The 57,671-nt window shown below is 38.9% G+C and carries 52 protein-coding genes; 23 read left to right on the forward strand and 29 right to left on the reverse strand.

Annotated elements, in window-relative coordinates; genetic code table 11:
- The 9 genes from BCG07_RS14560 to BCG07_RS14600 form a co-directional block, all read right to left on the reverse strand.
- Positions 1–244: transposase (locus tag BCG07_RS14560; protein ID WP_286890741.1), on the reverse strand; the 244-nt coding region annotated here is incomplete at its 3' end.
- Between the two features lie 47 nt (positions 245–291).
- Entirely contained in the window at positions 292–858 is a 567-nt protein-coding gene (locus BCG07_RS14565; protein ID WP_286890744.1) for a restriction endonuclease subunit S, read from the reverse strand.
- Positions 848–2,485 carry a type I restriction-modification system subunit M gene (locus tag BCG07_RS14570; RefSeq protein WP_286890747.1) on the reverse strand — a complete coding sequence of 546 codons (1,638 nt, stop codon included), beginning with the start codon at positions 2,483–2,485 and terminating at the stop codon, positions 848–850. Before BCG07_RS14570 ends, BCG07_RS14565 begins: the two co-directional genes overlap by 11 nt.
- A 209-nt stretch (positions 2,486–2,694) precedes the next feature.
- Positions 2,695–4,665 (reverse strand): nuclease-related domain-containing DEAD/DEAH box helicase, encoded by a 1,971-nt coding sequence (locus BCG07_RS14575; RefSeq protein WP_286890750.1) that lies wholly within the window; start codon positions 4,663–4,665, stop codon positions 2,695–2,697.
- 13 nt (positions 4,666–4,678) lie between these two features.
- Positions 4,679–5,248: a hypothetical protein gene (locus BCG07_RS14580; protein WP_286890752.1), complete on the reverse strand. Its 570-nt coding sequence runs from the start codon at positions 5,246–5,248 to the stop codon at positions 4,679–4,681.
- Positions 5,245–6,471, reverse strand: coding sequence for an ankyrin repeat domain-containing protein (locus BCG07_RS14585; protein ID WP_286890754.1), 1,227 nt, complete (start codon positions 6,469–6,471; stop codon positions 5,245–5,247). The genes BCG07_RS14580 and BCG07_RS14585 overlap by 4 nt, the downstream gene beginning before the upstream one ends.
- Before the next feature lie 15 nt (positions 6,472–6,486).
- Positions 6,487–7,416, reverse strand: coding sequence for a COG2958 family protein (locus BCG07_RS14590; RefSeq protein ID WP_286890756.1), 930 nt, complete (start codon positions 7,414–7,416; stop codon positions 6,487–6,489).
- Between the two features lie 599 nt (positions 7,417–8,015).
- Positions 8,016–8,204: a hypothetical protein gene (locus BCG07_RS14595; RefSeq protein WP_286890759.1), complete on the reverse strand. Its 189-nt coding sequence runs from the start codon at positions 8,202–8,204 to the stop codon at positions 8,016–8,018.
- Positions 8,205–8,661: 457 nt separating this feature from the next.
- Positions 8,662–8,847, reverse strand: coding sequence for a hypothetical protein (locus BCG07_RS14600; protein WP_286890762.1), 186 nt, complete (start codon positions 8,845–8,847; stop codon positions 8,662–8,664).
- 311 nt (positions 8,848–9,158) lie between these two features.
- On the opposite strand from BCG07_RS14600, the gene BCG07_RS14605 reads away from it, so the two are divergent.
- Both BCG07_RS14605 and BCG07_RS14610 read left to right on the forward strand, forming a co-directional pair.
- Complete coding sequence (locus tag BCG07_RS14605; RefSeq protein WP_286890764.1) at positions 9,159–9,992, forward strand: AAA family ATPase; 834 nt, start codon at positions 9,159–9,161, stop codon at positions 9,990–9,992.
- A gap of 61 nt (positions 9,993–10,053) precedes the next feature.
- Positions 10,054–10,908: a hypothetical protein gene (locus BCG07_RS14610; protein ID WP_286890766.1), complete on the forward strand. Its 855-nt coding sequence runs from the start codon at positions 10,054–10,056 to the stop codon at positions 10,906–10,908.
- Between the two features lie 59 nt (positions 10,909–10,967).
- Here BCG07_RS14610 and BCG07_RS14615 read toward each other — a convergent pair whose 3' ends face one another.
- From BCG07_RS14615 to BCG07_RS14645, 7 genes are all read right to left on the reverse strand, one after another.
- Positions 10,968–11,201 (reverse strand): hypothetical protein, encoded by a 234-nt coding sequence (locus BCG07_RS14615; protein ID WP_286890767.1) that lies wholly within the window; start codon positions 11,199–11,201, stop codon positions 10,968–10,970.
- A gap of 737 nt (positions 11,202–11,938) precedes the next feature.
- Positions 11,939–12,331: a hypothetical protein gene (locus tag BCG07_RS14620; RefSeq protein ID WP_286890768.1), complete on the reverse strand. Its 393-nt coding sequence runs from the start codon at positions 12,329–12,331 to the stop codon at positions 11,939–11,941.
- An 885-nt stretch (positions 12,332–13,216) separates the two neighbouring features.
- Entirely contained in the window at positions 13,217–13,831 is a 615-nt protein-coding gene (locus BCG07_RS14625; protein ID WP_286890770.1) for a class I SAM-dependent methyltransferase, read from the reverse strand.
- Between the two features lie 36 nt (positions 13,832–13,867).
- Entirely contained in the window at positions 13,868–15,544 is a 1,677-nt protein-coding gene (locus tag BCG07_RS14630) for a bifunctional protein tyrosine phosphatase family protein/NAD(P)/FAD-dependent oxidoreductase (RefSeq protein WP_286890772.1), read from the reverse strand.
- Positions 15,541–15,891 (reverse strand): protein tyrosine phosphatase family protein, encoded by a 351-nt coding sequence (locus tag BCG07_RS14635; protein ID WP_016900098.1) that lies wholly within the window; start codon positions 15,889–15,891, stop codon positions 15,541–15,543. The genes BCG07_RS14630 and BCG07_RS14635 overlap by 4 nt, the downstream gene beginning before the upstream one ends.
- 13 nt (positions 15,892–15,904) lie before the next feature.
- Entirely contained in the window at positions 15,905–16,759 is an 855-nt protein-coding gene (locus tag BCG07_RS14640) for an MBL fold metallo-hydrolase (RefSeq protein ID WP_145242113.1), read from the reverse strand.
- 12 nt (positions 16,760–16,771) lie between these two features.
- Complete coding sequence (locus BCG07_RS14645; RefSeq protein WP_020476975.1) at positions 16,772–17,578, reverse strand: sulfite exporter TauE/SafE family protein; 807 nt, start codon at positions 17,576–17,578, stop codon at positions 16,772–16,774.
- 274 nt (positions 17,579–17,852) lie between these two features.
- Between BCG07_RS14645 and BCG07_RS14650 the strand changes: the two genes are divergently transcribed.
- From BCG07_RS14650 to BCG07_RS14660, 3 genes are all read left to right on the forward strand, one after another.
- Positions 17,853–19,922, forward strand: a complete 2,070-nt coding sequence (locus tag BCG07_RS14650; RefSeq protein WP_286890781.1) for a TonB-dependent receptor plug domain-containing protein — start codon at positions 17,853–17,855, stop codon at positions 19,920–19,922.
- 16 nt (positions 19,923–19,938) lie between these two features.
- Positions 19,939–20,445 (forward strand): DUF2938 family protein, encoded by a 507-nt coding sequence (locus BCG07_RS14655; RefSeq protein ID WP_128583200.1) that lies wholly within the window; start codon positions 19,939–19,941, stop codon positions 20,443–20,445.
- A gap of 124 nt (positions 20,446–20,569) precedes the next feature.
- On the forward strand, positions 20,570–20,917 hold the full coding sequence (locus BCG07_RS14660) for a rhodanese-like domain-containing protein (RefSeq protein ID WP_051894365.1): 348 nt from the start codon (positions 20,570–20,572) through the stop codon (positions 20,915–20,917).
- A gap of 633 nt (positions 20,918–21,550) precedes the next feature.
- On the opposite strand, the gene BCG07_RS14665 is transcribed toward BCG07_RS14660, so the two are convergent.
- The 7 genes from BCG07_RS14665 to BCG07_RS14695 all read right to left on the reverse strand — a co-directional run bounded on the left by BCG07_RS14665 (position 21,551) and on the right by BCG07_RS14695 (position 29,771).
- A complete protein-coding gene (locus tag BCG07_RS14665) occupies positions 21,551–23,200 on the reverse strand; it encodes an amino acid ABC transporter ATP-binding/permease protein (RefSeq protein WP_286890789.1) in 1,650 nt (549 codons plus the stop codon).
- The gene (cydD, locus tag BCG07_RS14670; RefSeq protein WP_286890792.1) at positions 23,184–24,911 is read right to left on the reverse strand and encodes a thiol reductant ABC exporter subunit CydD; all 1,728 of its coding nucleotides are present in this window, start codon (positions 24,909–24,911) and stop codon (positions 23,184–23,186) included. Before cydD ends, BCG07_RS14665 begins: the two co-directional genes overlap by 17 nt.
- Positions 24,912–25,913 (reverse strand): cytochrome d ubiquinol oxidase subunit II, encoded by a 1,002-nt coding sequence (cydB, locus tag BCG07_RS14675; RefSeq protein WP_016899620.1) that lies wholly within the window; start codon positions 25,911–25,913, stop codon positions 24,912–24,914.
- Between the two features lie 3 nt (positions 25,914–25,916).
- Positions 25,917–27,314 carry a cytochrome ubiquinol oxidase subunit I gene (locus BCG07_RS14680; RefSeq protein ID WP_016899621.1) on the reverse strand — a complete coding sequence of 466 codons (1,398 nt, stop codon included), beginning with the start codon at positions 27,312–27,314 and terminating at the stop codon, positions 25,917–25,919.
- Positions 27,315–27,555: 241 nt separating this feature from the next.
- Positions 27,556–28,134, reverse strand: a complete 579-nt coding sequence (locus tag BCG07_RS14685; RefSeq protein WP_286890796.1) for a Tll0287-like domain-containing protein — start codon at positions 28,132–28,134, stop codon at positions 27,556–27,558.
- A gap of 55 nt (positions 28,135–28,189) precedes the next feature.
- Complete coding sequence (locus BCG07_RS14690; RefSeq protein WP_286890799.1) at positions 28,190–29,059, reverse strand: MBL fold metallo-hydrolase; 870 nt, start codon at positions 29,057–29,059, stop codon at positions 28,190–28,192.
- A 61-nt stretch (positions 29,060–29,120) separates the two neighbouring features.
- Complete coding sequence (locus BCG07_RS14695) at positions 29,121–29,771, reverse strand: peroxiredoxin (protein ID WP_286890801.1); 651 nt, start codon at positions 29,769–29,771, stop codon at positions 29,121–29,123.
- Between the two features lie 261 nt (positions 29,772–30,032).
- Between BCG07_RS14695 and BCG07_RS14700 the strand changes: the two genes are divergently transcribed.
- Complete coding sequence (locus BCG07_RS14700; RefSeq protein WP_058155756.1) at positions 30,033–30,554, forward strand: rhodanese-like domain-containing protein; 522 nt, start codon at positions 30,033–30,035, stop codon at positions 30,552–30,554.
- A gap of 178 nt (positions 30,555–30,732) precedes the next feature.
- Complete coding sequence (locus tag BCG07_RS14705) at positions 30,733–31,047, forward strand: DsrE family protein (protein WP_286890807.1); 315 nt, start codon at positions 30,733–30,735, stop codon at positions 31,045–31,047.
- Between the two features lie 756 nt (positions 31,048–31,803).
- Here BCG07_RS14705 and trhP read toward each other — a convergent pair.
- Entirely contained in the window at positions 31,804–33,192 is a 1,389-nt protein-coding gene (gene trhP / locus BCG07_RS14710; protein ID WP_286890810.1) for a prephenate-dependent tRNA uridine(34) hydroxylase TrhP, read from the reverse strand.
- 227 nt (positions 33,193–33,419) lie between these two features.
- Between trhP and ndk the strand changes: the two genes are divergently transcribed.
- From ndk to der, 9 genes are all read left to right on the forward strand, one after another.
- Positions 33,420–33,851 (forward strand): nucleoside-diphosphate kinase, encoded by a 432-nt coding sequence (ndk, locus tag BCG07_RS14715; protein WP_008111339.1) that lies wholly within the window; start codon positions 33,420–33,422, stop codon positions 33,849–33,851.
- Between the two features lie 183 nt (positions 33,852–34,034).
- Positions 34,035–35,168: a dual-specificity RNA methyltransferase RlmN gene (gene rlmN, locus BCG07_RS14720; RefSeq protein ID WP_006793574.1), complete on the forward strand. Its 1,134-nt coding sequence runs from the start codon at positions 34,035–34,037 to the stop codon at positions 35,166–35,168.
- A gap of 116 nt (positions 35,169–35,284) precedes the next feature.
- Positions 35,285–37,156 carry a type IV pilus biogenesis/stability protein PilW gene (gene pilW / locus BCG07_RS14725; protein ID WP_286890821.1) on the forward strand — a complete coding sequence of 624 codons (1,872 nt, stop codon included), beginning with the start codon at positions 35,285–35,287 and terminating at the stop codon, positions 37,154–37,156.
- A complete protein-coding gene (locus tag BCG07_RS14730) occupies positions 37,153–38,013 on the forward strand; it encodes a RodZ domain-containing protein (RefSeq protein ID WP_006793572.1) in 861 nt (286 codons plus the stop codon). The genes pilW and BCG07_RS14730 overlap by 4 nt, the downstream gene beginning before the upstream one ends.
- A gap of 5 nt (positions 38,014–38,018) precedes the next feature.
- Entirely contained in the window at positions 38,019–39,137 is a 1,119-nt protein-coding gene (gene ispG, locus BCG07_RS14735) for a flavodoxin-dependent (E)-4-hydroxy-3-methylbut-2-enyl-diphosphate synthase (protein ID WP_006793571.1), read from the forward strand.
- Between the two features lie 256 nt (positions 39,138–39,393).
- Positions 39,394–40,674 (forward strand): histidine--tRNA ligase, encoded by a 1,281-nt coding sequence (gene hisS / locus BCG07_RS14740; protein ID WP_010556035.1) that lies wholly within the window; start codon positions 39,394–39,396, stop codon positions 40,672–40,674.
- Between the two features lie 19 nt (positions 40,675–40,693).
- Positions 40,694–41,314: a YfgM family protein gene (locus BCG07_RS14745; protein ID WP_006793569.1), complete on the forward strand. Its 621-nt coding sequence runs from the start codon at positions 40,694–40,696 to the stop codon at positions 41,312–41,314.
- 10 nt (positions 41,315–41,324) lie between these two features.
- Positions 41,325–42,503, forward strand: coding sequence for an outer membrane protein assembly factor BamB (gene bamB, locus BCG07_RS14750; RefSeq protein ID WP_008126586.1), 1,179 nt, complete (start codon positions 41,325–41,327; stop codon positions 42,501–42,503).
- Positions 42,504–42,577: 74 nt separating this feature from the next.
- A complete protein-coding gene (gene der, locus BCG07_RS14755; RefSeq protein WP_010556037.1) occupies positions 42,578–44,044 on the forward strand; it encodes a ribosome biogenesis GTPase Der in 1,467 nt (488 codons plus the stop codon).
- Between the two features lie 180 nt (positions 44,045–44,224).
- Here the strand turns inward: der and BCG07_RS14760 are convergent, their stop codons facing one another.
- Both BCG07_RS14760 and BCG07_RS14765 read right to left on the reverse strand, forming a co-directional pair.
- Positions 44,225–44,725, reverse strand: a complete 501-nt coding sequence (locus tag BCG07_RS14760; protein ID WP_286890827.1) for a TFIIB-type zinc ribbon-containing protein — start codon at positions 44,723–44,725, stop codon at positions 44,225–44,227.
- Between the two features lie 27 nt (positions 44,726–44,752).
- Positions 44,753–45,340 (reverse strand): DUF4202 domain-containing protein, encoded by a 588-nt coding sequence (locus tag BCG07_RS14765; protein WP_286890830.1) that lies wholly within the window; start codon positions 45,338–45,340, stop codon positions 44,753–44,755.
- A 218-nt stretch (positions 45,341–45,558) separates the two neighbouring features.
- Here BCG07_RS14765 and BCG07_RS14770 point away from each other — a divergent pair, with 218 nt between their 5' ends.
- Entirely contained in the window at positions 45,559–47,286 is a 1,728-nt protein-coding gene (locus BCG07_RS14770) for a DUF885 domain-containing protein (RefSeq protein ID WP_286890833.1), read from the forward strand.
- Positions 47,287–47,445: 159 nt separating this feature from the next.
- On the forward strand, positions 47,446–48,756 hold the full coding sequence (locus tag BCG07_RS14775) for a DASH family cryptochrome (RefSeq protein WP_286890835.1): 1,311 nt from the start codon (positions 47,446–47,448) through the stop codon (positions 48,754–48,756).
- Positions 48,757–48,782: 26 nt separating this feature from the next.
- Here BCG07_RS14775 and BCG07_RS14780 read toward each other — a convergent pair whose 3' ends face one another.
- Positions 48,783–49,859 carry a YeiH family protein gene (locus BCG07_RS14780; protein WP_286890836.1) on the reverse strand — a complete coding sequence of 359 codons (1,077 nt, stop codon included), beginning with the start codon at positions 49,857–49,859 and terminating at the stop codon, positions 48,783–48,785.
- A gap of 137 nt (positions 49,860–49,996) precedes the next feature.
- Here BCG07_RS14780 and BCG07_RS14785 point away from each other — a divergent pair, with 137 nt between their 5' ends.
- On the forward strand, positions 49,997–50,875 hold the full coding sequence (locus tag BCG07_RS14785) for a LysR family transcriptional regulator (RefSeq protein WP_286890839.1): 879 nt from the start codon (positions 49,997–49,999) through the stop codon (positions 50,873–50,875).
- A gap of 139 nt (positions 50,876–51,014) precedes the next feature.
- On the opposite strand, the gene BCG07_RS14790 is transcribed toward BCG07_RS14785, so the two are convergent.
- The gene (locus BCG07_RS14790) at positions 51,015–51,452 is read right to left on the reverse strand and encodes a hypothetical protein (RefSeq protein ID WP_286890842.1); all 438 of its coding nucleotides are present in this window, start codon (positions 51,450–51,452) and stop codon (positions 51,015–51,017) included.
- 331 nt (positions 51,453–51,783) lie between these two features.
- Positions 51,784–52,245, reverse strand: coding sequence for a thioredoxin family protein (locus BCG07_RS14795; RefSeq protein ID WP_286890844.1), 462 nt, complete (start codon positions 52,243–52,245; stop codon positions 51,784–51,786).
- A 129-nt stretch (positions 52,246–52,374) separates the two neighbouring features.
- On the opposite strand from BCG07_RS14795, the gene BCG07_RS14800 reads away from it, so the two are divergent.
- From BCG07_RS14800 to BCG07_RS14815, 4 genes are all read left to right on the forward strand, one after another.
- Positions 52,375–54,930, forward strand: coding sequence for a CotH kinase family protein (locus tag BCG07_RS14800; protein ID WP_286890846.1), 2,556 nt, complete (start codon positions 52,375–52,377; stop codon positions 54,928–54,930).
- A 77-nt stretch (positions 54,931–55,007) separates the two neighbouring features.
- A complete protein-coding gene (locus BCG07_RS14805; protein WP_286890848.1) occupies positions 55,008–55,922 on the forward strand; it encodes a polyphosphate polymerase domain-containing protein in 915 nt (304 codons plus the stop codon).
- A 1-nt stretch (position 55,923) separates the two neighbouring features.
- A complete protein-coding gene (locus BCG07_RS14810; protein ID WP_058430352.1) occupies positions 55,924–56,523 on the forward strand; it encodes a DUF4956 domain-containing protein in 600 nt (199 codons plus the stop codon).
- Positions 56,513–57,604 carry an OprO/OprP family phosphate-selective porin gene (locus tag BCG07_RS14815; protein WP_286890850.1) on the forward strand — a complete coding sequence of 364 codons (1,092 nt, stop codon included), beginning with the start codon at positions 56,513–56,515 and terminating at the stop codon, positions 57,602–57,604. Before BCG07_RS14810 ends, BCG07_RS14815 begins: the two co-directional genes overlap by 11 nt.
- Positions 57,605–57,671 lie beyond the last annotated feature (67 nt).

Consider the following 57,671-nt stretch of genomic DNA (forward strand, 5'->3'; position numbering starts at 1 on the left):
GCTCTTTATTCTCGCGCTCTAAGACGGCAAGGCGTTCTTCAGTTGATTGCGTATTAGAAGAGGGTTTAGACGGTTGAGCTTGAGATTTCTTGACCCATGCTCTAAGTGTTTCTGGGGTACATCCCAGTTTATCTGAAATCGATACTAGCGCAGCCCAAAGAGAAGGGTATTCATGCTGTTGTGTGGTAACAAGCCTAATTGCACGTTCACGAAATTCTGATGTATAGCGATTTGATTTTTTCATAGTTCCAGTTTCTCAAGTTATTGAGTCTCTGGCAAACACGGGGCGATTCACTGCGCCATCTGTTCTAAGGTTTGGTTGGTTTGTTGATTCAATTCTATTTTAGATTCTAAGGAATCTAAAATAGAAGCAATAACTCGTTGCGTCTTTTTGCAGTCTGGGTATTTGAACTTAATATCACCAACCAAGTGCCTAGATAGTTCAGTTTGACCTGTAGAACCTTCACCAAGAGCTTCAAAAGTTGGTTGGTTATATTTCATAACCCACCCGAAAAATGATTTTTCAATGTTAGAATCTGCTAATCGAGCAATTGTGACATGTGAGTCAACTGTTGTAGTGCTATCAAGTACTTTAATTTGCGCGACACGCCCTAACGTACCAACGCCAGTAGAGTTTATTAAAACATCATATAGTTGTAGCTTTCTATCTTCTGGTATTTTCTTTTTTTCAATGTCGTTTAGTCGAGAGTTTTGCAAGCTAACTTTATAATCCCTTATGCACCTTTGATTTAAAACAGGTACACCTTGTTCACTGTCTTCAGTATATTTAGGTGAAATACCTCGTTTAATTAAGGAACAGCAATCAACTAGTTTAACCTCATTCCAATTACTCCCCATAACCCAACGCCTCCAAGTTTTTACGGATGGCTTTATCAAGCTCATCGCTTTGGCTCATTTGGCTATAAAGCGTTTGGCTAAGCTCGCTCATTTTGGTTTCGAACGGAATACCATCGTCTGCAATATCAGCAGCACCGACATATCGCCCTGGGGTCAATACGTAGTCGTTAGCTTTTATATCGGCAAGGGTGGCTGATTTACAGTAACCGGCAACATCTTCATATTCTTGCTCTTTGTTTGCGCTTTCTGGCTCGATACTATCAGTGGCAAGCTCTTCGCCGCGCCAAATATGGTAGGTTTCGGTTATTTTTGCTATGTCGTCGTTGGTGAGTTCTTTTAGTGTACGGTTAACCATAGAGCCCATTTCGCGGGCGTCTATAAATAGCGTTTCGCCTTGGCGGTCGCGGCGTTTTAGTATGCCTTTTTCGTTATTACCGCGTTTGTCTTTACTTATAAACCACAAACACACCGGAATTTGCGTGGTGTAAAACAACTGCCCTGGTAGGGCAATCATACAATCGACTAAATCGTTTTCGATTATTTTTTGGCGAATATCGCCCTCGCCACTAGTGTTTGAACTCATTGAGCCATTTGCCAGCACAAAGCCAGCGGTGCCATGCTCGCTAAGCTTTGAGATCATATGCATGATCCACGCATAGTTAGCATTACCGGTAGGCGGTGTTGGGTAACCTGCCCAACGGGCATCGTCGACTAGTTCATTATCGGCGCGCCACTGTTTTTGGTTAAACGGTGGGTTTGCCATAATGTAATCGGCTTTTAGGTCGGGGTGTTGGTCTTTAAAAAAGGTATCGCCTGCTATATCGCCTAAGTTGCCCGAAATACCGCGCACGGCTAGGTTCATTTTAGCCAGTTTATAGGTGGTGTTGGTGTACTCTTGCCCATAAATAGACACATTTTTTTGATTACCGTTGTGGCTATTAATAAACTTAAGCGATTGCACAAACATACCGCCCGAGCCACAACATGGATCGTAAATTTTACCTTCGAACGGTTCGATCATATCGGCTATTAGAGTAACAATTGATTTTGGCGTATAGAACTCACCCCCGCCTTTACCTTCAGATGCAGCAAATTTACCTAAAAAATATTCGTAAACACGGCCAACTAAGTCTTCTTCTGTTTTTTCGTTTTGGTTGGCAATGGTGTCGATATTATTAATGGTATCGATTAATGCAGAGAGCTTACTGGCATCAAGCCCTAAGCGTGAAAAGTAGTTGTCGGGCAATGCGCCCGCGAGTGATTTATTGTTTTTTTCAACCGCGTGTAGTGCCGTATCTATTTTAACGGCAATATCGCCTTGCTTAGCGTTGGCTTGAATATACGACCAGCGTGCATCTTCTGGTAGGTAAAACACGTTATCCATCGCGTAAAAGTCGACCATGTCGATGTATTCATCACCGTATTCGCAGGCAATGGCTTTTTTACGCCCTTCAAACTTGTCACTAATAAATTTAAGAAAGATTAAGCTTAAAACAATGTGCTTATATTCGGCTGATTCAACACTGCCGCGTAGTTTATTGGCGGCATCCCAAAGGGACTCTTCAAACCCGACTTGTGTTTTTTTTGCGGCTTTTTTTGTTGCAGGCTTTTTTGATGCAGCGTCCATGTGGTCTCTCTTTGCAAGAATATCAATATAAATTATTGGCTTATCATACCGCAAAGGTCGTGGTTTTTTGAGTTTTAATTAGTAATAAATTGGTATAGGAATATGGGTAAAGTAGTCAAAAACGTTAAAACTAGATAAGAAGGTGACTTGTAACCACCTTCTTATATTAAATGCTATTTAAATGTATACGCATTGAGAGGATTCACTGCTTATGTATTTTCGCCCATTTCGCTTTTAAAAAACTCAGAGAACTGACTTTGTTTACTTTTATCCAAAATAATGAGGTTTTCGACAGTTCTCGTTATTGAGGTATATACAATTTCAGCAGTGTCTTTTTCATCCATGAGGTAAAAAACTGTTTTTGACTCAAGCCCTTTATAGCTGTGCACTGTAGAAAGTTTAATTAAACCACTATTAGGATAAAAATGATTTTTTTTAGTACGCCGTGCTTGATCTAGTTCATTTTTAACGGCTGGAAATTGATACAAAAATTTTCTCAGCTGTTCTTCTGACATATTCTTAAGCTCTTCGAGGGTTAACATTGGATTATAGTGCCGCAGTAATTGATATAACTCTGAATACGTTTCAAACATGCAATGTGTTCTTTCTAACTCATTATACTTGTCAGCTATTTTTCTAACTAAATAAATACTAGATGAAAGTATGACCATATCATTAGGATTGATATTATATTGTTTTATATAGCTTTGGATTAATGTAAAAGCTTCGTCTTCCCAATTCAATGGACAAGCATGATATTTGAGTACTTCAAATCTAAACTCAGGCTGAACTTGAGCGATATCCATTAGTTCTGATTCTGTGTATTTTTCTAATAAATATTTGGTTTGGAATTTTTTAAATATTGGGTTTAACGACGATTGCAGTTCAGTTCTGTAAGAACGTTTTAACTTTTTCCAACTACCAAACCCCTGCGCAATAACCGCTGCTCTCTGTGGCTCTCGCTCGTATATATTTTGCGAATAATCACCAAATAGAACCATCTCACCATTTTCAGCTAAAAAGTTATCTCTTAAAATTTTAACCCATTCATTTTCAAAATCTTGCACTTCGTCTACCAATATTGTTTGGTAACGATCTAATTCTTTATCTTTGAATATGTCATGTTTATATAATTCCTCAAATCCATACTCGTCTATAAGCCTGCTAATATCTTCAGCTAAAACATTTAATTGGGAATTAAAAAATTGATGGTAGTTTGTTACTGCAAAACTTTGCTCATCCCTTTGACCTAAAATATCGCTTATTTTATCTTTAATCAGGTTTTTTAAAGTAATATTAAAAGTAATAATAAGCACCCTTTCGTGATGCCTATTATAAGCATTAACAGCGCGGCTAGCCATTACGGTTGTTTTTCCGCACCCTGCAACCCCCATAATTTTTGACTGGCCGTTTTCACTAACTATTAATTTTTTCTGTTTTTCATCAAATGGAATTTTTTTGCCTTGCTTTAGTACATGCTCACTTGGCATTAAACGCCTTTTTAAATCATCGTAAACGCGGTCATCAAAAAGTGTATGTGGTTTAAAACCATTAATTTTATTTAGTAAACCTGCAAGTTTATCTTTTGTATAGGCTATTGACTTATCCCTAGAAAGATTTTTCTTAATTCTTGAAAATCCTTCAGCTCTACGATTGTACGTATCAAAATTAATATTACCGAGTTTAAGGTTTTGCGTTAGTTCACTCAGTTTTGCTTTTACGAGATGTTCTGCATGTCGGTAAAGTCCATCAAGATCATTTTTATCAGCTTTATGCATATACACTAAAGGAACGACTAGATTAAAGAAGTTTCTATTCTCTAATTTTGCTAATCCAAGAACCGGTAAATGTAACTGGTATAGATTTTTTTTATACATAAATGCTTGTGCTTGCGGAGAAGATATTCGCGATTTTCCTTGCCCACTTTTAACAGCCCATTTGTTTGTTCCATCAATACTATAATTAACTAAATCATAGTCTTTTACTTCAATGACAAAAATAGCTACATGCTTTCTTAAAATAATGAAGTCAGGCTTATCGCCGTCTAAGAACGGGTTAAAAAATACTTCATAAGTGTCATCTAACTCTGTAACTAGATAATTTAAAAGATATAACTCGCCTTCTGTAGGTTTGACTTTTAAACGCGATATATTTTCAAGTGAAGGGTAAACCTTAGCCATACTGAATCACCTACTAAAATGGTAAACCAAATAAAAGTCCAATTGGGGAAATCGGAAATGCAACATCAGTAATTACTTCGGCCAGCGCTTCTGCAGAGGCTTCTGTTATAACTTCTACCGAGTGTTCTGTTACCACCTCACCTGAAAGCACTTGCGAAACAGAATTTTCTAGAGCTGTATTTGACATACCTGAGTTGATCACTACTCCCAGATCAAAACTATTAGCTACCTCACTGGTAGTTACTATTGGAATATCTGGATAGGCAGCCAATGTATCGTTTATATAGCTCAAGCTATCTGTTGCTTTAAGCTGAAGTTCTGCTGCAATATCGTCATCGTCCATTAAAGTAATATCGGATATTGGGTGGTTAGTCTCTTCAAATAGCATGGCATTGATGCCCTGTCGATTTAGAAGTTCAGTAACTTCCTGTTCAAAAACAATGCCTTTTATATTACTAATATGCCCTGTCATTGCGCCAGGGTCTAGGTTGTCAAAATAGGATAGAATATCGGAATTACTAGAACTATTTAACTGGGTGTAGCCACGCCTAACAGCCTCAAATACATCTTCTTGAGCGATCACTGCTGCCTAACTCCTTTTAGTAATTCAACTATTTGCTTATAGCTAGATTCTAACATTGGGTGTACCAAATGCCCTTTTACTTCCTGGTACTTCCCATGCTTAGGAGCATTTGATTTTGCTATATATTGTGCGGTTAATCCTTTTTCTGTTTCAAATTCAGTGTTTGCTCCAAGTTTTAATAGTTTACTGACTGACTCTAAATATCCATTACTGGCAGCAAGCATTAATGGCGACCAACCTCGATCAGTTCTAATATCAACACTTGCGCCATTTTGGTGTAGTAATTCAATAGTATCAACTTGATTATATAAAGCCGCTTGGTAAATTGCAGTGCGACCTTTTGTACTTTTCAGATTTACATCTGCGCCATTCTCAATGAATAGTTTAATGCATTTATTTAGGCCATTTTCAGCAAGTAAAGCTAACGCAGTTAACGAAGCTCTATTTCTGGCATTGGTGTTAGCGCCTGCAGTGATAAGGGCCTCTATTATTTCTACATCACCTTTACCTATAGCCATAATGACTAGAGGTTCAGCTTCTTCATTTTCAACGTCAGGATTTACTCCATCATCAAGTAACTGAAAAACTATGTCCCTTTGGCCATTTTTATAAGCTAAAATTAACGCCGCCTCAGAAAACTTAGCACTGAATACCGCTCCAGCCCTAAATAGCATGCTTACGACTTCAGTTCGCTGCTTAAAAAATGCCCCTGTTACAGCATTCCAACCATCGTTATTGCATATACTAACTGACGCGCCATGCTTTAATAGAAAATCAACGGCTTTTACTCGGCCTTTAATTGAAGCCCAAATAAGAGGAGTCCAGCCTGTGCTATTTCTGATGTTGACCTCTGCACCACACTTAATCATTAATTCTGCTAAATCAAAATACTCATTTTCCAAACATAACAATAAAGCACTACTCATTTGTTTAGGTCGATAGTTTGGGTTAGCACCTTTTTTAAGAAGAGCCTCCGCTATATCTAAATAACCAAGGTCGATACTTAGCCTCAGGGGATTGTGCTCTGAGTGATTTAAATGAAAGTGGGTGTTATGCACCAATTCTTTAGCTATATCTAAAAATCCATTTTCTAAAGCTAATTCAAATACTGTTTTGTTATGCTCATCAAAAACAATATTTATTAGTTCAGGTTGCTGATTCAAAATGGCTTTCAGTGATGACTTATCACCAATTTCTACTGCATTTAATAGTTGCTCTTCCAAAGCTGCCCATCCTTTTTATTTGTTCCATGCACTTTTAATTAATCGACCGGTTTGGTTATAAATACCTACTTGCTCAATATAATGATGAAAATCGCTATTTTGCGCGACGATTCGGTTGGCTGACTGCCAATCAACATTCGTTCTCTCTTGTGCTGGGATAAGTATTTGACTATCAAATAACGACTCAGTATCAAGTATCAGAACACCAATACCGTGTAAGCTTGATAGCATTTGCAACTCGCTTTCTACATCACAGTTTAAACCAGTAGCTACTAAATAACCAAAGTTAGCCCAGCTAGAGTTTGAAACCGCCTGAAAAAAGTATTTACGTATATTGCCTTTTGTAAGGTGTTTTTTGACTTCGAATGACCAAAGCCTTACCGAACTATGATTACCACTGCGAACGCAACTACGTACAACTTCATCCCAACTTTGATCTAGTGGCTCTAGGGCTACTATGTCTGGATGTAACCAGTGGTTACCACCACTGCCATGAGAGTTTGCTGATTTCCGTTCGTCTATTCGCTGACAATATAAATTGAGGTCTTTACTTAAATACTCGATGAGCAGAGGGTAAAGCTCATGCTCGGTAAAACTCTGGGATATTAATGGTGTATCAACCTCAGGGTCATCTATTTCCTCTGATTCATCTTTAATAATCGTAGTGCTAGGGGTTGTATCCCAATAATAAATTCTTGGCCTTGGTTTATCCCGCGTTGCTACGTTTACACAGACTTTTTTAGCTGTTCGTGTTCTTTGCCCGCCGACTTCAGCAGCCAACTGTGCGATTAGCTTTTCTTCAGTATCATAACGAGGGTTAGTTTTTTTTTCGGCAATCTCTTGCGGATATCTTAATATAAATTCGGTTGCCAAATCACGAGCTGTAAACTTTTTCTCTGGGTTAGCTTTAAGCGTTTCAATGATCATTTCTACGCGAGTTGTCATTAGATAGCTCCAACCATTTTTTTGTCTAATTCTGCTTTATATTTCTGACAAATGTTTGAAGGACTAATATTACTAAAATTATTAAGAGAAATTTGAATATGAGGAGGTGAATTAGTGATTTGCATTTTAAAGCTCCTTTTTATAATGCTATGAAGGACACATTAACATAAACAGGGGCTTATCCAATATTTAAACTATACTAAAATAAGCTTTTTCTAACTTATAAGTTAGAAAAATATTTAGTAAGAGTAAGTATAGAGAAATCAGATCACCGGATAACAAACTAAAAGAGTGAGATAAAAAAGCGCCCTAATAAAATCAGGACGCTTTGCGTTTAGGACAAATAAACAGGTTTTATACAAATTTAAATAACAAATATTTGAGCATGATTTTCATACTACGCTTATTACTTTGGCAATATTGCTCATTGTTGATTATGCCAATAGCCATCTTGGTACAGAATAAGGTCAGCGTAATAAACCACGCAAAATTTTGAGTCGATTGGTACTGTAAAAACAGTAACCCTGAGCCACTAAAAGCAATAGTCGAATAGATAATTTCTATTCGATAACCACGGATAGCTTTTAAGATTTTGAGCATTAAAAGCCGTCATCAAATGCATCAAAATAATCGTCTTCTATTGACCCTTCTATTTCGTGCACTGTCATTACTCTGTCTGGCTGGCCTATAACATTGCCACCAACATCTACGATATTAGCGCTCGCATTTGTGATAGGTAATCCTGTTGAGGGATTAATAGCAATATCATTAGCGTCATTATTTTTCATTTTTTAACCTTATTAATCATTAGTTTCTACTTTCAAATTTAATGATTTCGTGATAAAAATCAAACTTGTTTGACTGCGCAGCTCAGCAACAAAAAGTTTGAGTTAAGTTACTCGCCCTTCCCTTACTCCACCTAATTTTTATTAAGGAAAAATCCTTTCCTCTTTATCTAAAAAGTTCATTAATAAGTTTAATTTTAAGGCTATTTTTGTCTGAAAGACGTTATTAAAACGCATTTTTCGCACGAAAAAATGAAAAAAGAGCGTCTCAGAATGAGACCAATAGCTCGCGTAATACATTGGAGGCGAAGCCGGAAATGTGTGGAGTCGCGCGAATGTACAGCTGGTCTGTACCAACCGCGATAGTGTTTCGCATCAGCGAAATTCGATTAAAATTTTGCAAAAATTGATATCGAACCATCTATTTTCGTAGGAAATTACAGCAGATGAAAAATGCAAATTATGGGGCACCCATTGCATTGTCAGGCGCGGCAGTATGGCGGTTGGTACAGAGCGTAGCGAGGTGCATTCGCGCTGGGTCTACAACGCTAGCGCGATAGCGCGTTGAGTCAGCTCGTTGCGGAGCAACACCAGAGCTGGCGTGCGTTTTAGGCCCTATGGTTGAGTAGCGAAGCGACGAGGCCATCCGCTGAAAGCGGCTTTTCTCAATGGTTTCATCCCTCGTTTCATTAAAAGAGCAAACGCACAACGTCTTGCAATGAATACCGTAATATTTTTGCCTAATTGAAATAAAGAATAACCTATAAAGTAAAGCCTCCTCTTAAAGAGGAGGCTTTACTTTATAGGTTTAATTCACACAAATTTTCTACGTTTAAAAACACGCTTAATAAAAATAAAAAATAAATTGGATAATTTTACATAAAACGCAATTAGTTCGTTTTCCGACATCCTATTTAGAAATTCCGAAATATCGCAACCTCATAGGAGTTTATAAATATGAATGACCAAAAACATACCCAACAATTTTCACAAAACAGTGAACCAACTAACACACCTAATCCATTACACCAATTAAGAAAAGCCGATAGCGTGCTTAGTATTGTTCAGGCTGACATTCCTCAACCATGCATCATTGTACCTTCGATATTAACTGCCGGAGAGGCTACACTGCTTGCTGCCGGAGCTGGCTCTGGAAAAACCTATATTTCTCAGTATATCGCTGCGTGTGTTGCTGCTGGCACTACTAGTTTTGGTAATGAGCCGTGCGAAGCTAAAAAAGTTTTGTATATTGATGCTGAATTAGGCCTGCATCAGATACAAACACGTTTTGGCAATATTTTTAACGCGATAAGCGCTGGGCCTGGTGACCCATTTTTTAGAGTAATTCATAGAAAAAGTATTCCAGGAGGAATACCTGACCTTGCAACACCTGACGGTTTTGATGCACTCGCCAGTGATATTGAATGGGCCGATGTAGTGATTTTCGATAACCTATCCGCACTGTATACATCCGCAGAGGAGCTCAATCAAAACGACTGGAACTACTACAACAAATGCATTGACGCATTGCGAAACGAAGGAAAGGCAATTTTGATACTTCACCACACAGATAAAACAGGCAAAAACTACCGAGGCCATACTGAAATTGCGCGTGCTGTTGATAACGTGCTCATCGCAACAAAAGATTTAAAAGCCAGCACCAATTCAGTGACTGTGGTTGATATAGCGCAGTCTAAATCACGTAACGGCGCCAGTAGTGAAAAACTTATGAGTATCGCGTTTGGTGATATATATAACGATGGGCGATTTTTGATGATTCGCGCTAAATAAGCGAGCAATTTTGCATGCTCGGGAGTTATATAAATTATGACTCCTGATTTAGTGAACACGAATGCAAAACGATAACGACTATACTCACCAATACGCCCGCTATTTTGATATTAACATGCGATATAACGTAGGTGCTAACAACTATCAAAAGGGTGTAAACCGTACTGCTCTAACAGTCCTTATTGCGGTTAGGTTTTCTATTGTCGCGCCAGTGATTATTCGCTGGCTGTATAATATTAGTCAACCTCAAGCGCTTGCCCATTTAAATAAGTTAGTGGGTGAAAAGCTGTTAACGATGGTCCCTACACATAGAAGCCCTGATGGGCGAGTTTATATTCCAACTTACTCAGGAGCTAAATATGCACAGGAGCAAACCAGCATTGACACTTACTTTCGCTCAAAATCAAACCCCGCACTGCAGGTTAACCACAACCACATAATGCACGACTTAATGAATGCATTTATTGCCCTGCGCGGATTACATAACCATACCTCAGATGGCGTTTACAGGCCGCTATGGACAGGATTTTTATCTGAGCCAGAATTTAAACGACTATATAACCAAAGCAGTGCGCGGATTGTAGACGGTATCGCCGTATTACCAGATAGAACCGTCGTTGCTATCGAGATTGAGAATTCATTTAAGAATAAAGCAGCGCGACAAACAATTTTACTCAAGTACCTGACTTCACTTAAAGCGGGCCATTACCAACAAGTATTTATATTTTCACAATCTATGCAAATATTTGATGATGTAAAAAGATTACACACCCAGTTAATGACAGAGCTCCCAAAGCGGATAAATAAGAAGACCCAACAGCCATTTATGACTCACGAAGACGCTGAGTTACTACAATCTGCGATTGTGTATCGCACAAAATTTTGTGATGAAATTACAGCGCTGTTTTATTCCTAAGTCGAAATATAAACGTGAAACAATATGATTACCTCATAAAAAAAGCATCGTTTGATGCTTTAGTGTTTTTTATTGCGGCTACAATACAGCGCAATTGTTTTAAATGTTAAATGCCCTATATAGCAAGCCGCTACTGTAAGCGTATAAGATTGAGTAGTAGATAATATTAAATAGGTTTTATTTATTAGCCCATTATAGTAAAGCCAACCGAAGGCAATAAATATAAAGCCAAACATACTAAATACTTCTGCTATAGCGTTAGCGATAAACTCAATCCATTTCTTCTTCGTCATAGCTATTGTCCTTTTTGTCCTTGTCACTTTATATAAGTACATAGCAGAAGATTTATTAGCCTTTTACCTTGCTTTAAAAATCAATAACAAAAATAAAAGAGAGCGAACTTAGTTCGCTCTCTTTGTTATTTTGTCAGGTTACATTATGCGATTAAGACAACGCATTCGTGCCCTACCGCCAGGTCAATCGCTATATTGCCCTCCCCCTGCACAACCATCTACTCAGCAGATAGCATGACGAGGCTCATTTGATGTGCAGTGAATCACCTATTAGCTCTTCAGATTATGTAGCTTGTATAGCGACAAGCTGAGTGCAATTTTTTGGGGTAATGGATATGCAGGTATGTTTATGGCTTTACATTAATAATTACATTCGCTGCAAGGGAATTACAAAGCGTACCCAGTAGTTCACTTAGAGTTTGTATATTTTCAATATGTTTCAAGGCGCTACTTTTCTATTGTGCTAATGCAACTTTCTAAAAGATAAATTTAATCTTCGCTAATATTTTCTTTATTGATATAAGAAATAATATCCGTGCTTGCAAAGTACACGTCAAACATTATTATTAATAATAACTATAGTCGGAGAGTAATGATGACTGAATTTTTAATGATGATTTTTCCAGCGATAGTCCTCACTATTGGCTTTGCATATATAGTGGTAAAGGATAATAAAAAAATGCAGTTAAAGACTCAGATTGAAGTATAAAAAAGCGAGCCTACAGGCTCGCTAGAGTTTATGAGCTTTCAATTAGCCGTAACCAACTGTCTTCTGCAGCTGCAAAATACTCATTGGGTTTTAGCATAAACAGTTGCTCAAATTCTGCAGAAAATAAATTGCAGAAGTTCGTTATATCTTCAATATGTATGAGTAAAAAGGCATACATTTCAATACCCTCCAAATACCGCTCTGAGAACTCAGGATTAGCAGCTAATAACTGTTGAGAAATACTAATACCCAGCACACTCCCCACGCTATCTCGGTGTAAATAAATGTAATTGGTGAAACCTATTTCTAGTGTTTGCTTATCAATAACATCAGCTAATAGTAAAATGGTGGAAGCATCTTCCCACGGTGATTTACTAGCGCGTACATATTGGCGTATAAACGGTGATTTTTGTTCTTTCATGATTTTTCCTAGTTAATTTGTCCTAAAGCTAACTAGGCATAAGTCAGGAGAAAAATTGAAAGGTAATAGATAAACGACTTAAATTTGCAAAACACCTCAAAAACATTAAGGTTAAGTTACTATTTCAAATAATGAGGGTTAGAAATGAGTGATTTTATATGGTTATTACCAGCTGCTGTGTTGACGATAATTTTAATTAGACTTTTTCAACAAGCTAAAAAAGTAGATTAAGTAAAAACAATACAAAACTTTTGGGTATAAGCGTCGGTAGTTAAAGTGACCTAAAAGTCACTTTAGGGCCTAAAAACGGCTTAATGTTACCTAAAAGGCACTTTATTCTGAGGAGCAAAAAATGCTAATGTGTATTTTAAGCTTTTAATTTGATTTACACTCTATTGTATAGGGGCCCTAAATGAGATTAGCCGGTATCGACTTTGCTTGGCATTAACAGAGCCAAACGCTTTACTTGCAAAAAAAATAGACGCTATAGTATCCATTAATTCTATTTAAAATCCATTTTAGATACAACTGTGTCTATTTTATTTGGAGGTATATTATTAATTAACTACTATTAAGCGAAGGTGATGTGTAGCTGGCTTTTGCTGAGCATCTAAAAGAACGTCGCAAAAAAGCAAAAATGTCACGTGAAGCGTTAGCCAAAAAAAGTACAGCACCTGCTTCCACAACAAAAAAAGTTTGAAGTTACTCGACTAATTTCATTCAGGCAGCTATTACTTTTCTGGCAAATAGTCGACGACTTAACTCGTTTATATAGCTGAACAAAAGTGCCAGCTCGAGACAAGAATGCGCCAACGTCTATCGATATTATTGAAGTATTATTAAATAATATTGATTCAAAGGTTATGTAGCCTGTGTTTTTAAGCTTTAATTATGATCTCGATTTAACGCAACGAGTTGCAATGTATTACTTTTACCACAGTGATAAACCCCTTCACTTATTTCTCGCTCTACTTCATGAAAAATAATAAATGAAAGTGCTGAAAAATCATTAATAAACATTGGTTGAGTATATAAAAGCGATTCGTCTTTTGGGCCACCGGTGTTGTTATTAAGTTGCACAGGCGTATAACCTTCAATTATGAGTACACCATTTTCTGATAACCCAGACACACACTGAGAATGCACCTGCTTTCTAACTGCTGGAGGAAGGTGTGCAAATATCATAATAATTGCATCCCAGCTATTTTCAGCTATTAGATACTGTGACAGATCACTGTGAACAATTGTTATCTCAACTTGTTGCTCTTGTGCTAAGGCTTTAGCCTTAGAAAGGGCGGCACTTGAAAAGTCAACTAAAGTAACTTCGTAACCTAGCTTGGCTAGATAAACAGCATTACGCCCTTCCCCTTCAGCTAAACACAATATTTTTTTGCCCGTAATGTAATGTGTATTTGCTTTTAAAAAATCATTAGGCTCTTTGCCATAAGCATAGTCACTTGATGCAAATCGATCGTCCCAAAAGTCAACAGGATTATTCATTATTAAGCCTTATTGTTATCAAAGTTAGTAGGGTTGTTAGTTTGATTTATCTGATAACTTCTCTGGTTTTGCCATCCACTCTCTGCCTTTTAACATGCCTAACCAATAAATAGGCGGCAACAACTTTTCTTTTAGTAGCCAAGCAAGTCTAGATGGGCGTTTACCATTAATAATCCATGACGGAAAGCTATTCATTACTTTACCACCATAACCAAATTCAGCTAATACGACTTTGCCAAGTTCAACAGTCAGTGGACAGCTACCATAACCGTTATATATAGCTTGATATTTAGATAATCCTCTCGCATATAAAAGATTAGTAGCAACAACTGGTGCCTGCATTCTTGCTGCAGCAGCCGTTTTTGCGTTTGGCGCATTAGTAGCATCACCTAATGCAAAAATATTACTAAACTTTTTATGCTGTAGTGTTGATTGGTCAACATCTATCCAGCCATTTTCATCAACAAGTGGGCTCACTTTAATAAAATCTGGAGCAGATTGAGGGGGCACGACATGCAACATATCAAACTTAACTTTTTCCACAGATTCATTTTCGCCATTAACCACTTTAAAAGTCGCTATTTTTTGCTTTCCATCAACAGCAATTAACTCATGATTGAAATTCATATTGACATCGTACTTTTTAATATACTCTAGTAGAGCAGGTACATACTCTTTAACACCAAAAAGAACTTCGCCTTTATTGTAAAACTCCACATCTATATTATTAATTACTTTGTTTTTAAACCAGTAGTCCGATGATAAATACATGGCTTTTTGGGGAGCTCCGGCACACTTTATCGGCATTGGTGGCTGAGAGAACACCGCCTTTCCCTTCTTGAGGTTTTGCACCAACTCCCAAGTATAGGGTGCTAAATCGTACCTATAATTTGAGGTTACGCCATTTTCACCTAATGTTTCGCTGAGCCCATCAATTTTATGCCAATCAAGCTTAATTCCAGGACATACTACCAAGTGTTCATACTTAACCGTTCTACAACCGTCAATTATTACCAAGTTTTCATCGGGTATAAATGCAGCTGCCGCACCTTTAAGCCACTTTACACCATCAGGTATTACCGACGCTGTAGTTTTAACCGTTTGTTCAGGAGTAAAAACCCCTCTGCCAACTAATGTCCAACCAGGTTGGTAATAATGTATTTCATTGGGCTCAATGATAACTATTTCACTCTCTGGTGAACGTGACTTAATACTCGCAGCGACAGCGACACCACCTGCCCCAGCACCTATTATCACAATAGGGTAAGAAAAATCAGCTTTACTGATTTGCGTTTCACCATTATTTTTTAAACGTCTAATAACGCCACTTAAATCATAGCCCGCTTTTTGTGATAAATTTAAAATCTCTTCATGAGAATATGTTTTTGGTGCACTCATGGCCCATAACGTGATTGAGCGAGTACCTGTTCTACAATAAGCTAAAATAGGTTTCGGTAAGTCTCTAACAATATTTTCAAAGTTTTTAATATCATCATCGGTCACCTTACTACTTACAACAGGTAAGTAATGGCAATTTAAGCCTAAATTATTTGCTTGTTTTTCTATTGCAGCAAAACTAATTTGATCAGCCCCCTCACCATCAGGCCTATTACAGACAATAGATTTAAAGCCTTGCTCTTTTATATGCTGCAAATCGTTCAGCGTTATCTGTGCTGATACAGATAATTCAGGTGTTACTCGCTTAAAGGTCATAATCGTTCACCCTCACTATTTGCACTAACCATTGAATAAAGAATCCCTGAACGAGTGCCCGTTCTGCAATATGCAAGAATAGGTTTTGGTAGCTTACTAAGGGCAAACTCGAATTCTTGCTTGTTTTCTTCTGTAATAGCACCGCTAATGACTGGTAGATAATAAGTTAATATACCAAGCTCATGAGCTTGTTCATTAATAGAAGAAAATGAGGGCTGTGTTTCGCACTCACCATCGGGTCTGTTACAAATAATGCTCTTAAACCCCATTTTTAATATTTCCGTACAGTCTTCAATATTTATTTGGGGTGAAACTGATACATCATCAGATAACTTTTTAATATTCATAACATCTCTCCAACTATATTGAATTAACAGGAACTCTAATAAAAGGTTTGCCTGTCTGTTCAGATATTAAAAATTGGCCATTTCTCAAGTTACATTGAATTGCTGGTAGTAGTAATTTAGGCACTGCTAATGTCGCATCTCTTTTTTCACGCTTGGTAATGTATTCTTGCATTGTTACACTTGGCGAGACTTGAACATTTTCAGATTTGGCTTGAGCAATTGAAATACAAGAGAGTGGTGATGAACCTTCTTTAGGGTAATCATGACCTAAGTAAACCTTTGTATCATCACTCAAAGTAAAGAATCGCTGGATTGTATTATATAAATCTTTTGCACTACCGCCAGGGAAGTCACATCGAGCAGTCCCAAGGTGGGGGGCAAACATGGTGTCACCGACAAAAATTGAGTTATTAACTAAATAGCTTGCGCAAGCAGGTGTATGACCCGGTGTATGCCAAACGGTTACATTAAGATCACCAATATTAAATGTATCACCTTCTTCAAATAATACATCGTACTGACTTCCATCGCTTGGCGTGTCATCACACATTTCGAATACAGGTAACCAAGTATCTAATACTGCTTTGATACCGCTGCCAATGCCTATTTTTCCTCCAACCTTTGTTTTTAGATAGTGGGCAGCTGTTATGTGATCTGCATGAACATGAGTCTCTAAAATCCATTCATTCTGTAAATTGTTGCTATTAATAAACTCAATCACTTTGTCTGCATTAACAGTTGATGACTTTCCTGAAAAAGCGTCATAATCAAGTACAGAATCAATAACAGCGCACTTACTTGTTGCTTTATCAACAATAACATAAGTAAAAGTAGCGGTTGTTGTGTCGTAAAATGTTTCAACGTTCATAGTTTTTTCCTTCTAGATTAACTCTTTAGAAATAATAAAAATGGCGATTATCAAAGTGAAAAAGGCAAAGAACTTTTGCAATGAAGCACCGTCTAATTTACTCGCTACTTTTGTTGAAATAGCCATACCGATAAAGGTGGCAACGAGCATAAGTGGAAGCAACGGCACTTCGAGAGAAATACCTGCTTGTAAATCGCCAACAAATCCGAGTAATGATTTAAGCGCAATAATAAAAAGTGAAGCACCAACCGCGTTTTTCATCGGCATACCTAAAAACAAAACAAGTGCAGGTATAATTAAAAAGCCACCTCCAGCCCCTAAAACACCTGTCACTAAACCAACTACAGCGCCTTCAGTCATTATTAAAGCAACTCTAGAACTAGAGTTTGAGATAGCAGGTGCGGAGTTAGTTACAGTTTGAGATTTATACGCTTTACGTAACATCATTACAGCCGATGCCAACATTAAGATGGCAAATAAAACCATAATCGCTGTATTTTTAGTGATATGTATGGGCGACAAAAGTATGTCGTCAGGGATATTTGGCATTAAAAAAGCACGAGTAAGATATACAGCTACAATTGACGGTATCGCAAAAAGTATTGAAGCTTTTATGTCAACTAGCCCTTCACGAAAATATCGAATTGCTCCAAATGCAGCTGTAGCTCCAACTAAAAGTAATGAATATCCAGTTGCGATATCTGGTGAAATTCCCATTAGGTAAACAAGTATAGGAACTGTAAGTATTGAACCCCCTCCCCCTATAACACCAAGAATTAGCCCCATAAAAACGGCCATTAAATATCCAAGAATAACCATACCGCAAACCTCAAACCAAAAAGAATATAATATAATTAAATGTTATAACAACTAAGAGGGAATATGTCTAATTAAAAAAGGTGAATCACGCAATCTATTTTTAAGATAATGGAAAATCAGCCAGCGAAATAATTTTTATCAACATTAAAGCCATTGATTTATATGAATAAAAATCAACATTAGACAACCCTAATGTTTAAAACAAACAAATACAGCCTTGTCAATTTAATTTTTAAGATATAATATAACATCTTACTTTTTGTAAGGGCTAAGTATGAATCAAATTAAATTGATATTTTTTTTACTGCTGTTTTCTAATTCTTTATTTGCAAATCAAGACAAGCATAGTTATTCAGAAATAGACCGAATAACTGTAACCGCTTCTCCTTTCGCTACTAAGGTTCTTGATTCTGCAGCAGCAATAAAAATACTAGATGGGCAAGAAAAGAGATTAAAACAGACTTTATCTTTAGGTGATTCATTAGCCAGTTACAGCGGTGTTAGCTCAATATCAACAGGCAGCCAGTCTGGGAAGCCAGTGATCAGAGGTTTGAGTGGAAATAGAATAAAAATTTTATGGAATTCAGTGGCGCAAGACTTTTTACAGTTTGGTGTTCGTCATCCTCCAGGTTTAACACCTGTACTGGCCCAAAGAATAGAGTTAGTAAAAGGGCCGATGAGTGTCTTATATGGTGCAGATGCAATAGGTGGCGTTGTTAATTTAATAAGCAGTGATATTCCCATTGGCGCAGATAACATTATTTCTGATGCTAATGTAGGGCTATCGTATCAAACGAATAACTCACAAAAAGATTATAATATGAGTTTGTCAGGTGGCTCAAACCGATGGGGCTGGAACGCAGCTTTAACTGAGTCTGCGGCTGATAATTTCAAAACACCAAACACTCAATCTTATTACGATTCACAAACACTAAATGCTCCGAAGTTTACCGGTAAAATTCCTTTTACAGACTTCAATATTAAAAATGCTGATGTCGCCATAGGGTATTCCGCCCACCACTTAAATGCGGACTTTCGCATAAATATTTGGAATAACGATCAAAACTTCTTACAACCGAATGGCCTTCCTACAGGTCAAAAGTTACGTAACGAAAACTTTGCAGCAAACTTAAATTATGAGTTTTTATCTGAGTGGTCAGCTAATATTAAACTAAGTCTACAAAAGAATGAGAGGGATGCAGTAACAGGCGCTTCCTATCAACAATTAACGGAATATAATAAAGATTTAGCTATCTCTTTAGAGCGAAAGCAAGCCACTATTTCACTCAATCACCCACAAGTACATGGTTGGAAGGGCCAATTTGGCACTGAGCTTGTTAGTAAAAAACAGAATACCTCAATCGGCACACTTGTACCGGATGCTGACTATAATTCCAAAGCGATATTTTTATATGAAGTATTAGACTCAGATCTATATATAGCTGAGTTCGGTGCTCGCTATGACTCAATAAAACAACAAGCTATTAATACAGAACAAGCATGGGTTAATGATTTTACAGAACACCAATGGCAGGCACTGAGTGGATCAATTGGTATAACATGGAAGCTTGACAACCAATGGCTATTGATGAACAGGGTTGCGCGAGGTTTTAGAGCTCCTTCAATATTCGACCTTTACGCAAATGGTGTTCATGGTGGTGTGGCTGCATATCAAATAGGTAACCCTGAACTAAAAGAAGAATATTCCTTAAATAAAGAAATTGGCTTAACTTATTTAGGAAATAAACTAGGTAGTACAATAACCTATTTCCATAACAAAATAGACGACTATATATACCAAGCAAACTCCTTATCGTTTGATCAAGACTCCTCACTCCCCATATACGTTCAAAAACAAAACAACGCCACTATGGGTGGTGTAGAAGCTGAACTAAATTGGAAGATTAATAAAAAAACCTCCGTCGAAGCAAACTATACATGGATCAATAGTGAGTTAGCGCAAACAACTGAAGAACTTCCTATGATGCCTGCGGATAGTGGCTACATTGCAGTGAATTATTTGTTTGACAATACAAAGCTAACAAAAAATCTACAGCTCAACGCTAACTATTCTTTTTATGCAGATAAACAATCAGCTGGGGCTTATGAGCCATTCTCCCAATATGATGATTTACCTTTTGGAACCGCGTCAACTAAAAGCTATGGGCTTTTTGGGATTAGTGCATCGGCAGATTCGCTGTTGCTTGATAAGCCTTTTTTTATTCAACTTAAAATAGATAACCTTTTTGATAAATCATATCGAAATTTTTTAGATACTTATAAAGGTTACACATTAGGAATGGGGCGAAATGTTCGTTTATCTGTATCCATTCCTTTGGTATAACCCTGTGGAGATTAAAATGAAATACCTCGTCAAGCTCAGCTTTTATTCAATTATATTAGGTACTCTCGCAACTGCAATGCTAGATATTTGGAATTGGAGTCGACATTACCTATTTGATACCCCGCTCACCAAATATGAATTTATAGGCCGGTGGATGCTTTATATGTTTGATGGTCAGTTTTACCATACTTCTATAAAAGCATCTCCAGCACTGCCCTATGAGCTATTAGCTGGCTGGTTAGGCCATTATTTTATAGGTATTGTATTTGCTGCCCTTTTACTCCTTGTATTTGGATTAAAATGGCTTGAAAAGCCAATGTTTAAACCTGCAATAATCATAGGTATGGTTACCGTTGTTATTCCTTATTTAATCATGCAACCGGGTATGGGAATGGGTATTGCCGGTTACTTAACTCCCAACCCCATGTTTGTTATTACAAAGGTAATTGTGTCTCATGTTGCTTTTGGGGTTGCACTTTACATCGGTGGAATATTAATCAAAAGCGTTAAAACTAACAGGTAAAACCAATGCAATAAGCTTCACACCAGCCGTATTACCGTGAGCTGAAAATTAAAAGCGAGAGGCTTTATGAAAAATATACTATCTAATATTTTTAATTTACTACTTTATAACCAAAAGGTGACCTATGAAATACACTGAAAAATTCCAAAACTTGGCAAATATAGCCCAAACTCAAGTCGAAAAAGTAGAAGCCAATACGGTCAACCAGTTGATTGCATCGGGGGCAATAGCACTTGATATAAGAGACCCTGATGAACATGCAAATGGCCATATTACAGGCTCATTAAATATAAGTCGGGGAAAATTGGAAATGCTCATAGAATCTAATCTTCCAGATTTAAATACTGAAATATTATGCTACTGCAATGCTAATAACCGAGGGGCATTATCGGCGGCCACCCTCAGGTCTATGGGTTATGTAAATGCAAAATACATTGCAGGCGGTCTAAATGAATATAAAAAAGTAGCATAAAAATTAGTTAGATTCTTGTTACAAATGCTTGTCCTGTCCAACGAAAAGGACCGGGATTAGAGCTTAGGTTAAAAGTAAGTACTAATTTAAACTTACTTTTAACTATATATTATTAAAGCCCTCACTTAACTCTAAAAAAACAATTTTTGATATTTAGTTTTTTCATATTATGAACGAAGAAAAGCTAATTACGTTAGGGTCTGTTGATCTTTCAAGGTTAAATTTGCAGCAGTCTGTTTGGTATTTAGGCAAGGCAGAGCCTATGTGGTGTGGTTATTCCCCATAAATAGGCGATAACGCAGCATCAATGCCAAACAGGCGCTGCCCGAAGGGTTCTGCCTAGAAACGATTTACTCTTTGTTGCCTACATGGATGTAGGTAAGGGGCGTGAGCAGGACGCGGAAGCTTTGCTTGGTTTTTACTTAGCCCACTAGGTTACAAACCTCGCGCCGCGATTAAACCGCCCCTAGTTTGAACAAATTTTAATCCGCAAAGGTCAACAGAGCCTAATATCTAACCTTGAGTTATAGAACATTTCGTCTTATTTAATTAAATATTAGCTTTAAGTATAAACTTCATTTAAAACTTATACTTTGCAGTCATTAAAAATCAACAAGTTAAAATTTACATAAATTAATCAAGCGATATTACTAAATCAGCAGTTTTATTCCTTAAAAATTGAGGGGTTTCATGAGTTAACAACACAATTGTTTTTTTAGCTAACCAAGGAGCCATATTAGCCCATACTCGACACGCCATTGATTCGTCAAGATTACTAAAGGGTTCATCTAAAACAACTAGTTCAGGGCTTCGAAGTAATAATCTTGCCAAACAAATACGTCTTGCCTGTCCGCCAGAGACAATACCTCCGGTTTCACCCAACCAATAATTTAAACCATCAGGTAAATTAATCGCCCAATCGTATAGCTCTACTGTTTTTAGAACTGACCAAATATCACCCTCTGAAATGCCATCTAAACCTAATATTAAATTATAACCAAGTGTTCCTGAAAAAATGGCATCACTTTGAGGTAGGTAGCTCACTTTTTTATACCAACTATTAGATGCTATCTCTTGCAGGTTTATTTGGTTAATGTAAACACCTCCATGAGCTGAATCAATGCTTTCAATACCCATTAACAAATTAGCAAACGTTGATTTACCAGTACCAGAGCGGCCAATAATTGAAACACACTGGGTCTGTTTTATAGATAAACTAAGAGGCGTATCTAAGCTTTTAGGTATTTTATTATGATTTTTTATATCAATTTGAATATCGCTTAGGGGCTTAATCTCTTTGTATTTACTTGATGGATTAGAACGGGATAAAGCTGCTAGTTTTGTCGCTGCAAAAGAAGTCTGCCCCCAAGAGCTAAAATGATTAGGTAAACTTTGAACAACCTCATAGGTACCTATCAGCATCATTACGAGCATAATTGCTTGTGCTTCACTTATGAGCTGTTCATTAACTGCAAAAAAAGCACTCACAACCACAACAAACAATGCAATATTTAATAATGAATCAAAAATTAGCTGAACATTAGCAATTCTTGCATTCAGCTGTTCTTGCAGAGAGTTAAATAACGCCAATTCGTCAATAATAATCTGCTCATGATGTTGCATTAACCCTATTGACTTTAGCTCAAAGGCGCCACTTAAGTGCTCAATTATTTTTTGCCTAAACTCGTCCATCATACTGGCATATTTATATGAAAGCTTAGCTGTAAACTTGGTTGTTATTGCAATTACTGAGGTAATACCAAATAATAAAAACAAAGCAAAATACAATGCAAAGTCCAACCAAATAAAGCCGGTAAATACAGTTAATATAGTGATCAGTAATACTGAAATAATTGGCGGGACAATATAACGAAGAAGTAAACTATCAAGTGCATCTAAGTTAACCGTTAGCTTACTAAGCCATTCGCTATCAGAACGAGCTCTCAACTGCTCTATGGTTGATTTTGAAAGATTATTAAAAAGAGATAATCTAAAAACAGATATTAATCTTAAAATAGTATCGTGGTTGTAAATTCTTTCTATATACCGAGAGATCGTTCTACTTAATGCAAAAAAACGAATACCGGAGCCGGGTATATATAAATTTAATATAGAAGTAATGCCCAAGCTTATTGCAATACCCGTTAATGCTGTAGCTGTGATAAACCAGCCCGATACCATCAATAAACTCACACCTGAAATAACAGTTAATAAAGCCCAGAAAACACCTAAAAAAAGACGTTTTTTTTGATTTTGGTATAAAAGTTTAAACCAATACTTCATTGTCATCCTCTGTGCTTTTAATTGATAAATCTAAATGGGCATCAGCAATATTCAAAAGTAATGGGTCGTGCGAGGCAACAATTAATATACGCTCTTTTTTAAGTATTTTAAGCGCACTGATAATATATTTTTTACTCAATCTATCTAACTTAGAAGTGGGTTCATCTAATAAAATCAATGGTGCTGGATTTAATAATACTCTTGCAATACTAATACGCTGAATCTGCCCGCCAGATAAACCTTGCCCATGTTCGCCAATAAGAGTATTTAAACCCGTGTGTTTTTGTAATAACTCTTTATCAAGACCAACAATTCGAAGCGCATCAAACATCTGCTCTTTTGTGGCATTAGGTGCTAACACTTTTAAATTATTAAAAACGGTGTCATTTTTTATCCACCCTCTTTGAGGCAAGTACGCAATGGGTGCTGCTTGCGGATAAATACTCATAGTGCCCGCTATCGGTGCTGTATATCCTGCAAGTGTGTTTAAAAGTGTTGACTTACCTGCACCCGAAGGCCCCGTAATACTTAACATTTGTGCTTGTTGTATATCAATATTAATTGTATGAGGAAGTGGTAACTTCTGGTTGTATCCAATGACTAAGTTTTGCAATCTAACCGCAATGTGTTGCTCTGAACCACTATCAGGTACACTTAAATTATAATACTTTTTACTTGTAGTGCTTTTTTCATCACATTCATCGCTATCAAGCAATAAGACGAGGTTATTAGCAGAGCCTAAAGCAGTCGCTCTGTCATGGTAAAATGCAGCTAAATTTCTAAGTGGTTGAAAAAATTCAGGTGCTAAAATAAGAATTGCTAACCCTGAAAATAAAGTAAGTTCGCTTGCGGGTCCCCAATCGATTGACCCATATAAAGAAAAACCAATATAGATTGCCAAGCTAGCAATCGCGACACTTGTAAAAAACTCTAATACCGTTGAGGATAAGAATGCGAGCTTAAGCGTTTTCATTACAACGGTTCTGTAACCTTCACTATTAACTTTAACCTCGTCATAAATTGCGCTTTCTGAGCGCAATAATTTAATATAATCAAGATTTGCCACTCTATCTAAAAAGTGACCAGCCAAACGCTGACGGATCAATGAATACTTCTGATTAACTTTTTCAGCGCCCATTCCCACCAAAATCATAAATAACGGAATAAGAGGCGCAGAAATAAGTAAAAGCAATGCCGATAGCCAATCAAGCCAAGCAATAACGCTTAATATTAAAATAGGAGATATAATAGCTAAATTTTGCTGCGGCCAATATCTAGAGAAGTAGCTATCCATAGATTCAACTTCTTCTATCCATTGAGCTGCAGAGGCCCCTGCGGAGTGTTTTTTTAACACCAAAGGGCTCGACATCCGCCATTTAGCTAAAATTGATAGCCGAATATCATTTCTGATTCGCACACTGGCTTTTTGACTCAAATTAACTTGCAACCTTATAAATAAAGGTTGGCCAATTAGTGAGGTAAAAAGCACGATAAGGGAGCCATATAAATCATTTAATTGTGCTTTTTCAATGAATAAGGAGTGCGCCAAATAGCTAAAAGTAACCCACTGAATTAAAAGAAGTAACGTGGAGGCTGTTCCTGACAATACAGCCGCATATAGTAAAAATGACTGTTTTTTACTGTAGCGTTTTAAAAACAGCTTGCCAGTGAGAGCTGCACTCTCACTGGCGGGTTTATTTTTCTTAAGCATCTAGTGGTAACCAGTATCCTTAACTTTCCCTCTAAATACCCAGTAACTCCAGCTTGTGTAACCTAATACAATAGGGATAACAAAAAGAAACCCTATAAGTAAAAATAACTGAGAATTATACGACGAAGCAGCGTCCCAAATAGTAAACTTAGGTGGGACAATATATGGCCATTTACTGGCTAATAAGCCTATGTAACTAAACAAGAAAATACCCATTGTTGCTACAAACGGCATACCGTCACTTTGCTTTTTAACTGAACGATAAACAACGTAAGCACAATAAATCACTAAAACAGGAATTATCCATAACAAGCTTATCTCATCAAACCATCTGCTCATAACGCTGTCATCGATGTAAGGGGTATAAACACATACAATTGCAAACATAACTAAAAATGCGACTAGTAATTTTGGCGTAATTTTATAAGCCCACTCTTGTACTTCACCATCAGTTTTCATTATGAGCCAAGTACTTCCCAATAATGCATAACCTACAACCAATCCTAATCCGGTCAATATGGTAAATACACTTAACCAATCAAGCGGGCCACCAGAATATACAAAACCCTCTGTTTCAAAGCCCTGTATATAAGCACCAACGACCGCTCCTTGAGCAAATGAGGCAACAATAGAACCTACTGAGAATGACCAGCTCCATAAATGTTTTGACGTTTTTGCTTTAAAACGAAACTCAAATGCAACGCCTCTAAAAATCAGTCCAGCCAGTAATAAAAAAACACCTATATATAGTGCAGGTAAAAAAACAGAATAAACCAGTGGAAATGCCGCAAGTAAACCCGCACCACCAAGTACTAGCCAAGTCTCATTTCCATCCCAGACAGGGGCGACTGAATTCATCATTTTGTCGCGTGCTTTTTCGTTTGGGGCAAAGGGAAATAAAATCCCCTGCCCTAAGTCAAAACCATCCATTAATACATACATCATGATCCCAAAACCAATAATGCCTGCCCAAATAATGGTTAAATCAAATGGTTGTTCCATAATTTATTCCTTTTCATCGATAGCAACATGTGCTGCAGAAAACGGACGCATAGGGCGCTCAATTTCATCCATCTCATGTGGTGCACTCGCCTTTTCTATTCCGCCTTTAAACACTTTTAATAAGTAGTAAACACCAGAGCTGAATACGAGTGAATAAACGATGATATACCCAACTAAAGTAAATAGTGCCATACCGCCGGTTAGTGAAGGGGTTAGTCCTTGAGCATGGGTCATTTGACCATAAATCAACCAAGGCGCTCTGCCAGTTTCTGTTACTATCCAACCAGCTAAAACAGCAAAAAACGGGCTTAAACTCATTAATCTTAAGCCATTTAAAAATAAAGGCGATTTATAGTACTGTCCTTTTCTTCTTAAGATTAAGCCCCACAATGCAAACCCTATCATTAAAAAGCCAAGCGCAACCATGATTCTAAACGACCAAAATACAATAAATACTGGTGGCTGCTCTTCTTTGGACACTTCTTTAAGGCCTGGTACTTCACCATCCCAGTCATGAGTTAAAATGAAGCTGGCTAGTTTTGGAATTTTTACTTCAAAATGATTTGTTTGCTCTTCTTTATCAGGTATTGCAAATAGTAACAGTGGAACACCTTTTTGTGTTTCCCAGTTACCTTCCATTGCAGCTACTTTCATAGGCTGATATTTAAGTGTGTTAATTCCATGAAAATCACCTACAAGCGCTTGTGCCGGAGCTAAGAAAAGTAAAAACCATAATGCGATTGAAAGCGCTTTTCGGTTAGCTTCAAACTCTCTGTTTTTAAGCAGGAACCATGCGCTTACGCCTGCTACAACCAATGCCGCAGTTAAAAAAGAAGCCAAAGCCATATGTAGAAAGCGATATCCAAACGAGGGAGTAAACAATGCCTCAGACCATGAAGAAACGTGATAAATGCCATTTACTAATTCTAATCCCTGAGGCGTCTGCATAAGGGAGTTAGCTGCAAGTATCCAAAAAGAAGATATAAATGTACCTAACGCAACCATACAGGCGGCGAATAGATGAACACCTTGTGGCACTTTATCTCTACCGAATAATAGTACACCTAAGAAGGCAGCCTCTAAAAAGAACGCAGTCACAACCTCGTAACTCAGTACTGGACCCAAAAAGTTTGCGGTTGCATAGGAGAAGTTACTCCAGTTAGTTCCAAACTGAAAGGACATGACGATACCGGATACAACACCAATACCAAATACGACTGCAAAAACTTGAATCCAAAATTTAGAGAGCCTTTGCCATATTGGATTACCCGTTTTAAATGATAAGAATTCAAAGCCAGCAATTGTGCTTGCCAAACCTATAGTGAAGACAGGGAATATTGCATGGAAACACACAACAAACGCAAACTGTATTCGGGATAGTAAAAGTGGATCTAGTTCCATATCCATTCCTAATATTTTAAAAATTACGCTCTGATCTATTGACCTTAGCAGAATAAAATTTATTTAACTCACCAGTAATTCATAACAGTAAAAGGCTTTTAACAGCGCTTATTCCATTTTAATATATACACCTTAAATTTTAACATAAGGATTATATTTCATCTGATCAAAAAATCAACTCTCAAATAAAATATATAATAAAAAATTCATTGTGCTAATACTAAACTCAGTACTGTTTACACTAATTAGTTGCTTTTAGTTGTTTTATTAGTGTAAACGCGCCACGAATATCACCCACATTAAATCCAATTGCTTTATCTTCAGGGTAATAATGCTGAATAACTTTTTTGACTTCAGGTGTGACTGAGGAGCCATGACAAGCTAAGCACAAACCGCCGGTTGGTATCGCTTTCATGTAACGAAAACTTTGTTCATCGTAATTCGACTTTGCCAATATATTAACCTCAATGCCTTGTTGTTTGAGTTTTTCAAAATCAACCAGTGTTTTTAGTTCCCATTGATCAGCCGTATTGCTGGTGTTTCTGGTGCGTAAGCTAGTACGACCAACAGACCAACCGTCAGTTGACAACTGCTCAGCTATTTTTGGTGCCTGCTCACTACACACTTTAACACCAGCGCTGAGCCCTCCTTTATTGATAGCTGACTTTAACTGCGACTTTAAACTGCTCGAGAATTCTTTTATTCGCTTTTGTGCTTCTTGCTCCAATACACTTTTATCATTTTCACCAAGTGATGTTGAATTTACAGCTAAAGGAGTAAAACCCATGATTAAAATTAAAACTAAGTAGTTTTTTAACATTACTCTTCCCTCTGAGCTCTTGTAAAATAGATTAACTATAAAAGTAGCTATAATTTTAAAGCTGATTTAGTGGTACTTTTAAATAACTTACACCGTTATTATCTGCAGGTGGAAAATTACCAGCCCTCACATTAAGTTGAATTGCAGGCAAAATAAGGCGCGGCATAGATAGCGTTTTATCACGTGTTTCACGCATTTCTATAAATTGCTCTTTTATTACGCCATTGTTGACATGGATATTAGACTCCTTTTGCTCTTTAACCGTTACGCTATGGCGATAATCTCGATCTTCGTTTGGGTAGTCATGGCATACTTGAATCGTTGTTTCATCCGGCAAAGCCAATACTTTTTTTATCGAGTCAAAAAGCTGTGAACTGCTCCCACCCGGAAAGTCACAACGCGCAGTTCCAACGTCCGGCATAAAAATTGTATCTCCAACAAATACAACACTTTCATCAATTAAATACGCCAAGTCGGCAGGTGTATGCCCAGGTGTATGCATTACTCGGATAGTAAGTTCACCTATATGAAATATTTCACCATCTTTAAATAATTTATCGAACTGAGTTCCATTTGGTAGAAATTCTTTTTCTAGGTTAAATAACGTTTTAAATGTTTTTTGGACCGTTTTAATATGTTCACCAATCCCAATTTTTGCACCAAATACCTTTTTGAAGAATGGAGCACCTGAAATATGATCAGCATGTGCGTGGGTTTCTAGCACCCACTCAAGATTTAGCTCATTTTTCTTAATATAATTCGCTATTTTCTCAACCCCCTCCTCTGAAGTGCGGCCAGACTTATAATCGAAGTCCAATACAGGGTCTATGACTATAGCTTTCTTTGTCTGTTTATCAAAAATGACATAGCTAAATGTTTCACTGTCTTGATCAAGAAATTCTTGTATTTCATAGTTTGTTTTCATAAATATTCCCTCGAAGTTAGCCCAAGGAGAATTCCTTGGGCTAACGTTTCATTGAACAGTATTAAAGAGTTTTTTTACTAAAGTACCAATCAACGTAATCGTATCCTTTATCTTTACGACCAGCAGCGTCTTCAACGGTATGTGGTGGTGGTACAATAACTGGTTCGCCTTCTACCCAATTCTCTGGTGTAGCTACTGAATTTTCATCACTGGTTTGTAATGCTTTAACTAAACGCAGGAACTCTTTTACCGAGCGGCCATTGCTCATTGGATAGTAGACCATAGCACGCATTATGCCTTCAGGATCAATAATAAACGTTGCTCTGACTGCCGCAGTATCACTTGCACCTGGTTGCACCATGCCGTATGAATGCGCCACTTCCATAGAGAGATCTGCAATAATTGGGAAAGGTATATTCACACCAAAGTTTTCTTCAATGTTACGTACCCAAGCAATATGTGCATGAATACTGTCAATCGATAAACCTAATAATTCAGTATTCATCGCTGAAAACTCTTCTGCTGCATTTGCGAAACCCATGAACTCGGTAGTACATACCGGAGTAAAGTCTGCTGGATGCGAGAAAAGCACTAACCACTTACCTTTGTAATCTTCAAGTGTACGATTACCATGAGTTGTCTTCGCATTAAATGCAGGTGCTGGCTTGTTTAATTGTGGGAACTGTAATTGTCTTTCATTTTGTTCAGTCATAACATTCTCCTAATTGATGTTTATCGTTTTGACAAGATCAATATCGCATAAGCATATAACAAAAAGCGATATCAAAAACAGATTAACTTAATCAATATTATCGATGAAAAAGTAAGCTTTAAGAGTTAAAAAAGATTACCAATCTCGAAAAGTAAAACTCAATTTTATAAATTTAGTAAAGTATTTACCTTTTATATTAGAAAAATCTAATATAAAGTACAGCTTGTTCTAAATAATTTTATTTCATGAGGAAATTAAAAAATGCAACCAAAAGAAATATCTGCAAATGAAGCTTTCATGTTAATTGAAAGGGAAGATGTAGGAATAATTGATGTTCGTGAACCAGCAGAACACATGACTTCACACATAGAGGGCTCTGAATTACTCCCTTTGAGTAAACTAAAAGGAGAAGATATTAAACATGAGAAAAGCGCTTATATAATATATTGCCAAAAAGGCGGTCGTGGTAAAAGTGCGTGTGAAAAGTTACTTGCCCATAACCCAGATTTGAATATATACAATATCAGCGGAGGCATAAATGAGTGGGTCAATGAAGGATATAATGTTCGTAAAGGTGAAAAATCAATTTTGCCACTAGATCGTCAAGTTCAATTATCTATAAGTACTCTAATATTAGTGTTCTGTGCTCTTTCTTTAACAATTTCAACCGCTTTCATTTGGCCAATAATATTTATTGCAGCAGGCTTGTTTGTTGCTGGCGCAACCGGTTTTTGTGGTCTAGCGAGAATTATAGCGTTGATGCCGTGGAACCAGAGAGTGTAATTAAAAACAAGTGCCCTCAATTACTGAATTAAAAAAGGTAAACTTTATGCGAATATTAACAGTCATCTTATTATTGGCTTCTACGATTAGTTTCAGTGCTTTTGCAGACGATAATAAGGCAGGCACTAAACCTAAGCTTTTATCATTTATAACATCTGACAACACACAAACTCAGTTAATGGGTATGGTTTTATCATCACAAGCTTTAAAACAAGGTGCTGAGGTCAATATCCTTTTGTGTGGGCAAGCCGGCGATATAGCATTAATCGATGCTCCTCAATCAGTTTTAACACAGCTAAAGCCTAAAAATATGAGCCCACAAAGCTTAATGAAAAACATTATAAAAATGGGGGGAACAGTTCAAGTTTGCGCTCTTTATCTACCTAATAAAGGTGTTAAAAAAACTGATTTGATTGAAGGTATTACCCCTGCTTTACCTCCCCACATAGCAAAAAAAATGCTTGATGCTGAAACAAAAGTCATATCATTTTAATCACTGTGAGTAACTGATTCAGGCATTACGATTCGTATTGTCCTGAATCAACATAAATCTAGAGCGTGTAGCTCCTCCAAGCTCTACTCTATTAGAAGCTATTCATGCTAAGTGTGTTTAGCTTTTATACTGTTCTAATATGGTTATGTGCTTTTAATTTTTTAGTTAATACAATTTGCCTTTTAAGGCCATTTTTAAGATACTAAGTAAGTGCTAACGAGTTACGTAAAATCGTAGCACAAGCCATAGCACGACAAAGTAACACTCTGTTTTTAAATGCTTTTATTGAAAACCTTATAACTATCACAGTTAATGCATTTATTATTTATTAGTAGTGCCACTATTACCTCCTTCGTTGATCTTGAATAAAGTGCGAATACTGAATCGCACTTGTTTTATATAGTTTATAAGTTACTTAACGCTTTTCATCTCTAAAAAATACACCGAGCACCCATTAACTTTTTATTGCAAACCACAAAGAAAACATTAATCTTAATGTCATTAATTAAGTTTTGGAGTTAAAAACAATGGCTGATTATGTATGGATATTCCCCGCAGTTGTACTTACTATCATTTTGGTTAAACTGGTTATAACTCATATAAAGACTAAGAAAGAAGAGTCTTGATTTAACAGACTGCATGTAAATTAGTTCATTTCTTTAATAAGTAGCTTTTGTTATGAATAAACTTTTTCGTTTTATTTAAAAAATAAAGTTCACAGTGATATACAGATACCTTCATTGCTAAGTTTAATCGTTAAGTTACTACTGTATGCTTATGGGGGTTACGTGTATCTTGGTGCTCATCTAAATTACGCATCAATATAGCGTGCTCTAAATTAATACCTTCATCTAACTGAATTTTTACAATATACCCTGAGCCTTTGGCATCGCTAATACTTTCGCCCTTTTTGTTTTGCATGTATTCAAGCTCAAACGTAATGTTTCCTTGCGGTGTCATCAGCTCTAAAGAATGCCCAACACAAAATTTATTTTTAACGTCGATTTCAACTAGTCCATTTTCGCAGCGCCCTAGTACTTCCCCCACAAATTGCTGCTTAGTAGACACCGAATGACCGTATTCGTAGTTTTGATATTCTTGGTGAGCATGGCGTTTTAAAAAGCCTTCGGTATAGCCTCTATGTGCTAAGTTCTCAAGCGTCTTAAATAAGCTTGTATCGAATGGTTTACCCGCAACCGCATCATCTATTGCTTTACGATACACTTGCGCGGTGCGCGCAACGTAATAAAATGATTTAGTACGCCCTTCTATTTTTAAACTATGTACGCCCATTTTTGTAAGTTGTTCAACATACTGCACGGCACGCAAATCTTTTGAATTCATAATATAAGTGCCATGCTCATCCTCAAACGCAGGCATGTATTCACCTGGGCGACCTTGCTCTTCAAGCATAAATACATCATTGCTTGGTGCGCCTTCGCCAAGAGTAGGAATTACCTGTTTCGGATCAAACTTATGCACCATTTCGCCCGTCTCGTTTTCAACCCCAGGTTTTACATCGTATTCCCAACGGCATGCATTGGTACACGTACCTTGATTTGGGTCGCGCTTATTTATATAACCCGAGAGTAAACATCGTCCAGAATAAGCCATGCATAATGCACCATGCACAAATACTTCTAGCTCGGTGTCTGGACACTGTGTGCGTATTTCCTTTATTTCTTCAAGCGATAGCTCGCGAGATAAAATAACACGCTCAATACCTTGTTTTGCCCAAAACTGCACGCTAGCGAAGTTAACGGCATTTGCTTGCACTGATAAATGAACCGGCATTGCTGGCCATTTTTCACGAACAAGCATAATTAAACCCGGATCGGACATAATCAGTGCATCGGGCTCCATTGCTATTACCGGTTCAATATCACGTAAATACGATTTAACCTTAGCATTATGCGGTGCAATATTTGATACCACATAAAACTTTTTATTTAATGCGTGTGCTTCATTAATGCCTATTTGTAAGGTCTCTAAGTCAAACTCATTATTACGCACACGCAAACTGTAGCGAGGCTGGCCGGCGTAAACGGCATCGGCCCCATATGCAAAGGCGTAACGCATATTTTTTAAACTGCCTGCAGGGCACAATAGTTCAGGTATAAAAGGGCTTGAAGAAACAGGTGACATTTGCGCTCCCTACAACAAAGGGCATTAAGCCAATGGTGTGCGTAATAAATTTAAATATAAAATCAAAGCGCGGCAGTATAAATAGCACTAAAAATTTCCCCTTGATCAAGATCATAAAATTGTAATTGAACTGGTTTTTAATAAAATTAGGATTTTTCAGCTAAAGCGCGTATAATTCGCGCCCGTTAATATTCACACTTTTACTTATAAATTATTGGAGCATAAAGATGGCTTTAGAGCGTACTTTCTCAATCGTAAAACCTGATGCAGTAGCTAAAAACCACATCGGCGCTATCTACAACCGTTTCGAAACTGCTGGCCTTAAAATCGTTGCAGCTAAAATGGTTCACCTTTCACAAGAGAAAGCTGAAGGCTTCTACGCTGAGCACAGCGAACGTCCTTTCTTTGGCGCTTTAGTTTCTTTCATGACTTCTGGCCCAGTAATGGTTACAGTTCTTGAAGGCGAAAACGCTGTTCTTAAAAACCGTGAAATCATGGGTGCTACTAACCCTGCTGAAGCACTAGCTGGTACTTTACGTGCAGACTACGCTGACAGCATTGACGAAAACGCTGTTCACGGTTCTGACGCTGTTGAATCTGCTGCTCGCGAAATCGCGTACTTCTTCGCTGACGAAGAGCTTTGCCCACGTACTCGTTAATTTGAGTTTCACAGTTAACCCTGTGATGCAAAGTATGAAAAGGGCTTTCGAGCCCTTTTTTAGTCATTAATTAAAGTATTACACTGGCATATTTGATGTTTTACTTAATGATTAAAGTGAGTGAATTGTGTACAATTCGCCCTTGTAAATTTTATCACCACCGTTACTGATTAAGGTTGTTTCATGACCACTGCGCAAAAAAAGATTAACTTATTAGATTTAAACCGAGATGCAATGCGTGAGCTATTTGTATCGTTCGGTGAAAAGCCGTTTCGTGGCGATCAGGTGATGAAATGGATTTATCATTTTGGCGTAGATAACTTCGACGAAATGAGCAATGTAAATAAAAAACTTAAAGAAAAGCTCAAAGCTGAATGCGAAATTGTCGCCCCTGAAATATCAGTTCGCCAACAAGCGAGCGACGGCACAATCAAATACGCATTAGTACTTGAAGGCGGCCAAGAAGTTGAAGCCGTGTGGATCCCAGAAAAAGAACGTGCAACGTTATGTGTATCTTCGCAAGTTGGCTGTGCTTTAGAATGTACGTTTTGCTCTACCGCACAACAAGGCTTTAACCGTAACTTAAAAGTGTCTGAAATTATTGGCCAAGTATGGCGTGTAGCTAAAGATATTGGCCTAGATGGCAACAGCGAAAAACGCCCTGTTACTAACGTAGTAATGATGGGTATGGGCGAGCCATTGCTTAACGTTAAAAATGTAGTACCCGCTATGGAATTAATGATGGACGACTGGGGCTTTGGTTTATCTAAGCGCCGCGTAACATTAAGTACATCGGGCGTGGTACCGGCACTTGATTTATTAAAAGAGAAGATTGACGTAGCACTTGCTATTTCACTTCACGCGCCAGATAACGCACTGCGTGATATTTTAGTGCCTATTAATAAAAAGTACCCTATTGAAGAGTTTTTAGCGGCATGTCGTCGTTACATTGATGGCTCTAAAGCCAATAAAGACGTAACAATTGAATACGTAATGCTTAACGGCGTTAACGACAGCACCGACCAAGCTCACGAATTAGTTAAAACGTTAAAAGGCACACCTTCTAAGGTAAACCTTATTCCGTTTAATCCATTTCCGGGTAACGAATACACACGCTCGAGCAACAGCCGAATAGACCGTTTTTCTAAGGTTTTACAAGCTGCTGGCATTACCTGTATTGTGCGTCGTACTCGCGGGGATGATATTGATGCAGCATGTGGGCAATTAGCCGGCGATGTAGTTGACCGCACTAAACGTATGGCGAAAAAGAAAATGCGTGACGATAACAAAATCTCAGTTAACATCCAGCAAGCCTAAATTTAGTTAAATTACTAAAAGCCCTCCTGTTAAATCGTTTATTATTAAATAATTGATGCAACATGAGGGCTTTTAGGTAATATAGGCAATATGGACAAAAATAAAGAGATAAGGTAATGCGATCTATACTTGCTATAACACTATCGGCACTGGCTTTAAGTGGCTGTGTTACCGAAAGTAGTTATAACGGCAGTAATAAGCCCGTTGTCAAAAATAAAATCAATAACGCCGGGGCAGCACGCACTCGAATAGCTTTAGCCTTACAGTACCTAAAAACAGGTAATAATTCACAAGCAAAATACAACCTAGAACGCGCTGCTGAATTCGCTCCCAACTTACCTGAAGTTCATTACTCTATGGCCTATTACTACCAGCAAGTAGGTGAAAACCCATTAGCCGACAGAGCCTATCAAAAAGCATTAGATATAAAGCCTGATGATCCTAATACACTCAACAACTACGGTGTATTTTTATGTGGTATTGATGAATACGACCGCGCCACTGATCAATTTTTAAAAGCCATTGAAATTCCAACGTATATTCGTGTTGCCGAGAGCTACGAAAATCTAGCGTTGTGCGCCATTGAATTTGATGATTTTGAAAACGCAGAAACTTACTTTAAGCAAGCGCTTAATCACAGCTCTCAACGAACCTCTACTCTTATAAGCTTAGCGGCTCTGTTTTATGCAAAAAGTGACTTATACAAAGCGAACGACATTCTTAAAAAACATGACGACACAGGCCGAGTATCCTCGCGTGCTTTAATGCTTAGCTATTTAGTTAAAAATCGTATGGGTCGAATAGAAGAAGCCGAAAAAGTAGCAAGCACACTTTTACAAACCTATTCTACTAGTAAAGAAGCATACGCAATTAGAGAGCAACGCACACGATTTAACGAATTTGAAATGCTGCGCGAGAAATATCGTAAGGCAAAACTCAATGAGTTAAAAGCTGATGCAGACGGCACATATATAAGTGCAAAACCAAAAATAAAAATAGTAAGAAAAAAGGCACCTAACCAAGACAGCACAACAAGCCTGGTTATTAAGCAACCTGCACAAGTAACCCCAGCAAAGCCTGAACAAAACACGCAAGATGCGAATCCGGTCATAGCCAGAAATGATATAAACACAAGCGCAGATACAACTGTTGATGAGGCTGCAACAACACCAGAAGTCACTCCAAAAAAAGTTACACCTAAAGCACCTGAGACAACAATTGCAAAACAGCCAGTACAAGCTGAAACAAAACAAATTAAACCCTCAGGGCCATCGACAGATACGTCTGCGGTATTACTTGCGTTAACAACTCAACCAAATACAACAAATATGCCTGAGTCAGTTATTGAAGAGCCTGCTACTAAGTCAAGCACAGCAGCTTCAACAGTAACAGCTAAAGTAGTACCAGAAGCCCCAAAAGAAGAGGTGAAAATTATTTCTTTTGGGGCGCCTAAAACGGCTAACTTTAATTCTCCTCAAATAAATCAGCCAGCAGTCACGACGAACACGACAGCTGCCAGTAACGACTCAAATGTTGTTTTTTACGAAGCCACTAAAAATGAAGATATTTTTGAAACGAGTGGTTACCAAAACGGTAGTTACGTTACATTTACAAACTTATCATCAAATAAGCAAACAGCGTTACCCATGTTAAATCCTAAAGTCGCTACATTACGAGTGCCTTTTCATATCATTGAGTTTGGTGAAAACCTATTTAGCATTTCGGTGCGATACAATGTTAAACTACAAAAACTCCTGCAATGGAATGGATTAAAAGAGTCGGATCGGGTAATGAATGGCAGCAAAATTTACTTAAACGATCCTAATATTTATTACGAAATTAAATCTGGCGACTCCCTTTACGATATTGCTACCCAGAAGCAAGTATTAATTGATGAATTAATGCGATGGAATAAATTAAGCCCTGATATAGAGCTAAAACCAGGACATAGACTTTTACTAGTGGATCCAGACTCATACCTATTATGAATGAAGAAAATACGCAAAGCGAGCAGCCTACAGTAGGCCAAATTTTAAAAGCACACAGAGAGCAAGCCAAGGTAAGCATTGAAACCATCGCTAAACCACTAAAGCTATCTGAGTTTCAAATTAAACACCTTGAAAATGACGACTTTCAAGCATTGGGACCTATTACTTTTGTTAAAGGCTACATAAAAAACTATTGCCGTGAATTAAAAGTAGATAGCGCTCCTATATTAGCCATGTTGCCAGCACCACCTGAACCAGCAAAACCAGCTAACATGCAGAGCTTTTCTCGTCGTACAGAAAAAGAAGCAAGCGATAGCCGTTTAATGTTGGTAACTTACATTATTATAGCCATTGTTATTGGCTCGTCTGCTTTATGGTTTTGGCAAAACGCCACCCCAATTGAAGAACAAACCACAAATATAAATATTGGCAACACCATAATGAGTGAACGCCAAGCCATTCAATCAACTAATATTGAACAGCAAAAAACAGCAAACGATGTTGATGAGTTACGCCAAGAGTCTATTGAGCAAAGTACAGATTTAACAAATAACGAAATAACACAAGCAGTTAACGAACAAACTTCAGAGTCAGATACCGATAAAGCCGACATCAGCACAATAGAAATGCTATTTAATGACGAAAGCTGGGTCGAAATTCACGACGGCGAAGGCGAAAAAATAGCCTTTGGCGTTAAAAAAGCAGGTTACAGAATGACTGTTTCTGGTACACCTCCTTTTGCTGTTGTGCTTGGTAAGCACAATGTAGTTAACATTACCTTAAACGGTGAGCCAATAGATATTTCGGCTTTTCCTAAGAACCGTTTAGCCAAATTTACATTACCATTAGCAGAGTAGTCGCTATGTTTTCAGAATCACCAATTAAACGCAGAAAATCCACCCGTATTAATGTAGGCAATGTGCCTATTGGCGACGGCGCTCCAATTGCCGTGCAGTCGATGACTAATACCGACACCATGGATGTTGATGCAACCGTTGCACAAATTCAAGCCATACAAGATGCTGGCGCCGACATAGTACGAGTATCGGTACCGACTATGGACGCAGCTGAAGCGTTTAAAAGTATAAAAGAGCAAGTAAGTATTCCGCTTGTTGCCGACATTCATTTTGATTACCGCATAGCCCTAAAAGTGGCAAAGTATGGCGTGGATTGCTTACGTATAAACCCTGGTAATATAGGAAGCGAAGAGCGCATTAGAGCTGTTGTTGATTCAGCTCGCGAGCACAACATCCCTATTCGTATTGGCGTTAATGGCGGCTCACTTGAGCGCGATTTACAGGAAAAATATGGTGAACCAACACCTGAGGCGTTATTAGAATCAGCAATGCGCCATGTGGATATATTGCGTCGCCTTGATTTTGATCAATTTAAAATATCGGTAAAAGCGTCAGACGTATTTTTAGCTGTAGGCGCATATCGCTTACTTGCAAAAGAAATAGACCAACCTTTGCATTTGGGTATCACTGAAGCTGGCGGCATGCGTTCAGGTTCGGTTAAATCGGCTGTTGGCTTAGGTATGTTACTAGCCGAAGGCATAGGCGATACATTACGTGTATCACTCGCCGCTGACCCGGTACAAGAAATAAAAGTAGGCTTTGATATATTAAAATCACTGCGCATTCGCTCTCGTGGTATTAACTTTATTGCCTGCCCCAGCTGCTCTCGTCAAGAGTTTGATGTAGTAAGCACTATGAACCAATTAGAAGAACGCCTTGAAGATATAATCGAACCGGTTTCTGTATCGGTTATTGGTTGTGTAGTAAATGGCCCTGGTGAAGCACTCGTCAGTGATATTGGCCTTGCCGGTGCAAATCGCCGTTCTGGTTTGTATATTAATGGTGAACGTCAAAAAGCCCGTATCGACAATAACAATATTGTTGAGCAACTAGAGGGCTACGTTCGCGATTTTATAGATAAAAAGCAAAGCCAAACCCCTATCGATGTAAAAATAGTCGAATAAACAACGTATAAACCGCCAAGCATTCGTGTTTGGCGTTGACCCTTATAATAGATTTACCCAAGCGTTCAAAAATACAGAGTTCAGCGCTTCATCGAGCTTTATATCAAAGTATTACTTTTAATAATGGTAATTTCTTTTAATTCCAACGACGCTCGCATCTTGAGTTGGTTTGGGTATATAATGTCGGGTCAATTTTAAGCATTCTCGTTGTGTAAGCATTTTTTTATTACACATAAACAGTAATTAGGATTTATCAGTGGCAAAACAAATTCAGGCAGTTCGCGGTATGAACGATTGTCTGCCGGGCGATACACAAATTTGGCAGAAAGTAGAAAACATTTTACGCGAGACTGTAGCATCGTTCGGTTATCAAGAAATTCGTTTTCCTATTGTAGAATCAACCGATCTATTTAAACGCTCTATTGGTGAAGTAACCGATATAGTAGAAAAAGAAATGTACACCTTTGCCGATCGCAATGGCGACTTACTAACACTTCGCCCAGAAGGCACCGCAGTGTGTGTACGTGCTGGCAACCAAAATGGCTTACTGTACAATCAAGAACAACGACTTTGGTACATGGGCCCAATGTTTCGTCATGAACGCCCGCAAAAAGGGCGTTATCGTCAGTTTCACCAATTTGGTTTAGAAACATTTGGTATTGCCACAGCCGACATAGACGCAGAAGTTATTTTATTAACAGCGCAATTATGGAAAGCGTTTGGCATTAGCGAGCATGTACGATTAGAGCTTAACTCTTTAGGTTCTAACGAAGCGCGCGCCGATTACCGAGATGCGCTTGTTGCTTACCTTGAACAACATACCGACGTGCTTGATGAAGACTCAAAGCGCCGCATGTATTCAAACCCGTTACGTGTACTTGATAGCAAAAATCCAGACGTACAAGCAATATTAGTTGATGCGCCAAAACTGTCTGAGCATTTAGATGCTGAATCAAAAGAACATTTTGAAAATTTATGTGAACGTTTAGACGCAGCTGGCGTCTCATACACGGTTAACGAAAAATTAGTGCGCGGTTTAGACTATTACAACCGCACAGTATTTGAATGGGTAACCGACAGCCTTGGCGCGCAAGGCACTGTGTGTGCAGGTGGACGTTACGACGGTTTAGTAGAGCAACTTGGTGGAAAGGCAACCCCAGCAGTCGGCTTTGCAATGGGCCTAGAGCGCTTAGTATTGTTACTCCAAGCACTTAAATGTGTTGGTGACATTCGTCGTAATGCTGATGTATATTTAGCGGCAATGGGCGACAAAGCAAGTATTCAAGCCCCAATTATCGCGTCAGAACTACGCCGTGATGTGGCTGGCCTTCGTGTGATGGTTCACGCGGGTGGCGGAAACTTTAAAAAACAATTAAAACGTGCCGATAAAAGCGATGCACTTGTTGCCGTAATTATTGGTGAAGATGAATTAGAACAAGGCGTTGTGACCATAAAGTATTTACGCGAGCGTAAAGAACAAGTCACATTAAAATTAGAACAAGCTAAAGCGCTACTGGCTGAGCTTATAAACGGCTAAGCAGATATTAGAGGTAATCATGGATATACATTCAACAGAAGAAGAACAAGCAGAAGCAATTAAACGCTTTTTCCGTGAAAACGGTCTTTCACTGGCACTTGGTGTAATTGTTGGCTTAGGTGGCTTATATGGTTGGAAAGCTTATAACCAAAACCAAATTACAACCGCTGAGCAAGCGTCAGATTCTTACACTAAATTAGTTGAAGGTGATGATGTTTTATCGTCAGCTGATGCTTTTATCAGTGAAAATAAAGACACAAACTATGCTGCACTTGCGGCGTTTGTTGCCGCTAAAGATGCGGTAGAAGCACAAAAATTAGATGTCGCTAGTGAAAAGCTAAGCTGGATTGTATCAAACGTTGATAATGCAGAATTAAAAGCAATTGCGATTACACGTTTAGCGCGAATTCAAATTGCACAAACTAATTTTGACGATGCTTTAAGCACACTAAATGCACCATTACCTGAAGCATTTAATGCAAACGTAGCAGAACTTAAAGGCGATATTTACGCTCAGCAAGGTAATAAAGAGCAAGCACGTACTGCTTATCAAGCTGCGGTAGATGCAGGTGGGTTAACAGGCAACCCACTTTTACAAGTTAAGTTAGATGACCTAGCAGTAACTAGCCCAGCGGCATAAGGTTTTAGGTATGAAAAAATTAACGACCGCAACCCTTGCCCTATGTATGGCAACGCTAATGGGTTGTTCATCAAGTGATGAAGAAGACGAACTAGTCCTTCCTGAAATCGTCAATCAGTTTGAAACTGATGTTGTTTGGCAAGAGTCTGTAGGTAGCGGCGTAGAGCATTATTTTTCTCGCTTAACACCTGCTGTTTACAAAGACACTGTTTATGTTGCTAACCGCGAAGGTCAAGTAGAAGCGTTATCGCTTGCTAACGGCGATGTACAGTGGGATACCGACGTACGCCAAGACACTTCTTTTTGGCCTTGGAGCGACGACGGTTCAGCAAAATTATCAGGTGGTATATTACAAGCTTATGGTAAACTGTATATCGGTTCTGAACATGGCTTTGTTGTAGCACTTGACCGCGAAACCGGCGAAGAGGTATGGCGTAAAAACGTACCTGGTGAATCACTTTCAAAAGCAGCAGCTGGCGACGGCTTAATATTTGTAAACTTAGGCTCGGGTAAATTACTGGCCCTTCATCCAGATACTGGTGAAGAGCGTTGGAGCTTTGAGCAAGAAGTGCCTGCGCTTACATTACGCGGACAAAGTGCACCCACTGTTGCCAATGGTGGTGTTTTAGTTGGCCTTGAAACAGGTAAATTAAGCGTTTTAATTTCAGAAAGTGGTTACTCAGCTTGGAGTGCTGAAATTGCAGCTGCAAAGGGTGCCTCAGAATTTGAACGCCTAGTTGATGTAGACACACAGCCACTCATTAGCGGCCCATACGCTTATGCAATTGCATATAACGGCAACTTAGCTGCAGTGGATATTCGCTCTGGTAATGTTGTTTGGAAGCGCGAATACAGTAGCTATCGCGAAATTTCGATGGATGCGCAAAGTATTTATGTAGTAGACAGCAACGGCGTTGTTTATGCATTAGATAAAAATTCAGGTATTGAACGTTGGAGCCAACCCGCACTTCGTGGTTGGTACTTAACAGGTCCTGCTGTTACAGGTAACTATTTAGCCTTAGGCGACCAAGAAGGTAACCTACATTGGCTAAACAAAGACACTGGTGAGCTTGTATCTCGTGAAGACTTTGACAGCTCAGGCTTCTTTGTTGAACCTGTTGTTGCCGACGACAAACTGATATTATACACCCGTGACGGTGAAGTAAGTGCGGTAACAATACCAAACTAACTAGCTAACACTTAAAGGTTTTTTGTAAGGCTTCGCTCTGCGAAGCCTTTTGTTGTTTTTTAAAGAGGTAGTTTATGCTTCCCGTGATCGCTCTAGTTGGGCGACCCAATGTGGGCAAATCCACATTATTTAACCGCTTAACACGTACTCGTGATGCACTCGTAGCCGATTTTCCAGGTTTAACACGAGATAGAAAATATGGCCAAGCTAATTACGATGGCTATGAATTTATCGTGGTGGACACGGGCGGTATTGATGGCACAGAAGAAGGCATCGAGATCGAAATGGCTGACCAATCGCTACTTGCTATTGAAGAAGCCGACATCGTACTGTTTTTAGTAGACGCACGCGTAGGTATGACCGTTGCCGACCAAGCTATTGCCAATCATCTTCGCAAGCAAGACAAAAAATGTTTTGTTGTTGCCAATAAAACCGATGGCATAGACGCTGATTCAAACTGTGCTGAATTTTACCAGCTATCACTGGGTGAAATTCATCACATAGCAGCAGCGCATGGTCGTGGTATTACACTTTTACTTGAGCACACACTTCAACCTGTGATTGCCGAACTAGCAGCACAAGATGAAGACGTAGCCGATGACGATGAAGAGCTAATAGACCTTTACGAAGAAGGTGAAGGCGATGATACCGACCACCAAGCATTTGCAGATAAACCGGTAAAGCTTGCAATTATTGGTCGTCCTAATGTAGGTAAGTCAACACTTACAAACCGTATACTAGGTGAAGAACGTGTAATTGTGTACGATATGCCAGGTACAACGCGCGACTCTATCTATATCCCTATGACACGTAACGAAAAAGAGTACGTGTTAATCGACACAGCCGGTGTACGTAAACGTAAAAAAGTAAGCGACGTAGTAGAAAAGTTTTCAGTTATTAAAACACTGCAGGCTATTGAAGATTGTAATGTTGTTTTACTGGTTGTAGATGCGCGCGATGGTATTTCTGATCAAGACTTAAGTTTATTAGGTTTTGCGCTTAACTCAGGTCGTTCATTGGTTATTGCCGTGAACAAATGGGATGGGCTTGATGACTACGTTAAAGATCGTATTAAAACCGAGCTTGACCGTCGTTTAGGCTTTATTGACTTTGCACGCTTGCACTTTATATCAGCACTTCATGGTACAGGTGTTGGCCACTTATTTGAATCCGTTGATGAAGCGTACGAGTCAGCAACTAAACGTATAAGTACTGCAATGCTCCGCCGTATTATGGACATGGCACAGGCCGATCACCAGCCGCCACTTGTTCGTGGTCGTCGTGTTAAGCTTAAATACGCGCATGCCGGTGGTTATAACCCGCCGCGTATTGTAATTCACGGTAACCAAGTTCACGATTTACCAGATAGCTACAAACGCTACCTAATGAACTACTACCGTAAAGCACTTAAAATTATGGGCACCCCAATCAAAATTGAATTTAGAGAAGGTGATAACCCATTTGCAGGGCGTACTAATAAAGTAACGCTTTCGCAAAAACGTAAAATACGTGCTTTTGCAAAAGAAAACCGTAATAAATAAACGGCATAAGCGTTAATTTATCACAAAAAACGGCGTACTTTTTAGTACGCCGTTTTTTTATGCTTTATACCAATTAGCTTAACTAGGCGATCTATTTAGTGGTTCTGAATGAGAATTCTTTAACGCGAGTAACGACACGTTTAGCTTAGCAAAATGATTACGTATTATTGCAGGTTGGTATTAGAGATTAAGTAATGCCAATTGCACCAGCCGTTCAACTGTGGTGGCTTGGGTATTTGTAGGCGCTTTAGGATAATACTTTGATTTTGGTGGCTTAATAGATACAAACCCATGATTGGTGGCCATTTCGTGGGCTAACAACTTTCTCGCTTTGGGGGTTAAATGGTTTTCGTGTATTTTTGCCAGCTCACCACTATCAAGCCATATTCCTGCACAACCCGGGCACTCGTCTATCTCAACCACTTTGAGCGGTGAAAAATACCGGCGCATCATCACCACTTTTTTGCACTTCGGGCAATTAATTCGTAGCGATACATCGTATTCACTCTCGCTATATTCACTCAAATACTTAAGTAAAACCTGACCATGCTTTAACTCAGGCGAGCTAAACTTAAAAATTTGGCTGTTATCAAAAAATACGCCGCCTTGCGCTGACGTAAAAACAGTAATGCCGCCAACAAGTAAAGGTTCAAGTGGCGTATTAGTTCTAGGGCAATACATTTAAAATTCCTTTTTATTTATGTACTTTTACTCAAGCACTTTATGAATAAGCCCAACAAGCGGCGCTGGTAAAGTAATATTACCTGTAAGTACAAACTCATGCGCGTCATCTGACATTTTTTGCCATGTACGGCGAATAATCCCTATCCATTTTTGCTCATCGTAATCAGGCTTACTATTGGCAAACCCCAACATGTAATGCTCAATAAATACGAGGCTTGCTACGTCTTCTACTAATTGGCTGTCTGGGTTACGTTTAATATTTTTTTTAGCCACCGCATCGTACACTCTGTTTTGCTCAGCTTCGCCGTAACCAGCTTGCTTCATGAGCGCAACAACACTACTTGCATGAAATATATAAAGTGCACTGCGCCATTGATGATAACCCTGCTTGTTCATTTCAAAGTCACTACGCGGCGACTTCCAGCGTTGTATATGCTGCCCACGCACTGCAATTTGCATAAGCTCGCCAGCATCGGGGTTAAAACGGCTAAGCATGTCGCTCATTCGAGTAGCATAAAGGCTTTCTTTGGGCACGCTTTGCCCATTAAATTGCTCAGTATTTGGGTCTTGGTTGTTTGCTTCATTAATTAAGGCGATTACTTTATTAAACATGACAGTCATTTTTTATAATAAGTTTTAATCATTCTAAACGCTGATAAAACAATAAACTAGAGCTGCTGTAAGTTATGTAGTGAAATTTGCTCAATCTTAAAATACAACCGATAAATACATAAGGGTAAAAGTAAGCGCATTGATTAAGTTAACTTGGTACTATATTAAGCACAAATTAAAATAAAAAAGCGCGACTAACTCGCCAATAACGGATCACTATGTTTAAAAAACGTATTTTAGCTATTTGCTTAGCAGCCACTTCGCTACCAAGCCTTGCCGACAGCAACAGCGATTTAAAAACCATTATTGATAACCACTGGCAAAATGCCAAAGCTGAAAAAATATTCTTTCGAACCGACCCTGACGGTTGGAAACCAAACGGCACATTACCAAATTGGAGCGAGCAAGCCATTGCTAAGCGCCAAGCGTATAACAACAGCGTACTAAAAAGCTTAGCCAACATTGACCCAAAAACGCTCAATAACGAGCAGCTAATGAACTATCGCTTATTTAAATATGAGCGCGAAACCGAGCAGCAAAGCTACCTTTATCAAGGTAAGTATTTTCCGGTTAATTTTTTAAGTGGCTGGCATACTTACTTTGCAGAAGCGCCAGCTAATATGGCTTTTTTAACAGCTGATGATTACAACGCTTTTTTAATCAGCCTTGCCGACTACCCGCGCTTTAATCAGCAAAATATTGATTTAATGAAAGAAGGTATAAAAACAGGCTTTACTCATTACTGTAAAACCTTTGAAAATTACAGCCAAAGCATAAGCGCGCATTTAGTTAAAAACCCCGAAAAAAGCGCCCTTTACGAGCCCTTTACGCGTATACCTAATACATTTAGTGCAGCGCAAAAAGCGAGTTTAAAACAAAAAGCACAAGCGTTAATTGAAGAAAAAGTAATTCCTGCCTATCAGCATTTTTATGACTTTTTTAAAAATGATTACATGTCACACTGTAGAGCGAAGCCGGGCATTGCAAGCGTTGAAGGCGGGCTTGATTATTACAAATACACCGTTAATTACTACACCACAACTAACGCGACGCCTAAACAAATACATGAGCTGGGCCTAAAAGAAGTCGCGCGTATTAAAGCGCAAATGCAAGCCATTATTGATGAAGTAGGCTTTGATGGCACCTATAGTGAGTTTTTAGAATTTTTAGCAACCGATGAGCAATTTTACGCAAAAGACGCGCAAGACCTACTTGAAAAAACCGCGTTCATCACGCAAAAAATGTATGGCAAATTGCCCACTTACTTTGGCCACTTACCGCGTAACACCTTTACTATTAAGGGCTCAGCAAGTCGTGGGGCGTTTTATATGCCACCGCCAGATAACCGCTCACCAGGTACTTATTTTTTAGCCTCAACACCTAAACTGCAGCCTTTATATAATTTAGAAGCACTTAGTCTGCACGAAGCCATACCAGGGCACCACCTACAAAACGCCATTGCTATGGAGTTAAATGTACCCGAATTTAGACGCACACTCAGCCACTCTGCATTTGGCGAAGGTTGGGCACTTTATACAGAACGTTTAGGTAAAGAAGCGGGCTTTTATCAAAGCCCTTACAGCGATTTTGGCCGTTTAGGTTACGAAATGTGGCGTGCAGTGCGCTTAGTGGTTGATACCGGTATTCATGCGTTCGGCTGGAGCCGCCAAAAAGCAATTGACTACCTAGCAAGCCACACCGCGTTGCCACAAAGCGCGGTGGAAGATCAAATAGACCGCTATATTTCATGGCCAGGCCAAGCGCTTTCATACAAAATGGGCGAAATTAAAATACGCGAACTGCGCGCAAAAGCCGAAAAAGAGCTTGGCCCACAATTTGATATACGCAGCTTCCACGATACCGTTATTGGCCAAGGCTCCCTGCCAATGGCTGTACTTGAAGATGTAATAAATGATTGGATAGCAAAACAAAAAAAGACAAAGTAAAACCGTACTTTAATAAAATAAGAGGCGGTTACTCTATCGCCTCTTCTTAAATCGCAACCTTGCACGTATTTATAAATTTACTCGATTAAAAACACGATTAACTAATCCTCAGCTACTTTTGTTTCGTAAATACAACATCTACAAAACCAGAGCAAAAGTATGAGCAAACGCATTTTATATAGGCTACAAAACGATTTACGCCTAAACGACAACCCAATTTTTAGCAAACTCGCACTACAGCAATGCGCACTAGACGTGGTGTTTGTAATTAACCCCAACTGGTTTAAAAACACAAATTATCAGCAAAAGCAGTATGGTGAAAACAAGTACACCTTTTTAATGCAAAGCCTTTATGAGTTACAGCAAGCAATAATTGCGCGTGGCCAAACTCTGCACGTGCTAGAAGGCGAACCAGTTAGTGTTTTAAAGCAACGTATTAAAGAGCAACACATTGATGAAGTGGTTTACAGTGAGCAATTTGGTGTGTACGAACAACGCGAAATTAATTTATTAAAAGCTCATTGTCCTGAAGTCCAGTTTACCGGTACCCTGCAGGATACCTTGTATCACCAAAACGAACTGCCATTTAACTTAACAGATTTACCCAAAAGCTTTACCCCATTTAAAAAGAAGATTGAAGCTGCCAACATACCAATCACGCTGTCGCACATTACAACCGAGCTATTGCCTAAACCTATTACGCTTTGCGCTAAAAACCCAATTGAGTTGCCAAAAGCAATTAACAACTCAATGCATGGTGGCTTAACAAGCGCACAAAAACACTGTGAACAATACTTTGCAGGCGAATTACCTAGCACTTACAAAATAACTCGCAACGCGCTTGACGGCTTTGACAACACCACTAAATTTAGCCCATGGCTTGCTTTTGGGTGTATTAGCGCAAAACAAATATACAATGCGGTTGAGCAATACGAACAAACATATACCGCTAACGATTCAACCTATTGGATTAAGTTTGAACTACTGTGGCGCGAATACTTTAAATGGCACGCGCTAAATGTACAAAGCAGCTTGTTTAGTTTTAAGGGGCAAAAGCAAACTAAGCCACTTACTACGTTTATGCCAAACCGTTTTGCTGCTTGGTGCCAAGGCACAACGCCTTACCCCTTGGTTAATGCCATCATGAAAGAGCTCAATGCCACCGGTTTTATAACAAACCGCTCAAGGCAAATTGTGGCAAGCTGCTTAGTTAACGAGCTGGCACTCGATTGGCGTTACGGCGCAGCTTATTTTGAGCAGCAGCTAATTGATCATGACGTAGCAGCCAATTGGGGCAACTGGCAGTACATAGCGGGAGTAGGCGTTGACCCACGTGGCGGGCGGCACTTCAATATTGAAAAGCAAACACAGCAGTTTGACCCTAAATCCATTTACACAAAAAAATGGGGAGGCAATCAAAGCCCAGATGCACAGCTCGATCACTTAAACGAAGTAGATTGGCCTATTTAAGCCAATCTACCTCCACCTAGTTATATTTAAAACAGCTGAGCAATGCCTACATTAATGGCAAAGCCACCTAAGGTTAAAAACAAAAATAAACAGCCAGCTAATAACAGCGGTTTTATACCGGCTTGGCGAATAGCGCCAACATGTGTACGCAGCCCAAGTGCGACCATGGCAATGGTAAGTAGTATACTGTCAAACCATATAATGGCGTTTGTAGCACCTTGGGGAATAACCGATAACGAATGCACGCCACTTGCCACTATAAACAAAACCGCAAACCAAGGGATTGTAATTCCCGCTTTTTGCTCGCCGCCCTGTGCGTGTATGTTTGCATGCTTTTTACTTTGCCAAAACGATAAGCCTACTAAAAATGGCGCAAGCATCATTACGCGTAGCATTTTTTCTATCACGGCGGTGTCGGCTGCATTGGCACTTACCGCTGTGCCCGCTGCAACCACTTGCGCGACTTCGTGAATAGTTGAACCCACAAAAATACCGTATGCGTGTTCACTCAGCCCCATGTACTCAAACAGTATTGGGTAGGCAAACATACTTAACGTGCCAAATACCACAACCGTTGCCACAGCTACCGATACTTTATGCGCCTGCGCTTTTATAACTGGCTCGGTTGCCATTACCGCTGCGGCGCCACAAATAGAACTACCCGCACCAATTAGTATGGTTGTTTGTTCATCAAGCTTAAAAACGCGCTTGCCTAGCTGCACTGCCAAAATAAATGTACCTAACAGCATTACTATATCGGTTAATAGGCCATGCCAACCCACGCCCGCTACTTGCGCAAAAGTAATTCTAAACCCAAATAAAATAACGCCCGCTTTGAGTAATATACTTTTGGCGAAATCAACGCCTGCATCGGTACGCGTAGCAATACGCGAAAACACACTGTTACCAACAATAATGCCAAGCACAATCCCAATAGTTAAGGAGCTAAATTGCGCACTTTGCATTATAGGTAACTTACTTAATGCAACAGATGCCCCCGCTAACACAACCACCAGCAGCATACCTAACCACCAGCGCGTATCGCCGTATTGCTTAGTATTAATACCTAGAGGCTGAAAACTATTTTTAATAGCGCTAAGCATAATATTCCCTCACTTAAACCATGTTGATGTGTTGACTTAATTGTAAGAAAGCTCAAAATATAACTCCAATATATTAAAATCATGATTTGATAACTTAAGGTTATACAATTTAGAGTTATACAATTTAAGGTTGTTCAATGAACTTACATGCACTTAGGGTGTTTTATACAGTGGCTAAATTGGGTAGCTTTTCAGGCGCAGCCGAAGCGCTTTTTATAAGCCAGCCCGCTGTTTCTAAGGCGCTAAAAGAGCTAGAGCATCAGTTAAATATTCAACTTATTGAACGTGCATCTAAGGGTAAAAAGCTCACCTTAAGTGAAGGCGGCCAAGCCTTGTATGATCACGCCCGTAGTATTTTTGCTATCGAAAAAGCCGCCCTAGACGATATAAAATCGCGCACGGGGCTCAAACGCGGGACATTAGTTATAGGCACTAGCACCACCATTGCCAGCTATTGGCTACCGCCTTATTTAGCCAAATTTTGTGCGCAGTACCCACATATAAAAGTAGAAGTACAAGTAGCTAATACCGCGCAAATTGAACATGCCTTACTTGAATGCACTATAGATTTAGCCCTGGTTGAAGGCACACCTACCGAGCCGCACATTATTAGTAAGCACTGGCAAAACGATTTAATGAGTGTGGTTATACCGAGTAACTTTAAGCCCGCTAAAGACTTAAAAGCATGGTTAAACGAGCAGTTTTGGCTACTGCGCGAGCCAGGCTCGGGCACGTTAGAAATGTCGGTTAAGTTATTAGCAGAGCATGGCGTACAAGCTGAGCGCAGTATGCAATTAGGTAGCAACGAAGCCATAGCAAGGGCCGTTGCGCAAGGTATGGGGGTCGCTTTATTGCCAAATGTAGTCACAGAAGATTTAGTGCAGCTAGGTAAATTAACACGCCTGAGCCAAAAAAATAACGAGCAACTCTCTCGCCCTCTTTATCAATTGCATTATAAAGACAGACCATCTTCGCATGCTGCGCAAGCGTTCGAAAAAAGCCTGTTTAGAGAATAGTGAATAGTGAATAGTGAATAGTGAATAGTGATCACAATTTATGTGCGGTAAGGCACCTGTAGAAAACTTATAAAGTTTAATATATGAAAAGCTCTTTAGTCTTTCTAATGCCTATTAGCTAAGTTAAAACTCAATTGCGTTAGGTGACACACCTCTCATGCTTCACTATTAAATTAAAATAATTTTTAAACATGTGTTCAGAACTGATATCCCTTAAATCCACATCAAAATAGTAGCCGCTTTCTAAAAGTTCCAAACTTTCTAAATCATTGCAAATGCGTTCAAGAATTAAATATTTATACTTTGGAGTTATGCTTTTAATGTCATCCGGAATGAGCCCTTCGGCATCAAAATTCAAAACAACTCTTATACTGGTACCTGAATAGCCATAGTTTACAAAACTAATTCGGCTATCAATAGATGAAAAAAAAGCGCTGTAGTGATTTTTATCTTCTTCGTATTCCCATTGAGAAGCATCCCCCCAAATCAAGACAAAAATAACGCCAAAAGCAGCTGCAGCTACAAACAATTTGTTGGCATTTTTCATAAACCACAATTGAATTTTTTCAGATCGCATTAATGTCATAAGCCACATAACTTTAAGTAAAAGACTAATAATCAATACCACAGTATTATTCATTCACATGTGTGGATAATATAACTAAGGTTAAGACAAATACTTTGATGCTAAACCAATACCAATAATTAAAATAATTAATAAAACCCAATATTTTTTTGAACCATCTAAATTTTCACCGCACACAGGGCAAGATGATGACGCGATTGGAGTCCCGTTAAGATTTGTCGTTTTAACTACTGGTGAGGTAATCCCTGCTTTACACTTTTTACACTTCATAAATATCCGTTTTAACTATAAATAAAATTGCGGGATGATTCTCACATAACCCTTACAAACCCTGAGTTAAATCTTCTGCCAATGACCCCGTTGGTTTTTCAATCACACGTACTAACTCTTTGTCATTTTGTTTAACAATAAATGTAGGTGTGTATTTTAAATCATGTGCCTCAGCAACACCTGCATCGTCTCGTTTGTTGTAACCCACTGCCACATAGTTAACACTTGCCAGTTCAACTTTTGACTGTTCAAGAAGTTTAATGAGTTTAGGTACTTCGCGGTGGCTGTCGTGACACCAAGTACCAAATAAAACAACTAGCTCTTTACCTTTAAGCTTTTGCATTAACGCAATATCTTTAGAAGTAGGGGTAAACGTTGTGTAATATTCGCTAAATTTATCGTAATCGTTTATTAAAGCCTGCGCGCTTATCTCACCTGAAAATGGCGCAACATCGTCAGCACACGCTGCCAATGGCATGCTTAAGGCGCATAATAAAATTAATTTTTTAATCATTAGGTTAAGGTAACTTTTAAAATGAGTAATTAAGTTCACTATACTGAATATTACTGAATGTTTACACATTGTTTGCACCTTCTTTTTTTATTGTTTTACCACGTTATTAAAATAAAAAAGATCGCATCAATGACCATAAAACCCCTACTATTTTATTCATTAATTACCTCCACTACATTTTTGTATGGCTGTGGCGGTACTGAGCAAACAACCGATAGCAGCACAGAGCAAACTGACTCATCATCAACAACCACCTCAACGGGTTTAGTTATTAACGAAATTGTCGCAAGCCCAAGCGATACAACCTACGATTGGATTGAGCTATACGCCACTGAAGATATAGCCGACTTATCGGTATTTTCACTTGTTGATGATAACGCCGACAGAGAGCCTCAAGCTTTACCCGCAGTAGCGCTTTCGCAAGGTGAGTTTATTGTTATTCAAGCCATTGATGAAACCGATACACCGCCCGATAGCGGTTATTACGTCACCTTTAAACTAGGTAGCGATGATGCGGTTACGTTATACGAGGACGGCACTGCTATCTCTGTACTTGATTGGGAAGAAGGCGAAGCCGCTAAAGGTTTTAGTTACGGCTTATACACCGATGGCACCGGCACCGCGCAAATATTAACGCCAACAGAAGGCGCAGCTAACCAAACAGCCGATACCTCTTCACTTGTTACAACGCTAATTGCTGAAGATGCACCACTTCGTATAAACGAAGTAGTAGCAAAAGACAGCAGCGGCGGCGAGGACTGGATAGAGCTTTATGTAACAAGCAGTAGCGATGTTTATTTAGCAGACTACACCCTAAGTGATGACAATAACGAACAATTTGCTCTACCCGATATCACGTTATCGCCGGGTGAGTTTTACCGCATTTACGCAAGCACCGATGATTTAGGCGATCTGCCAAGCGTTGCGTTTAAATTAGGCGCAAGCGATACCGTAAGCCTTTACAGTAACAATGTAATTATAGAGCAGTTATCGTGGAATAAAGGCCAAGCGCTAAGTGGTTACAGCTATGGTCGCTACCCTGATGGCAGCGATGCAACTGCGGTATTAACTCCAACAGAACTTAGCTCAAACAGCCAAGCAACCCACGGGCCACTCGTTATTAACGAAATAGTGGCAAGCGCCGCAGACGATGGCAACGACTGGTTTGAGCTATACAACAACAGCGCAAATACAATTAACTTAGCTAACTACCACGTTATTGATGAAAGCGACGACATAGACCCCATCACTCTACCCGACATAGATTTATACGCAGGCCAATACATAACTATTTATGCCACCGATGAAGACCCAGGCACTTACTACGTCCCGTTTAAACTAGGCAAAGAAGACGAGCTAAGCTTAATACTCAACGATGAAGTAATTGACTACATTGACTGGGATGAAAGTGATGTAGCCACAGGCTTTAGTTACGGCCTAAGTAGCAGTACAGGCTTTACTCATGCGTTTTTAACACCTACCCCAAGTAGTGAAAATACAGTTGCAACCGCCTTTACACCCACAGCGGTTAATACGCTTTCTATTACAATTACCGACGAAAACTGGCAAGACATTCTAGATAACCCACTTGATGAGGAATACCACGAAACCGCTATTACCTTTAATGGGGTAACACTCGATAGCGTGGCTATTCGCACTAAAGGTGGCTCAAGTTTAAGAAGTGTTGCCAACTCTAGCAGCGACCGTTACAGCTTTAAGGTTGATATTAACGAATATGTGTCGGGGCAAAAGTTTTTTGGGCTAAAAAAATTCACACTACAAAACTCGTTTAACGACCCGTCGTACATGCGTGAAGTAATCGCCTACGATCTAATGGATGAAATGGGTGTACCAACGCCTGAGCATGCTTACGTTAACTTTTATGTAAACGGCGAGCTATTTGGTTTGTACTTAATGGTAGAAGCAATAGATAGCGAATTTGTTGAAAAACACTTTGCCAACAGTAACGGCGATTTATACAAGCCAGATGGCACGGGAAGCGATTTACTATGGCTAGGTGACGACATACAAAGCTACACCGATATAAACCTGCAAACCAACGAAGACACCACCGATAACGGCGCCTTTATTAATTTTGTTGAATCGCTCGATAAAGGCGAAACCAGCGCCATAGATATAGACATGCTGCTGCGTTATATGTCGGTTAGTACTTCACTGTCTAATTTAGATAGCTACCACGGGCCGCTTGCACATAACTATTATATTTACGATGACGATGGCGTATTTAGCATTTTGCCATGGGATTTTAACGAGTCATTTGGCACCTTTGCCATGGATTGTAATGGCGTAGATGTAAGAGAGCTCTACATTGATGAGCCAGTAAGCGGGGCATTAAGCGAGCGCCCGTTAATTGCTAATGTATTTGCCGAGCAAAGCAACCTCGATACGTACCACAGTTACTTAACACAGCTTATTAATGGCTCACTTTCAAGCGATACATTTAACGCACGCGTAAATGAAATAGCCGACCTAATTCGTGAGCACGTACAAAACGACCCAACCAGCTTTTATGGCTCAGCCTACTTTGAGCAAAACCTAACCTCTACAACGGGGCAGTTTTACGGCTTAACGTCGTTTATGCAGTACCGCGTAGCAAATATGGTCGCGCAGCTCGATGGCACATTACCTTCAGCTGGCGATGGCAGCGGATTTTGCGCTAGATAAACAACCCATCCTTCATGCGGTGTCAGCACGCTGGCACTGCACTGTATTACTTTGCAATTTAATAATCTGAGAAAATTATGACAATTCAAGCACGTTTTAAGGATGAACTTTTTGAAAAGGATACTTCAATTGCACCAGTAGCAATTACTGCAATAAACACTAAAAATAAGCAGGCTCAACCTGAAAAGCCAAATGCACATGCCTCATTAACAAGCTTAATTAACGAGTTGCTTATTCCGTTTGAAGGTTACGGATTAAACGATCTTAATAACGCTAATTTAATGAACCGTGTAGACAGTAAGTTTATGCTGCCACTGTCTTTTTTACCTGAGCTACTTACTCATATACAAGGCCAGTACCGTGTACTTGATATACAAGGCAAGCGTTTATTTTCTTACTATAATCAGTACTTTGATACGCCCGAACTTGATTTATATAAAGCCCATCATAACGGTAAGCTCAACCGCTATAAAGTGCGCCAAAGGCGCTACGTTGATACCGCCACCGAATACCTAGAAGTAAAACTAAAAAACAACCAAAGCCGTACGGTTAAAACACGCATCAAGCTCGAAAAAAACAACGAGCAAGCCCATTGTACTGCGTTTATGAAAGAGCAAATGAAAAACAGCTTTGCAGATTTAAACGTAACCCAGCAAAGCGGCTATAACCGTATAGCGCTAGCCAACGAAGAAAAAGCCGAGCGCTTAACGCTTGATTTTAACCTGTGGTACAACACCCCAAAAGGGGATAACAAAATAACCTTACCAGGCTTTTTTATTGCCGAACTTAAGCAACGTAAAAAAACAAAACACTCGCCATTTTATAAACTTATGAGCAAACACCACATATTCCCAGCCTCGTTTAGTAAATACTGCATTGGCTGTGCTTTGCTCTACCCCGAGCGCTTAAAAGTAAACCGCTTTAAACCTGTTTTAGCCCGCTTAAAACACCTTAACCGCACTAACCCACTATTACCTTTAGAGAATAATTAAAATGACAAAATTAGATCTTATTTTTCTTTCCCGCTTTTTAGTAAACATCCTATCGCTGGCTGTACTTTGCTATGGCTGTTACTTTCGCGTAAGTAAAAATGCAGTGGTGGCAGGCTCGTTTATTTTATTTGGCGTAGGCGTTTTTATTATTACCTTTTTGCTGCACGGCGTTGATATGTCGATGGAATTTGCATTTGGCCTATTTGCCGTATTTACCATGCTAAGGTATCGCACTGAGTCTATTTCGATTAAAGAAATGACCTACTTATTCCTTGTTACTGCCATTGCTTTACTGACCTCTGTAGGGCAAATGAGTTTAATTGAGCTAAGTATTCTTAATGGTATTATTTGCTTAATTGCCTTTTTGATTGACTCAAGCGTATTTGTAAAACGCTACGAAGTACAAAGCGTTTGCTACGAGCGCATAGAAAACATAACCCCGCAAAACCAAGCCACACTCATCCATGATTTAAAACAGCGCACAGGCCTAAACGTCGTTGCTGTAGATATAGAACACATCGACTTTTTAAGAGACGTAGCGCAACTAAAAGTAAGTTACTTAGCCGAAAAACAAACAAAGGCAGCCCAACATGACCTCTAAACAAACGATGACTTATGCGGCACTTTCAGCACTTTGCCTTGTTAGTAACGCAACCTTTGCCAAAATTAACGACGATATAGACCTAAGCGGCTATATTATGCTCGACTACAACAAGTTTGATAGCTCATTGTTAGAGGGAAAATACGACAGCAGCGATTCAGAAAGTACCTCTGAAATACGCCGCGCTCGCCTAAGTTTTAAATCAGACATAAGCAAAGACTGGAAAAGTAAATTTCAGCTTGGCTTTGCCGATGGCGAAACCGAAATAAAAGACGCCTACCTAGAATACTCTGGCTGGAAATATGCCGATGTAACCATAGGCCAACAAAAAGAAGGTTTTGGCCTAGAAAAACTAACCAGCTCTCGTAATTTATTAATGCTTGAGCGCAGCATGATAAGCGAAGCGTTTTCACCAGGGCGTAGCTTAGGTATTAGCCTTTCCGGTGACATAGCCTCAGTAAATTGGCAGCTAGGTTATTACAAGCCCGATGAAGACGAAGCAACGTCTGCTATTACAGGGCGCGTAGCTTGGGTGCCATGGCAGCAAAACACCAACCTTTTACACCTAGGCGTCGCATTTAGTGAGAGGCAGTACGACGGTAACGAATTTAGAGTAAATGAACCTCTTGAAGTTTATACCGCCGACTCATTAATAGAAGGCGATAAAATTAATGCCGATAGCCTCTCACAACAAGGCGTAGAGCTACTATGGCTTAAAAACAGATTTACCATGATGGCCGAGTGGCAACAAGCACAAGTAACTAGTATTGAAAAGTCAACTATCGATTACGAAGGCGGCTATTTGCAATTTGGTTATCAGCTATCGGGCGGATACCGTAAGTATAAAAACGCAAAACTAGGCGCAAGCTCAGAGCCAGGCTGGGAGCTCACTGGTCGCTATAGCCTACTTAAACTCAAGCAAGAAAACCAAGACGCTAAAACCTACGCCCTTGGCGTTAACTACACCTTAAACAAGAATATAAAGTTTATGGCCGACTACATTAAAGCCGATTACTACGAGGCAGGCGGTACTATCACATCGGGCAATGCAATCTCATTAAGGCTGCAGTATTCGTTTTAATACGCTTTGTATGTTAAGCCGGTTAATCTAAAACTACAAAGCCCTGTGTTAAACGTAACGTTTAGCA

Source organism: Pseudoalteromonas sp. ESRF-bin5 (assembly GCF_002632075.1).
GTDB classification, from domain to species: domain Bacteria; phylum Pseudomonadota; class Gammaproteobacteria; order Enterobacterales; family Alteromonadaceae; genus Pseudoalteromonas; species Pseudoalteromonas marina.

Coding starts and splice junctions, on each gene's coding strand:
- BCG07_RS14795 (WP_286890844.1), bottom strand. CDS start 52,245: ATGATTAAAAAATTAATTTTATTATGCGCCTTAAGCATGCCATTGGCA.
- BCG07_RS14640 (WP_145242113.1), bottom strand. CDS start 16,759: ATGAACGTTGAAACATTTTACGACACAACAACCGCTACTTTTACTTAT.
- trhP (WP_286890810.1), bottom strand. CDS start 33,192: ATGTCACCTGTTTCTTCAAGCCCTTTTATACCTGAACTATTGTGCCCT.
- BCG07_RS14805 (WP_286890848.1), top strand. CDS start 55,008: ATGACAATTCAAGCACGTTTTAAGGATGAACTTTTTGAAAAGGATACT.
- BCG07_RS14790 (WP_286890842.1), bottom strand. CDS start 51,452: ATGCGATCTGAAAAAATTCAATTGTGGTTTATGAAAAATGCCAACAAA.
- BCG07_RS14565 (WP_286890744.1), bottom strand. CDS start 858: ATGGGGAGTAATTGGAATGAGGTTAAACTAGTTGATTGCTGTTCCTTA.
- BCG07_RS14765 (WP_286890830.1), bottom strand. CDS start 45,340: ATGTTTAATAAAGTAATCGCCTTAATTAATGAAGCAAACAACCAAGAC.
- BCG07_RS14705 (WP_286890807.1), top strand. CDS start 30,733: ATGGGTATGGTTTTATCATCACAAGCTTTAAAACAAGGTGCTGAGGTC.
- ispG (WP_006793571.1), top strand. CDS start 38,019: ATGTTTTCAGAATCACCAATTAAACGCAGAAAATCCACCCGTATTAAT.
- rlmN (WP_006793574.1), top strand. CDS start 34,035: ATGACCACTGCGCAAAAAAAGATTAACTTATTAGATTTAAACCGAGAT.
- BCG07_RS14645 (WP_020476975.1), bottom strand. CDS start 17,578: ATGGTTATTCTTGGATATTTAATGGCCGTTTTTATGGGGCTAATTCTT.
- BCG07_RS14630 (WP_286890772.1), bottom strand. CDS start 15,544: ATGACCTTTAAGCGAGTAACACCTGAATTATCTGTATCAGCACAGATA.
- BCG07_RS14815 (WP_286890850.1), top strand. CDS start 56,513: ATGACCTCTAAACAAACGATGACTTATGCGGCACTTTCAGCACTTTGC.
- BCG07_RS14800 (WP_286890846.1), top strand. CDS start 52,375: ATGACCATAAAACCCCTACTATTTTATTCATTAATTACCTCCACTACA.
- BCG07_RS14650 (WP_286890781.1), top strand. CDS start 17,853: ATGAATCAAATTAAATTGATATTTTTTTTACTGCTGTTTTCTAATTCT.
- BCG07_RS14785 (WP_286890839.1), top strand. CDS start 49,997: ATGAACTTACATGCACTTAGGGTGTTTTATACAGTGGCTAAATTGGGT.
- BCG07_RS14605 (WP_286890764.1), top strand. CDS start 9,159: ATGAATGACCAAAAACATACCCAACAATTTTCACAAAACAGTGAACCA.
- cydB (WP_016899620.1), bottom strand. CDS start 25,913: ATGGAACAACCATTTGATTTAACCATTATTTGGGCAGGCATTATTGGT.
- BCG07_RS14620 (WP_286890768.1), bottom strand. CDS start 12,331: ATGAAAGAACAAAAATCACCGTTTATACGCCAATATGTACGCGCTAGT.
- BCG07_RS14775 (WP_286890835.1), top strand. CDS start 47,446: ATGAGCAAACGCATTTTATATAGGCTACAAAACGATTTACGCCTAAAC.
- BCG07_RS14615 (WP_286890767.1), bottom strand. CDS start 11,201: ATGACGAAGAAGAAATGGATTGAGTTTATCGCTAACGCTATAGCAGAA.
- BCG07_RS14810 (WP_058430352.1), top strand. CDS start 55,924: ATGACAAAATTAGATCTTATTTTTCTTTCCCGCTTTTTAGTAAACATC.
- BCG07_RS14685 (WP_286890796.1), bottom strand. CDS start 28,134: ATGTTAAAAAACTACTTAGTTTTAATTTTAATCATGGGTTTTACTCCT.
- ndk (WP_008111339.1), top strand. CDS start 33,420: ATGGCTTTAGAGCGTACTTTCTCAATCGTAAAACCTGATGCAGTAGCT.
- BCG07_RS14780 (WP_286890836.1), bottom strand. CDS start 49,859: ATGCTTAGCGCTATTAAAAATAGTTTTCAGCCTCTAGGTATTAATACT.
- BCG07_RS14635 (WP_016900098.1), bottom strand. CDS start 15,891: ATGAATATTAAAAAGTTATCTGATGATGTATCAGTTTCACCCCAAATA.
- BCG07_RS14700 (WP_058155756.1), top strand. CDS start 30,033: ATGCAACCAAAAGAAATATCTGCAAATGAAGCTTTCATGTTAATTGAA.
- BCG07_RS14595 (WP_286890759.1), bottom strand. CDS start 8,204: ATGAAAAATAATGACGCTAATGATATTGCTATTAATCCCTCAACAGGA.
- BCG07_RS14690 (WP_286890799.1), bottom strand. CDS start 29,059: ATGAAAACAAACTATGAAATACAAGAATTTCTTGATCAAGACAGTGAA.
- BCG07_RS14680 (WP_016899621.1), bottom strand. CDS start 27,314: ATGGAACTAGATCCACTTTTACTATCCCGAATACAGTTTGCGTTTGTT.
- BCG07_RS14570 (WP_286890747.1), bottom strand. CDS start 2,485: ATGGACGCTGCATCAAAAAAGCCTGCAACAAAAAAAGCCGCAAAAAAA.
- BCG07_RS14665 (WP_286890789.1), bottom strand. CDS start 23,200: ATGAAGTATTGGTTTAAACTTTTATACCAAAATCAAAAAAAACGTCTT.
- BCG07_RS14695 (WP_286890801.1), bottom strand. CDS start 29,771: ATGACTGAACAAAATGAAAGACAATTACAGTTCCCACAATTAAACAAG.
- BCG07_RS14660 (WP_051894365.1), top strand. CDS start 20,570: ATGAAATACACTGAAAAATTCCAAAACTTGGCAAATATAGCCCAAACT.
- BCG07_RS14655 (WP_128583200.1), top strand. CDS start 19,939: ATGAAATACCTCGTCAAGCTCAGCTTTTATTCAATTATATTAGGTACT.
- bamB (WP_008126586.1), top strand. CDS start 41,325: ATGAAAAAATTAACGACCGCAACCCTTGCCCTATGTATGGCAACGCTA.
- BCG07_RS14575 (WP_286890750.1), bottom strand. CDS start 4,665: ATGGCTAAGGTTTACCCTTCACTTGAAAATATATCGCGTTTAAAAGTC.
- BCG07_RS14745 (WP_006793569.1), top strand. CDS start 40,694: ATGGATATACATTCAACAGAAGAAGAACAAGCAGAAGCAATTAAACGC.
- BCG07_RS14760 (WP_286890827.1), bottom strand. CDS start 44,725: ATGTATTGCCCTAGAACTAATACGCCACTTGAACCTTTACTTGTTGGC.
- BCG07_RS14625 (WP_286890770.1), bottom strand. CDS start 13,831: ATGAATAATCCTGTTGACTTTTGGGACGATCGATTTGCATCAAGTGAC.
- BCG07_RS14730 (WP_006793572.1), top strand. CDS start 37,153: ATGAATGAAGAAAATACGCAAAGCGAGCAGCCTACAGTAGGCCAAATT.
- BCG07_RS14610 (WP_286890766.1), top strand. CDS start 10,054: ATGCAAAACGATAACGACTATACTCACCAATACGCCCGCTATTTTGAT.
- der (WP_010556037.1), top strand. CDS start 42,578: ATGCTTCCCGTGATCGCTCTAGTTGGGCGACCCAATGTGGGCAAATCC.
- pilW (WP_286890821.1), top strand. CDS start 35,285: ATGCGATCTATACTTGCTATAACACTATCGGCACTGGCTTTAAGTGGC.
- BCG07_RS14600 (WP_286890762.1), bottom strand. CDS start 8,847: ATGGCCTCGTCGCTTCGCTACTCAACCATAGGGCCTAAAACGCACGCC.
- BCG07_RS14770 (WP_286890833.1), top strand. CDS start 45,559: ATGTTTAAAAAACGTATTTTAGCTATTTGCTTAGCAGCCACTTCGCTA.
- BCG07_RS14590 (WP_286890756.1), bottom strand. CDS start 7,416: ATGACAACTCGCGTAGAAATGATCATTGAAACGCTTAAAGCTAACCCA.
- cydD (WP_286890792.1), bottom strand. CDS start 24,911: ATGCTTAAGAAAAATAAACCCGCCAGTGAGAGTGCAGCTCTCACTGGC.